Annotated in this window: 49 protein-coding genes and 1 tRNA gene (1 of these 50 running past the window's edge); 19 read left to right on the plus strand and 31 right to left on the minus strand. The window is 43.6% G+C overall.

Going from position 1 to position 57,671, the window contains the following annotated elements:
- Positions 1–81: 81 nt before the first annotated feature.
- From C7460_RS21215 to C7460_RS21230, 4 genes are read right to left on the minus strand one after another with little or no spacing between them, the layout of a single operon-like run.
- The gene (locus C7460_RS21215) at positions 82–1,359 is read right to left on the minus strand and encodes an adenylosuccinate synthase (protein ID WP_115870154.1); all 1,278 of its coding nucleotides are present in this window, start codon (positions 1,357–1,359) and stop codon (positions 82–84) included.
- Positions 1,360–1,364: 5 nt separating this feature from the next.
- Entirely contained in the window at positions 1,365–1,703 is a 339-nt protein-coding gene (locus tag C7460_RS21220) for an STAS domain-containing protein (protein ID WP_115870155.1), read from the minus strand.
- Positions 1,703–2,161 carry a Fur family transcriptional regulator gene (locus C7460_RS21225; protein ID WP_115870156.1) on the minus strand — a complete coding sequence of 153 codons (459 nt, stop codon included), beginning with the start codon at positions 2,159–2,161 and terminating at the stop codon, positions 1,703–1,705. Before C7460_RS21225 ends, C7460_RS21220 begins: the two co-directional genes overlap by 1 nt.
- A 46-nt stretch (positions 2,162–2,207) precedes the next feature.
- On the minus strand, positions 2,208–4,409 hold the full coding sequence (locus tag C7460_RS21230; RefSeq protein ID WP_115870157.1) for a RelA/SpoT family protein: 2,202 nt from the start codon (positions 4,407–4,409) through the stop codon (positions 2,208–2,210).
- 71 nt (positions 4,410–4,480) lie between these two features.
- Between C7460_RS21230 and C7460_RS21235 the strand changes: the two genes are divergently transcribed.
- From C7460_RS21235 to clpX, 4 genes are all read left to right on the plus strand, one after another.
- Positions 4,481–4,562: transfer RNA gene (locus C7460_RS21235), tRNA-Leu, on the plus strand.
- 86 nt (positions 4,563–4,648) lie between these two features.
- Positions 4,649–5,971 (plus strand): trigger factor, encoded by a 1,323-nt coding sequence (gene tig / locus C7460_RS21240; RefSeq protein WP_170148127.1) that lies wholly within the window; start codon positions 4,649–4,651, stop codon positions 5,969–5,971.
- A 91-nt stretch (positions 5,972–6,062) separates the two neighbouring features.
- Positions 6,063–6,740: a ClpP family protease gene (locus C7460_RS21245; protein WP_115870159.1), complete on the plus strand. Its 678-nt coding sequence runs from the start codon at positions 6,063–6,065 to the stop codon at positions 6,738–6,740.
- The gene (gene clpX, locus C7460_RS21250) at positions 6,740–7,969 is read left to right on the plus strand and encodes an ATP-dependent Clp protease ATP-binding subunit ClpX (RefSeq protein ID WP_115870160.1); all 1,230 of its coding nucleotides are present in this window, start codon (positions 6,740–6,742) and stop codon (positions 7,967–7,969) included. Before C7460_RS21245 ends, clpX begins: the two co-directional genes overlap by 1 nt.
- Here clpX and lpxB read toward each other — a convergent pair.
- Positions 7,955–9,055 (minus strand): lipid-A-disaccharide synthase, encoded by a 1,101-nt coding sequence (gene lpxB, locus C7460_RS21255; RefSeq protein WP_115870161.1) that lies wholly within the window; start codon positions 9,053–9,055, stop codon positions 7,955–7,957. The two genes, clpX and lpxB, sit on opposite strands and share 15 nt — an antisense overlap.
- Complete coding sequence (locus C7460_RS21260) at positions 9,056–9,481, minus strand: 6-pyruvoyl trahydropterin synthase family protein (protein WP_115870162.1); 426 nt, start codon at positions 9,479–9,481, stop codon at positions 9,056–9,058. It lies immediately after the preceding gene.
- On the opposite strand from C7460_RS21260, the gene rfaD reads away from it, so the two are divergent.
- Positions 9,480–10,526: an ADP-glyceromanno-heptose 6-epimerase gene (rfaD, locus tag C7460_RS21265; protein WP_317127712.1), complete on the plus strand. Its 1,047-nt coding sequence runs from the start codon at positions 9,480–9,482 to the stop codon at positions 10,524–10,526. The two genes, C7460_RS21260 and rfaD, sit on opposite strands and share 2 nt — an antisense overlap.
- Here the strand turns inward: rfaD and C7460_RS21270 are convergent.
- The 15 genes from C7460_RS21270 to C7460_RS21340 all read right to left on the minus strand — a co-directional run bounded on the left by C7460_RS21270 (position 10,523) and on the right by C7460_RS21340 (position 34,145).
- The gene (locus C7460_RS21270) at positions 10,523–14,536 is read right to left on the minus strand and encodes a T9SS type A sorting domain-containing protein (protein ID WP_115870163.1); all 4,014 of its coding nucleotides are present in this window, start codon (positions 14,534–14,536) and stop codon (positions 10,523–10,525) included. The genes rfaD and C7460_RS21270 overlap by 4 nt on opposite strands.
- Before the next feature lie 178 nt (positions 14,537–14,714).
- Positions 14,715–15,653, minus strand: a complete 939-nt coding sequence (locus tag C7460_RS21275; protein WP_147303042.1) for a hypothetical protein — start codon at positions 15,651–15,653, stop codon at positions 14,715–14,717.
- An 11-nt stretch (positions 15,654–15,664) separates the two neighbouring features.
- Positions 15,665–17,149: a SusD/RagB family nutrient-binding outer membrane lipoprotein gene (locus tag C7460_RS21280; RefSeq protein ID WP_115870165.1), complete on the minus strand. Its 1,485-nt coding sequence runs from the start codon at positions 17,147–17,149 to the stop codon at positions 15,665–15,667.
- Between the two features lie 26 nt (positions 17,150–17,175).
- Positions 17,176–20,280 carry a SusC/RagA family TonB-linked outer membrane protein gene (locus C7460_RS21285; protein WP_115870166.1) on the minus strand — a complete coding sequence of 1,035 codons (3,105 nt, stop codon included), beginning with the start codon at positions 20,278–20,280 and terminating at the stop codon, positions 17,176–17,178.
- Between the two features lie 468 nt (positions 20,281–20,748).
- Entirely contained in the window at positions 20,749–21,789 is a 1,041-nt protein-coding gene (locus tag C7460_RS21290) for a hypothetical protein (protein WP_115870167.1), read from the minus strand.
- A 29-nt stretch (positions 21,790–21,818) separates the two neighbouring features.
- A complete protein-coding gene (locus C7460_RS21295) occupies positions 21,819–23,273 on the minus strand; it encodes a SusD/RagB family nutrient-binding outer membrane lipoprotein (RefSeq protein WP_115870168.1) in 1,455 nt (484 codons plus the stop codon).
- Between the two features lie 17 nt (positions 23,274–23,290).
- Positions 23,291–26,482 carry a SusC/RagA family TonB-linked outer membrane protein gene (locus tag C7460_RS21300; protein ID WP_115870169.1) on the minus strand — a complete coding sequence of 1,064 codons (3,192 nt, stop codon included), beginning with the start codon at positions 26,480–26,482 and terminating at the stop codon, positions 23,291–23,293.
- A gap of 248 nt (positions 26,483–26,730) precedes the next feature.
- Positions 26,731–28,620: an OmpA family protein gene (locus C7460_RS21305; protein ID WP_170148128.1), complete on the minus strand. Its 1,890-nt coding sequence runs from the start codon at positions 28,618–28,620 to the stop codon at positions 26,731–26,733.
- A complete protein-coding gene (locus C7460_RS21310; protein ID WP_115870171.1) occupies positions 28,620–29,246 on the minus strand; it encodes a 7-carboxy-7-deazaguanine synthase QueE in 627 nt (208 codons plus the stop codon). The genes C7460_RS21305 and C7460_RS21310 overlap by 1 nt, the downstream gene beginning before the upstream one ends.
- Positions 29,227–30,099: a bifunctional 5,10-methylenetetrahydrofolate dehydrogenase/5,10-methenyltetrahydrofolate cyclohydrolase gene (locus C7460_RS21315; protein ID WP_115870172.1), complete on the minus strand. Its 873-nt coding sequence runs from the start codon at positions 30,097–30,099 to the stop codon at positions 29,227–29,229. The genes C7460_RS21310 and C7460_RS21315 overlap by 20 nt, the downstream gene beginning before the upstream one ends.
- A gap of 59 nt (positions 30,100–30,158) precedes the next feature.
- Positions 30,159–31,949 (minus strand): translation elongation factor 4, encoded by a 1,791-nt coding sequence (gene lepA, locus C7460_RS21320; RefSeq protein ID WP_115870173.1) that lies wholly within the window; start codon positions 31,947–31,949, stop codon positions 30,159–30,161.
- A 122-nt stretch (positions 31,950–32,071) separates the two neighbouring features.
- Complete coding sequence (gene dtd / locus C7460_RS21325) at positions 32,072–32,521, minus strand: D-aminoacyl-tRNA deacylase (RefSeq protein ID WP_115870174.1); 450 nt, start codon at positions 32,519–32,521, stop codon at positions 32,072–32,074.
- Positions 32,518–33,198 carry an NAD-dependent epimerase/dehydratase family protein gene (locus C7460_RS21330; protein WP_115870175.1) on the minus strand — a complete coding sequence of 227 codons (681 nt, stop codon included), beginning with the start codon at positions 33,196–33,198 and terminating at the stop codon, positions 32,518–32,520. The genes dtd and C7460_RS21330 overlap by 4 nt, the downstream gene beginning before the upstream one ends.
- A 32-nt stretch (positions 33,199–33,230) precedes the next feature.
- Complete coding sequence (locus C7460_RS21335; protein ID WP_115870176.1) at positions 33,231–33,617, minus strand: YkvA family protein; 387 nt, start codon at positions 33,615–33,617, stop codon at positions 33,231–33,233.
- Positions 33,618–33,623: 6 nt separating this feature from the next.
- Positions 33,624–34,145 (minus strand): DUF7935 family protein, encoded by a 522-nt coding sequence (locus C7460_RS21340; RefSeq protein ID WP_115870177.1) that lies wholly within the window; start codon positions 34,143–34,145, stop codon positions 33,624–33,626.
- Between the two features lie 56 nt (positions 34,146–34,201).
- Between C7460_RS21340 and C7460_RS21345 the strand changes: the two genes are divergently transcribed.
- Positions 34,202–34,498 carry a HesB/IscA family protein gene (locus C7460_RS21345; protein ID WP_115870178.1) on the plus strand — a complete coding sequence of 99 codons (297 nt, stop codon included), beginning with the start codon at positions 34,202–34,204 and terminating at the stop codon, positions 34,496–34,498.
- Here the strand turns inward: C7460_RS21345 and folB are convergent.
- The 3 genes from folB to C7460_RS21360 are packed head-to-tail and all read right to left on the minus strand — an operon-like array spanning position 34,495 to position 36,568.
- On the minus strand, positions 34,495–34,845 hold the full coding sequence (gene folB, locus C7460_RS21350; RefSeq protein WP_115870179.1) for a dihydroneopterin aldolase: 351 nt from the start codon (positions 34,843–34,845) through the stop codon (positions 34,495–34,497). The two genes, C7460_RS21345 and folB, sit on opposite strands and share 4 nt — an antisense overlap.
- Positions 34,846–34,852: 7 nt before the next feature.
- On the minus strand, positions 34,853–35,641 hold the full coding sequence (locus tag C7460_RS21355; RefSeq protein ID WP_115870180.1) for a DivIVA domain-containing protein: 789 nt from the start codon (positions 35,639–35,641) through the stop codon (positions 34,853–34,855).
- A 15-nt stretch (positions 35,642–35,656) separates the two neighbouring features.
- On the minus strand, positions 35,657–36,568 hold the full coding sequence (locus tag C7460_RS21360; protein WP_115870181.1) for a WD40 repeat domain-containing protein: 912 nt from the start codon (positions 36,566–36,568) through the stop codon (positions 35,657–35,659).
- A 48-nt stretch (positions 36,569–36,616) separates the two neighbouring features.
- On the opposite strand from C7460_RS21360, the gene C7460_RS21365 reads away from it, so the two are divergent.
- A complete protein-coding gene (locus C7460_RS21365) occupies positions 36,617–37,222 on the plus strand; it encodes a 4'-phosphopantetheinyl transferase family protein (protein WP_115870182.1) in 606 nt (201 codons plus the stop codon).
- Here C7460_RS21365 and C7460_RS21370 read toward each other — a convergent pair.
- From C7460_RS21370 to C7460_RS21385, 4 genes are all read right to left on the minus strand, one after another.
- Positions 37,219–38,070 carry a transglutaminase-like domain-containing protein gene (locus C7460_RS21370; protein ID WP_115870183.1) on the minus strand — a complete coding sequence of 284 codons (852 nt, stop codon included), beginning with the start codon at positions 38,068–38,070 and terminating at the stop codon, positions 37,219–37,221. The two genes, C7460_RS21365 and C7460_RS21370, sit on opposite strands and share 4 nt — an antisense overlap.
- Before the next feature lie 81 nt (positions 38,071–38,151).
- Entirely contained in the window at positions 38,152–39,792 is a 1,641-nt protein-coding gene (locus C7460_RS21375; protein WP_115870184.1) for an acyl-CoA carboxylase subunit beta, read from the minus strand.
- Positions 39,793–39,847: 55 nt separating this feature from the next.
- Positions 39,848–40,789, minus strand: coding sequence for an MlaD family protein (locus tag C7460_RS21380; protein ID WP_115870185.1), 942 nt, complete (start codon positions 40,787–40,789; stop codon positions 39,848–39,850).
- A 15-nt stretch (positions 40,790–40,804) separates the two neighbouring features.
- A complete protein-coding gene (locus C7460_RS21385) occupies positions 40,805–41,587 on the minus strand; it encodes an N-acetylmuramoyl-L-alanine amidase family protein (protein WP_115870186.1) in 783 nt (260 codons plus the stop codon).
- Positions 41,588–41,669: 82 nt separating this feature from the next.
- Between C7460_RS21385 and C7460_RS21390 the strand changes: the two genes are divergently transcribed.
- From C7460_RS21390 to C7460_RS21415, 6 genes are all read left to right on the plus strand, one after another.
- Positions 41,670–44,438, plus strand: a complete 2,769-nt coding sequence (locus C7460_RS21390; protein ID WP_221409601.1) for a putative LPS assembly protein LptD — start codon at positions 41,670–41,672, stop codon at positions 44,436–44,438.
- Positions 44,439–44,569: 131 nt separating this feature from the next.
- Positions 44,570–47,014: a PAS domain-containing sensor histidine kinase gene (locus C7460_RS21395; RefSeq protein WP_115870188.1), complete on the plus strand. Its 2,445-nt coding sequence runs from the start codon at positions 44,570–44,572 to the stop codon at positions 47,012–47,014.
- Positions 47,011–47,445 (plus strand): response regulator, encoded by a 435-nt coding sequence (locus tag C7460_RS21400; RefSeq protein WP_115870189.1) that lies wholly within the window; start codon positions 47,011–47,013, stop codon positions 47,443–47,445. The genes C7460_RS21395 and C7460_RS21400 overlap by 4 nt, the downstream gene beginning before the upstream one ends.
- Positions 47,446–47,461: 16 nt before the next feature.
- A complete protein-coding gene (locus C7460_RS21405; protein WP_115870190.1) occupies positions 47,462–49,234 on the plus strand; it encodes a hybrid sensor histidine kinase/response regulator in 1,773 nt (590 codons plus the stop codon).
- 97 nt (positions 49,235–49,331) lie between these two features.
- Complete coding sequence (locus C7460_RS21410) at positions 49,332–49,520, plus strand: hypothetical protein (protein WP_115870191.1); 189 nt, start codon at positions 49,332–49,334, stop codon at positions 49,518–49,520.
- Positions 49,521–49,647: 127 nt separating this feature from the next.
- Positions 49,648–50,358 carry a YebC/PmpR family DNA-binding transcriptional regulator gene (locus tag C7460_RS21415; protein ID WP_115870192.1) on the plus strand — a complete coding sequence of 237 codons (711 nt, stop codon included), beginning with the start codon at positions 49,648–49,650 and terminating at the stop codon, positions 50,356–50,358.
- Here the strand turns inward: C7460_RS21415 and C7460_RS21420 are convergent.
- Positions 50,355–53,222, minus strand: coding sequence for a PAS domain S-box protein (locus tag C7460_RS21420; protein ID WP_115870193.1), 2,868 nt, complete (start codon positions 53,220–53,222; stop codon positions 50,355–50,357). The genes C7460_RS21415 and C7460_RS21420 overlap by 4 nt on opposite strands.
- Before the next feature lie 172 nt (positions 53,223–53,394).
- Between C7460_RS21420 and C7460_RS21425 the strand changes: the two genes are divergently transcribed.
- The gene (locus C7460_RS21425) at positions 53,395–53,607 is read left to right on the plus strand and encodes a hypothetical protein (protein ID WP_115870194.1); all 213 of its coding nucleotides are present in this window, start codon (positions 53,395–53,397) and stop codon (positions 53,605–53,607) included.
- Between the two features lies 1 nt (position 53,608).
- Here the strand turns inward: C7460_RS21425 and C7460_RS21430 are convergent, their stop codons facing one another.
- Together C7460_RS21430 and C7460_RS21435 are read right to left on the minus strand one after the other, a co-directional pair.
- Positions 53,609–54,061, minus strand: a complete 453-nt coding sequence (locus C7460_RS21430; RefSeq protein ID WP_147303043.1) for a hypothetical protein — start codon at positions 54,059–54,061, stop codon at positions 53,609–53,611.
- 78 nt (positions 54,062–54,139) lie between these two features.
- On the minus strand, positions 54,140–55,081 hold the full coding sequence (locus C7460_RS21435) for a hydrogen peroxide-inducible genes activator (RefSeq protein ID WP_115870196.1): 942 nt from the start codon (positions 55,079–55,081) through the stop codon (positions 54,140–54,142).
- Between the two features lie 156 nt (positions 55,082–55,237).
- Between C7460_RS21435 and C7460_RS21440 the strand changes: the two genes are divergently transcribed.
- From C7460_RS21440 to C7460_RS21460, 5 genes are all read left to right on the plus strand, one after another.
- The gene (locus tag C7460_RS21440) at positions 55,238–55,789 is read left to right on the plus strand and encodes a hypothetical protein (protein ID WP_115870197.1); all 552 of its coding nucleotides are present in this window, start codon (positions 55,238–55,240) and stop codon (positions 55,787–55,789) included.
- 78 nt (positions 55,790–55,867) lie between these two features.
- Positions 55,868–56,407 carry a TlpA family protein disulfide reductase gene (locus C7460_RS21445; RefSeq protein ID WP_115870198.1) on the plus strand — a complete coding sequence of 180 codons (540 nt, stop codon included), beginning with the start codon at positions 55,868–55,870 and terminating at the stop codon, positions 56,405–56,407.
- Positions 56,408–56,430: 23 nt separating this feature from the next.
- The gene (gene murI, locus C7460_RS21450) at positions 56,431–57,252 is read left to right on the plus strand and encodes a glutamate racemase (protein ID WP_115870199.1); all 822 of its coding nucleotides are present in this window, start codon (positions 56,431–56,433) and stop codon (positions 57,250–57,252) included.
- Between the two features lie 12 nt (positions 57,253–57,264).
- Positions 57,265–57,597 carry a TfoX/Sxy family protein gene (locus C7460_RS21455; protein WP_115870200.1) on the plus strand — a complete coding sequence of 111 codons (333 nt, stop codon included), beginning with the start codon at positions 57,265–57,267 and terminating at the stop codon, positions 57,595–57,597.
- Positions 57,598–57,599: 2 nt separating this feature from the next.
- Positions 57,600–57,671 carry the beginning of a GNAT family N-acetyltransferase gene (locus tag C7460_RS21460; RefSeq protein ID WP_170148129.1) on the plus strand. Its footprint extends 387 nt past the window's final position, so 72 of the gene's 459 nt are visible here — the first part of the coding sequence; its start codon is at positions 57,600–57,602; its stop codon lies off the right edge, out of view.

The following is a 57,671-nucleotide window of genomic DNA, read 5'->3' on the forward strand; positions in this document are numbered from 1 at the left end:
CCTTCCTTTTTGCCCCCGTCCCTGCCGAACGGACGGCAAAGATAGTAAAGAACTTCTTTCCGCAAATAGTATCAAGGAAAATTATTGAGAAATTTTCTCTTTCATCAAAGTTTGGGTGCGATCTGGACCTAGAGAAATGAGACTAATCGGCGTTTGCGTGCTGTTTTCGATGTATTTTACATATTCAGCCAAAGTAGCAGGCAAAGACTCAAAACTTTCAATATTGTTTTCTTTCCAACCTTTGAAGCTATCAAACACCAAATTATTCTCCTGACCGTCCAGATATAGCGGCAACTCCTCGGTAGCCTCATCTCCTACTTTGTAACTATGGCAGATTTTGATCTCGTCCATATCTGCAAGTACGTCTGCTTTCATCATGAAGAGCTGGGTAACTCCATTGAGCATGCAGGTGTACTTCAATGCTGGTAAGTCTAACCAGCCACATCTACGTGGGCGACCTGTGGTGGCTCCAAACTCATTCCCAAGTTTTCGGAGCTCTTCTCCATCATCACCATGTAGCTCTGTAGGGAACGGCCCACTACCGACCCTGGTACAGTATGCTTTGAAGATACCGTAGACTTCTCCGATTTTGCCAGGGGCTACTCCCAGACCTGTGCAGGCACCTGCCGCGATGGTATTACTACTGGTCACATATGGATAACTACCAAAGTCTATGTCTAGCAGTGATCCCTGAGCTCCTTCGGCCAGGACACTCTGCCCATCTACCAAAGCCTGATTTATTAGATACTCCGTGCTCAGGATATCGAACTCTCGAACGGTTTCAATAGCCTCGAAGAACTGCTTTTCTTCTTCTTCCAAAACGGCTTCAAAATTGTATCGCTCGAGTATCTGAAGGTGAAAATCTCTTAGCTGACGATAGCGTTCGTCAAAATCTGGTTCATTGATATCTCCTATACGGAGGCCCTTGCGTGCGGCCTTATCCTGATAAGTAGGCCCGATCCCCCGCAGTGTGCTACCGATTTTTTTATCCCCTTTGGCTATTTCATACGCTTTGTCGAGCATACGATGTGTGGGGATAATCATTTGTGTCTTATTGGAGATTACCAAATGGCGTTTAAGATCGAGGTTGAATGGGGCGAGTCCCTCGATTTCTTTTTTGAAGGTGATGGGGTCTAGAACGACTCCATTACCGATAACATTCAAAATGCCTTCGTGGAAAATACCTGATGGTATTTGGTGAAGGACGTGCTTGTGTCCATCGAACTCTAACGTATGTCCTGCATTGGGTCCTCCCTGGAATCTGGCTACCACATTGTATTTGGGTGCCAAAAAGTCCACAACTTTTCCTTTACCTTCATCTCCCCATTGAAGGCCTAATAAAATATCTACTGCTGCCATGAATGTTAATTGATTTTGTCGAGAGCTTCCTGCTCTGTATCGACGATATTAAAAATTGCCTGTAGTTTGGTAATGATTAAAAGCTTTTTGACGTGCTCTGATGGCTTGATCAAAAAAAGCTCTCCTCCTTTATTTCTAAATTTTGTCAAAATGGTAATCAATACACCTATACCACTACTGTTGATATAGCGGACATCTGATATATCGATCAAACAATATTTTTTCCCTGAATTGATAGCATCATTGACAAGCTCAACGAGTTCTGCTCCGTTGTTTTCGCCAATGAGGTCACCACTAAAGGTAAGCTTGAGCTGATCTGCAGTGGTGGTATGACTATAATTCATCATTTTTCTTTCGGTTTATTTTCACAGTTTTCCCGCTTGCAGTTAGCGTGTAGGATCAGTGAATGGTGAATGACATCAAACTTGAGTAATTCACCAACGGTATTTTGTATGTTTTGGATGCGTGGATCACAAAACTCCATTACTTTATTACAGTCGGTACAGATCAGATGATCGTGCTGTCGGTAGCCATATGCTTTTTCAAACTGGGCCAGATTTTTTCCGAACTGATGTTTGGTGACAAGGTCGCACTCTACTAACAGGTCGAGTGTATTATAAACTGTAGCCCTGCTCACGCGGTAGTTTTTATTTTTCATACTAATGTAGAGCGACTCTACATCAAAATGACCATTCCGAGAATATATTTCTTCCAGGATGGCATACCTCTCAGGAGTTTTTCTCAAACCTCTCTCTTCCAAATACCCGGTAAAAATGTTTTTTACCTCTTCGAATACAATCACGCGTTTTGATGTTTGCTACAAATATAGACGAGATATACAAAAGCTACTAGGTATGGCGGGATACTGATACCACTCCCTGGACTTTCTCCAAATTGCGAATGAGTTGATCTACGTGTTCTGTATCGCTGACATAAAGCTCTATCTCACCTTCGAAGATCCCTCCTTCCGTGTTGATAGTAATGGAGCGCATGTTTACTTTCAGCTCTCCAGAGATGACACTGGACACGTCGTTGATGAGTCCTATCCGATCTGTACCAATGATCTTGAGGCCTGCCAGAAACGAATCATCCTGACTGGATGTCCATTTGGCTTTGACTACCCGATAACCATAGTTCGACAGTAATTCAGCAGCGTTGGGGCAAGTAGTTCGATGAATTTTGATACCATCATTTACGGTCACAAACCCAAACACATCATCTCCTGGGATAGGATTGCAGCATTTAGCAAATTTATAATCTACTACATCCATGTCTTCACCAATAAGTAAGAGATCATAGTCATCCTCACGGACTTTTTTGATCTTGGACTGCATGGCTTTTGGATCACTGACCCTTCGGTACTTGTGTTCTTGCTCCTTCTTTTCGTTAAAGCGCTTGATCTCGCTGTGATCTATTTTGCCTTTACCTATGAGGTAAAACAGATCTGTGGGTGTCTTTACATTAAAGAACTCTGTAAGCTGTATGAGTGTCTCCTGGCTAAAAGGTACTTTGAGCTGTTTGAGCTTCCGCTGAACCACTTCTTTACCTTCTGCTGCAAATTGTTTTTTCTCCTCTTTTAGGGAGTCTTTGATTTTTGATTTGGCTTTGGAGGTAACTACATATTTGAGCCAATCTTCATTGGGTCGCTGTTTTTTGGATGTCAGAATTTCTATCTGATCTCCATTCTTTAATTTGTAATTAAGCGGCACCAGTTTCTGGTTCACCTTCGCCCCGAGGCAGTGCGCTCCTACCTCTGTATGGATATCAAAGGCAAAGTCGAGTGCGGTGGCTCCATTTGGCAGGGTCACAAGATCTCCTTTAGGTGTAAATGTGAATACTTCTTCCTGAAATAAATTGGAACGGAAGTCATCTACGAACTCTATAGCAGAAGTGTCGTTTTGTTCCAAAATCTCTCTCACCTTGCCTATCCACATTTCGAGACCTTTGTCCGCATCTCCATTTTTACTTTCCTTATACTTCCAGTGAGCTGCATAACCTTTCTCGGCTATTTCGTCCATACGGCGTGTGCGGATCTGAACTTCTACCCACTGGCCTTTACCGCTCATGACAGTGGTGTGCAGCGACTCATAGCCATTGGCTTTGGGTATGCTTATCCAATCTCTCAGTCGGTCCGGGTTAGGCTGGTAGTAATCTGTCACTATGGAATACACTTGCCAGCAGGCTGCTTTTTCATTTTCCAGCTCGGTATCAATAATGATGCGAATGGCAAACAAATCGTAGACCTCTTCGAATGGCACATTCTGCTTGCGCATCTTATTATGTATGCTGTGGATCGATTTTGGTCTTCCTTTGATTTCACAGGTAAAGTGCTGACCGTTGAGTTCATCACGAATGGGTTTGATGAAGTTTCGGATAAACTTATTTCGGGCATCACGCGTAGCGTTGATCTTGGAAGCGATATGTGTGTATGAATCCTCCTCGGTGTATTTGAGGTATAGATCCTCGAGCTCACTTTTAATCGCATACAATCCGAGGCGGTGTGCCAATGGAGCGTATAGATAGATCGTCTCATTGGCTATTTTCAGCTGCTTGTCACGAGGCATACTTTCAAGCGTACGCATGTTGTGCAACCTGTCTGCCAGCTTTATTAAGATCACCCTTACGTCATCTGAGAGGGTGAAGAGCATTTTACGGAAATTTTCCGCTTGCTGGGAGCTCCCCTGGTCAAATACTCCTGAAATCTTGGTGAGTCCGTCTATAATGGTAGCCACCTTCTTCCCATAGGCACGTTCGATCTCACTGAGCTCTATTTCGGTATCTTCTACTACATCGTGCAATAATGCACATACTATAGAGGTGGTACCCAGTCCGATTTCAGAAACACATATCTGTGCAACTTCCAGTGGGTGAAAAATATAAGGTTCCCCTGATTTGCGACGCATGTCTTTATGCGCCTCCATAGACATATAAAATGCCTTTTTAATTATTTTGGCATCCCCATCCTTAAGAACTGGTTTTGCATGACGCAGTAATCTGCGGTATCTACGAATGATCTCTTTCTTTTCCTCTTCTAAATCAACTTCTATCATCTATTTTCAAAAATCTTTTGTGATCTTTTGCGAATTTAAACTTTTATATATCTTTGCACCTCCAAAATTTAGCGGATGTGGCGAAATTGGTAGACGCACTAGACTTAGGATCTAGCGCCGCGAGGCATGGGGGTTCGAGTCCCTCCATCCGCACTAAAAAACAACCCTCTTCCCCTGCTCTGACCAAGATCAGAGCGTGTAAGAGGGTTTTTATTTTATAACCATTAATACTTACCACATTGGAAATCACACTTGACAAAATCGACAAGACCGAAGGCTTAATTAAAGTTAAATTAAACGAGGATGATTACCAACCAGGTGTAACCCAAAAAGTCAAAGAATACAGCAAGCAGGCCAACATCAAAGGCTTCAGACCTGGAAAGGTACCGGCAGGTATGATTCGCAAAATGTATGGTAAGTCTATTCTGTTGGAAGAAATCAATCGTCTGGTTTCTGAAAAGCTCAATGGTTTTCTTCGCGAGAGCGATTTGCAGTTTCTCGGCGAGCCCATGCCGAAAGAAGAGGATTTCGAATCCATCGATTTAGATAATCAAAAGGATTTTGAATTTACCTACAATGTAGGTTTTGCAGAAGAATTTGATTTAAAGATTGATGACAAACTGAAGGTCGATCGTCATGCTATCAAGATCGATGACAAAGTGATCGATGAAACGGTAGAAAACCTACAGCGTCAGTTTGGTGATATGGCCACTCCGGATGTGTCTGAAGATAAGGACACGGTGTATGGCGAAATCAAATCCAAAGACGGTGAAATCAACAAAGAAATCAGCATTGATCTCAACGATACCGAGAAAGCGGCTACTAAAAAGCTCACTGGAGTGAAAGTGGACGATGAAGTAGAGTTGGACCCTAAAAAACTCTATAAGGATAGCCACAAGCTTCATCACCAGCTAGACATCTCTCATGAAGAATTTGATGCACTGAAAGGCAAACTTAACTTTACAGTAAAAGGAATCAATCGTCAGATTCCTGCTGAAATCAATCAGGACCTATTTGACAAGACTTTTGGTGAAGGTACTGTAAAAGACGAAAAGGAGTTTCGCGAAAAAGTAGCCGAGTCTGTAGGACAAAGCTTCAAAGCAGAAGAAGAGCAATACTTCAACTTCCAAATTCGTGATTTACTTATCGAAAAAGCTAAGATCAATTTACCAGATGAGTTTTTGAAGCGTTGGTTGATCAAAACCAATGATCAGATCACTGAGGAAGTACTCAAAGAAGAGTATGAGCAGTACTCTAAAGAGCTCAAATGGTCACTTATCCGCAATAAAATCGTAAAAGATCAGGACTTCAAAGTAGAAAACGAAGAAGTCATAGAGGAAGCTAAAAACCTGATTCGTCAGCAGTTTGGACAGGCAGGACTAATAGGCCAGATGGATGACAAGCTGGATATGTTTGCTCAAAACTACCTACAAGCCGAAAATGGTGAAAACTACATGAAGGTTCATAACCAGGTTCAGAATAATAAAGTGTTCGATTACCTGAAAGAAACACTGACAGTAAAAGACAAAAAGGTAACAATGGACGAATTCCGTAAGCTTTAACGAAACTTAGTCCAACCAAAACAAGTTTAAAAAGAGTCCTTAGTGCATAGGGACTTTTTTTATTTTTGCTCAGTTAAGCTAAATTGAAATCATGATCAATAAAGACGAATTCAGAAAATTTGCCGTTAAAGGCCAAGGCATTAGCGGAACAACCTTCGATGCATATACCGACACAGTAGAAAACATGACCCGTGCGGTCATCGAAGAGCGACCTACCAACTTTAGAGAAATCGATGTTTTTTCTCGCTTGATAATGGATAGAATCATTTTTCTAGGCATGCAGGTGGAAGAAAACATTGCCAATATTATCACTGCACAGTTACTATTTCTGGAGTCAGTAGATTCCAAAAAGGACATCCTACTCTATGTCAATAGCCCGGGGGGGTCAGTATATGCAGGTCTGGGCATGTATGACACCATGCAATATGTAAGTCCGGATGTAGCAACTATCTGTACGGGTATGGCAGCTTCTATGGGTGCTGTGCTCCTGACAGGCGGCGCGAAAGGTAAGCGATCGGCATTGCCACATGCGCGAATCATGATTCACCAGCCAAGTGGAGGGATGCAAGGCCAGTCTAGAGATATGGAGATCACCCTAAAGCAAATGCAGGAATTGAGAAAAGACCTGTATACGATCATAGCAGACCATTCAGGGCAGTCTTACGAGCAGATAGAAAAAGACTCTGACCGTGACTACTGGATGCGTGCATCGGAAGCCAAGAAATATGGCCTTATCGATGAAGTATTAGAAAAAAACCCTAAGAAATAATGGCACAAGTAACTTGTAGCTTTTGTGGGAGAAACAAAAAGGATGTAGACCTGATGATCTCAGGCATCCACGCACACATATGTGATAAATGTATCTCTCAGGCGCAGCAAATCCTCAATGAGGAGCTGAAAACCAAAAGCACCACCGAAAGTCCGAAATTTAACCTCATCAAACCTGCGGACATGAAGACGCATCTGGATGAGTTTGTAATCGGTCAGGATGAAGCCAAAAAATACATCTCCGTAGCGGTATACAACCACTACAAAAGACTCATGCAAGCTGAGCGCAAGGACGATGTGGTGATTGAAAAATCAAACATCGTGATGGTAGGTCAAACGGGCACGGGTAAAACCTATCTCGCAAGAACCCTAGCAAAAATCCTACAGGTACCTTTTTGCATAGCAGATGCCACAGTACTCACTGAGGCTGGTTATGTGGGGGAAGATGTGGAAAGTATACTTACACGTCTGCTCCAGGCGGCAAACTACGAAGTAGAAGCTGCTGAGCGTGGTATTGTGTACATCGATGAGCTGGACAAAATTGCTCGTAAATCAGACAACCCATCCATCACACGGGATGTGAGTGGTGAAGGTGTACAGCAGGCATTGCTCAAACTTCTGGAAGGTACCTCTGTAAACGTGCCACCTCAAGGAGGTAGAAAGCACCCAGACCAAAAAATGATCACAGTGAACACTGAAAACATCTTGTTTATCTGTGGAGGAGCTTTTGACGGAATCGAGCGACACATTGCCAACAGGCTCAACACACGTCCGATAGGATTTGCAAGCAGCGATGATTTCAGCGCCGAGTCTATAGATAAAGAAAACCTACTGCAGTACATCACTGCTCAGGATTTGAAAAGCTTTGGGCTCATCCCTGAGTTGATTGGACGTCTGCCGGTACTGACGCACCTCGACCCGCTCAATAGGGCTGCATTAAAAGAGATATTAACCAAGCCTAAGAACGCCCTGATCAAGCAGTACGAGAAGCTGTTTGACATGGAAGATGTCAAGCTTGTGCTGACGTCCGAAGCATTGGACTACATCGTAGACAAGGCTGTGGAGTTTAAACTTGGAGCACGAGGACTCAGGTCTATCTGCGAAGCGATCATCACGGATGCGATGTTTGAGATACCTTCAGCGAAGGACATCACAGAGATGGAAATCACCAAAGATTACGCAGAAGAGAAATTCGAGAAATCTAAGTTTAACAAACTAAGAGCGGCATAGCGCCAAGATTCGTTCAGCAGCTTCTTTGGAGGCTTGCTTGCCCGCCAACATTTTACGAATCTCCGAATAACCTTCGGAGATTTTTTTTTGCCTTTTCTCACAATGAAGGAGCTCATCAAGCTCCTGAGCCACTACCTCCACATTACACTGCCCTTGTATGCACTCACTCACGACCTTCTCATTCAGTAAAATATTTACCAATGAGATATAAGTAATTTGGAGCATCCACTTGGCCAGGTAATAATTAACCCAAGAAGTCTGATAAATCACAATCTGTGGTATACCCAGCAGGGCAGCTTCGAGGGTAGCTGTACCTGAGTTGACCACTGCAGCCCTACTATGCCTCAGCACTTCAGTACTATCGTCCCATTTCAATTGTACGTTAGGAATTTCACTCACGGGGCTGTAAGCGGCTGCCCCCAGATGCGACACTGCTGCCAGCTTAAATTGATAATTAGGGTATTTTCTTGCCAGTCCGGCTATTACGGGCACACAAGTTTTAACCTCCTGTATTCGGCTTCCCGGCAGCACAGCTATAGGTAAAGGGGAACTTGGAAGTGATTCTTCTTTAACAGGATAGATATGCTCTAACTGCTCAAATGTTGGGTTTCCAATAAAATGGGCTTTTACCTGATGTTTTCTAAAGTAGCTTTCTTCAAAGGGAAATATACAAAGCACTTCATCTGTGAGCTTTCTAAGGCCAGACAGCCTCCACGCTCCCCAGGCCCATGTTTTTGGGGGGATATAATAGCACACTTTGATCCCCAGCTTTTTGGCTATCCGGGCTACGCGCATGTTAAATCCAGAGAAATCTACCAAGATTACAACCTCCGGTCGCAACTCCAATAGCTGCCGCTTACAGGTGCGTAGCAAGGACTTGAACTGAAATAGTTTGCCTAGAATTGCCGAAAACCCCATAACGCCAAAAGCGTCTTGAGTCTGAAGGATAGTGGTTCCGTCTTTTTTCATAGCCTCTCCTCCCCACCCATATATTTGCACATTCGGCTGAGCAACTTTTATTTGCCTAATGATTTGGGAGGCGTGAAGATCTCCTGATTTTTCTCCGGCTATGAAGAAAAGGGTCATTTATAACCCTTCACCGAAGAACTCTACAAAATTTCTAGGAGTCTCATAAAGCTTGAGGCTATGCAGCTCGCATTGTTTGCCCAGGTCACCTACCTGTGGGGCGAGGATTTTCCAAAACTCAACAATGAGGCTTTCGCAACTTGCGAGTTTGCCCTTCATGAAGTCTACATCCAAGTTGAGGTTTTTATGATCTACTTTTTCTATGATGTCACGGCGGATCAAATTGCTGAGCTGTTTGAGGTCTACCACAAAGCCTGTCTCAGGGTCAGGCATGCCTTTGACTGTAGTGATCAACTCAAAGTTGTGTCCATGCCAGTTTTCGTTGGCACATGGGCCAAACACCTCCACATTGCGCTCGTGGGACCAGTTAGTATTATACAGCTTGTGGGCTGCGTTGAAATGCTCTTTTCGACTTACGTAAATCATGCCTCTGCTAAAATCTGGCTGCAAAGATAAAAAGGAAATCTGGGGAAGGCGATACCCCACACGTATGATTAACTTTGGTGAAAACAAAAGCTTTATGATAGTAGTCACTGGTGCAGCGGGGTTTATCGGTAGTCATTTAATCGACAAGCTCAACCAAGAGGGGTTTAAGGCAATAATCGCCGTGGATCTTTTTCATGATGAAGTGAAGCTTGCCAACCTTGACCACCAAAACATACTAGCGAGCCTGGATCGCCGGGTGTTTATTCCATGGCTGGAAGAAAATGCCGAAGGGGTAGAGTTTATTTTTCACCTGGGAGCACATACAGACACTACAGAGACAGATGAGGCACTGTTTGCTGAGCTCAATACGAATTACACCAAACAAGTTTGGAATATCTGTGCTACCGAGCAAATACCGCTAATCTATGCTAGTAGCGCGGCCACTTATGGCCTGGGTGAGTTAGGGTTTTCAGATGACCATTCACTGATCCCACAGCTCCAACCCCTAAATGCTTATGCTCATTCCAAACATCAATTTGACCTATGGGCACTAGGTCAGGAAAAACGTCCTTTTTATTGGGCTGGGCTAAAGTTTTTTAATGTCTACGGCAAGAACGAAGACCACAAAGGCAAAATGTCTTCCATGGTGTATCAGCTTCACAGGCAAATTGAAGATGGTGGCAAGGTACGCTTGTTTAAATCCTATGATGAAAAATATGACGATGGTGAACAGCTGCGAGACTTTGTATATGTGCAGGACGTGGTAAATGTGATGTATTGGATGATGCATCATCGAAAAGACAGTGGAATATATAATGTGGGAACAGGGCAAGCCCGTAGTTTTAAGGATGTGGTCAATGCCTTGCAGCAGGTACTGGACAAGCAGGTGGATATTGAGTATATCGACATGCCAGAACATTTACGTGACAAGTATCAGTACTTTACGGAAGCGGACTTAAAAAAACTAAAGTCCATCGGTTTCCCAATGGACTTTAGCAGTTTGGAGGATGGGGTTAGAGCTTGTTGCTCCAATCTTCCTAATTAGTTTTTGTAAAATCGCTGGGAGTAGTTAACTCCGCCTTGTTGAAACCTCAAAATATATAGTCCTTCTGTAAGGCTAGATACATCCAGTCTATTCTCTGTCAACAAGACAGGATACACTCTACCATTTAGATCTATAATGTTTAAATTCTGAGCTCCGACCAACGGTTGATTTATCGTAATATAGTCAGTTGCCGGATTGGGGTAGATGCTTATCGTGTTATGCTTCTCAACATTGAGCACTTCGGTTTTTTGTATCTCTAGATCATCTACAACCCACCCAAACCCATTGGAATTAGCATCTGCAAATAATCTAAATCTTACTACTATGGTGTCTCCTGCATTGAAAGTTTTTCTAAGGTCAATCGAACGCTCACTGAAAAGGTTAGACTTACCATCCGCCTCTTCATTGTACGCTTGCAACCATCCGCTATTTGCTCTTGCATCATAACCATCAACTAAAGGTTCCCAGTTTAATCCATCTTCTGATCCTTCCACAATTACATAATCCCAAAATTCAAAGTCACCATATTCTGTTCCATCTTCTCCAGGTTCCACTATGGCTATTTCATTATAAGTAATTGTAGGATTTGTGTTTGATACGATGATTTTCTTCTTAAGTAATGCTGAAGAAGTAGAATTATCCTTATATGGATGCGGCGTATGCAGGGCTCCATTAGAAAAGCCCGAAACGGTTCTTAGCACATCAAAACCATTCAACAGAAAATCATTTACAACAATTTGACTGTTAAATTCGGTTTCGTATTCCAACAACGCATCTCCATATTTGAAATAATCAAACAAAACATCACCAGAACTCGCCACTTGGCCATTTTTATAACCTACTACTTGAACACTTATAGTTCCTTCTTCCTGAGCCTCAATTACAAATGTGGTATCCACACCCTCAATATCTGCAACACTTCTTTTCGTCAGGTTATTATTTAAAAGTATATCCAACGAGTCAAACTTACTTGTCACACTTAGATTGATCAGCAATTCATCATTTTGTGGGAGTACGGCTAAATCCACAATTTGTGGAGCAACAAGGATTTCTGGCAACTCTTCCAGTTTTACCGTCCAAATCCCTCGACCATGTGACGCAATGACAAGAAAGTTGTCCACCTGCTTAATATCCCAAACGGCAACAGCTGGAAAGCCATTGTCGGTAAGATGCCATGTTTCTCCACCATCCAGGGATTCTACTAGACCAATTTCAGATCCTACCCAAATCTTCTGGGGTTCATTTGGAAAAACATACAAGCAGTAAACCGCAACGTTAGGAAACCCATTAAGACTTTCGCTATTACCGCTGCTGAATCCAGTAATATCTTGCCAGCTATTTCCTAAATCTTCAGTTTTTAGCACCTTCGGGGAATTAGCAAATGAGAACAACGCAAAAGCCGTACTGTCTTCGGTAGGGTGAGTGGCAAACCCCGAGGCTACTCCCAATAAAGTACCATCATAGTTAGAAGTATTGGAGAAATTCTCAGCACCATCTACAGAAACATGGAAATTATAAGATGATCCCATTCCTGATCCCGCCCAAACAATCTGTTGATTTGCATCTGAAACTTTAATATGCATGAATGAACTAAAAGACCAATTCTCGTTTATTGGTTTTAACTCCCAATTATCTCCAAAGTCCGTGGATTTGTAAACTCCAAACCTCCCAACAGTATAAATGGTATTAGGCTGCTTCTTTGAAGTTGATAATCTAGAAATAAAAGGAAAGTTATTGGCTGCAGCTTCATCTCGGTTTAGTCCATTTATAGCTAGCTGCCACGACCGTCCACCATCACTTGATTTTCCGAATAGATTATGCTGAGAAGAACCTATCAACTCATTAGCATTTCCATAATTCCACAAAGCTTCAAAACCATCACCACCGATTCTTAAGGTGTAATCTGTTTCAAAATTGGCTGCACTAGAAAGATCTGATGTCCAGGTTCCATTATCCTGAGCTCCACCAATGAACTTTTCACCACCGGGCATTTTGTCTGCACCGTAAAACTGAGTGGTATTATACCCTTGCCCTCCAAAGTTCCAGCTTCCTCCTTTTAATCCGGGGTCTTTATCTGCATCTGAATAATACAACCCACCATCATTTGCTGCAATTAATTCGAATTCTTCATTCTCCTCAGAAGTAACTCTTGCCATAAGGTTATGGTGATCGACATGAATCACCTCATTAGGATTTCGATTATCATATTGGGCACGACCATCGGTAAGGTTTATCGTTTCGCTATTAATCAATCGTTGCTTTCCATATAAAATTGCTAGTTTCGACTCAGGAAGGCTAGCTTCATCAAATGTCCCATCTTCAGGGAGAATAGGCCAGAAAAAATACATCTGCTCCACTTCCTGTCCACCAACTTTTGCCACTTCAGGGCTGGCTATGTCTGTGTACTCAATATTGTGAATAAATAAATATTCACGACTGTCTTGTTTGGTGTCCTCTCCCTGGTTTTGAACTATGAGGTTCCACTTACCGTCTTCTTGCTGATCCCTAAATGAAACCATAAGCTGGGTATTGGTTTCTACATCCCACACCTGAAAAGGAACTTCTACATAATCTCTGTACTGATATTCAGTTGCTGGAACACCTGCTCCCTGTCCCCCTACTGTGAATCTGTGCGCTTTTTGGGTTCGATTGGCTCCAAAGAGCACTTCGACTGGTCTTTTTTGAGTAGATATGCCCGTGTCTAGTACACCTCCAAAAAAAGGTGCGCCAAAATTGATTAACTCTATAAAGCTACCTGTATTTACCTGATCTAAACCTAAGAGTGTTGGCTCACCAGTATCGTATGGCTCCCCTTCTATTGATACCTTGAAAAGATCTACTCCTCCAACATAAAATGTATTTGATTCGAAAGGGTGAGCTAAGATCGTATTGTCATAATTCCCTTGACCATTTAAGTAATCATATGCGGTAGAGCTTTGGTCACTTAGCAGCACCCATGATTTGGCCTTATCACCTGAAAAGTAAAGATCCGAGCCTGTTCCCGATTGACCGCCGACTACCGAGGCAAATAGCGTATCACTATTAATATTAGATACCGCAAGTTCAATACGTCCTTGGGCGAGAATTCCCTGACCTGAATCAAACCAGCTATCTCCCGTATCTTCAGATTTCAAAACACCAATTCCATTAACAGCAGCATATTGAATTGAAAAATCAAATGGATCTGCAATCAATTGTTCTATAGGAGAATTGCTGGCATATACCTTGGTCCAGGAAACTCCCCCATCCACAGATTTGAAAATAAAACTTTGCGTTAGATTGAAGATCCCAGTACCTGTTTCAGTACAGGCCAATAGGACATTGGCGTTATTTGGGTCAACTATTATTCGGCTTACGGCACTAAACTCGTCATCTTGTATTGTGGAAGAAAGAACTTCCCAAGTCTGGCCTTTGTCAGTTGATTTTAATATACCATTCCCGACTATCACTGACAAATGAGAAAATGCCTCTCCAGTACCGGCATACAAAATACTAGGATTAGCAGGAGAAGTAGCCAGGCATGCTATGGCCATATTGGGAATGTTTTTAGTCAATATTTCCCAACTCTCCCCTTTGTCTGTTGTTTTCCATACCCCACCACCAACAGAGCCAGCATACCAGGTGTTGCCTGTTGGGTCTTCAGCATCAATGATTACACCACGAGTTCTTCCCGGAACATTTGCTGGTCCTCGTTCTTGCCATTCTAAAGGAGCCACACGAGCATTCCTTCTATTCTGAGAGAGCTTTTCTTTCTCCCTGAATGTATACCCAGCACTATAACCTATTTTCTCCTGACCTTCTTTAGTTCTAATTAGTTTATATGCCTCGGTATATTTAGATGGATAGCCAAATCTCAGCACATCTCTTCTGTCCTTGGTGTCATGGTCTATCCTTGCCACCAAACCCTTGTCAATAAGTTGGTTCCCAGCTGGATTATACTGGTTAGAATTTTCTGATCGTTTGCATCCACCAAGGAGTAAGACGATCATGGCTAAATAAAATATCCTCATTCTATTTGGGTTAAATGTAATAGTACTCTATTCGTTTGTTCAACGTAGTTGTTAGGAAATAATCAGTTTATTCAGAACGATTTTTCAATTGAATAGCTTAGGGTGATTTTCTTAGAATAGTAATTAACAAGAAAAAGGTCCAGTTGGACCTTTTTCTTGAATTAGAAGTGATGAGTTTTTACTCGGGAGAATAATTATGCGTACAATCACCAACTCTCACTTGATCGTCTGACTGTCTCACATAACTAAATGTAATATCAACTTCAGGTGCATCCGTACAGGTAAGATTCACCTTACCTGAACCTCTTGCTAACCAAGGCTCCTCAGCTGGCACTCCAAAGCCAGATGCAGCGCCATTGATTTCCGTATCATCAAACGTGATACTGTTATCAGCAGGGTTAATCGTCAACACTAGTTGATTCGTACCCGCAGCACCCCAGCCACCGAAATTGTCAATAGTGATCTGATTACCGCTTGCATTGATCATATTCGACGTAAATGTGAAGTCTCCACCACAACTCTCTGTTGTGGTATAAGCACCTTCCATCTCAGATGGATTAGCTGGGCAATCACTATCCGCGATATTGATATAGGTATCATTACGGATAGGCCCTCTACCTCCAGCTAAAGTCAACGAAGAAGTTGTGGTCCCAGTAGCACCAGTCAATGCCACTTCAAGCACCTTATCTCCATCTGTAATTCCATCTGAAAGAAAATCAATGTCAAAATCTACTTGATCAGTAATTAAGTCATTGCCTCCTGCAGGAATGTAAGGAACCAAAATTGAAGCACCATTAGCATCTTTACTTACAATAGGGTAAACCTTAGTTCCAGAATTTCCAGAGGTGATTGAATCTGCAGAAATATCAAAATCAACTCCGAATTCTGCACTACCTGTGAAGGTTATTGTTGCAATCAAATCTTCCTGAAAGGAAATTGGAGATTGTATAGTTACCGTTTGGCTAGTACCTCCTTCACCAGCGGCAACTGTATCAGGAGTATTTGCTCCGAACTGTACGAAAAGGTCAGTTTCAGGAATTCCAGCAATTGGATCTTCAAAGTCCTCACATGCGGACATGACGATCAATGCGAATATGATTATAAATATATTTTTCATTTCCATTTTGATTATCGTTCAAAGTATACTGGCACATCAATCAATGGAGAGATATCGATATTGATATTACTCTCAATCTCAGAATTAGGAATTTCCACACGGCTGATTATGCTATTAATAGGTGCTCCTACAGGCACATCCAACGCCGGCTTCTTCGTTCTTCTCCAGTTTGCCCAAGCTTCTGACCCTTGATTAAAGAGTGCGATGTACTGCTGTATTTGAATAAACTCTGTGGCATCTGTCTCTGCGGCCAAATCAAGCGTATTTAAGAACGCTTGCTTATCAGCTGCTGAAATTTCAAAATCGCTTCCATCAAAATGATTCATGGAAGCCAACACTCCATTTTCCAAAGCTTCTTGCGCAGCTACTGTACCACCAGGAGCTAACCCTCTCTCGTATGCTTCTGCTGCCAATAACCAGTATTCTGAAGCCAACAACCACTCATCAGATTTATCTTGACGGATGTAGAACAAGCTTACATATCCGCGATCTACTTCATCAGGTAGTGGACCTGCTCCGTTGATTGCTCCTTCTATTGGTCCTGAAGGATTGTTGATGTTTCGCTGAAAGAAAGAAAACAATCTTGGGTCATTTGCTGGCTGTAAAAGCTCTACCATTTCATCTGATGCCAATCTCCAACGTTGGTGTACTCGGTTTCCACCTGCATCAGTTTGGAATGAACCGAAACTAACGAAATTGTCAAAAGTAGCGTAATCAAAGTTTTGATTTGATCTAGTCGGGAAATAAGCAAATTCCGCGTTCTCAGAGCCATCTAGCTCATCGATAAATTCATTCCCTCCTGTCAATAAATCAGTAATCTCTTGAGAACGATCTTCTACATACGATACTCTCATTAATGCACGCAATTTCAAAGTATTTGCGAATGCTAACCACTTATTCATATCTCCTGCATAAAGCGGATCATAATCTGTTATTGTGGTTTGAAATGACTGATCAGCTAAATCTATTCGGGCAATTGCATCATCCAGAATATCAATAATACCCTGATAGATAATATCTCCAGTATCAAATTTTGGAAAGAGAATTTCCGAATCATTACTTTCAGTAAATGGGATTTCGCCCCAGGTATCTGCACCTATCATCCAGGCAAATGCTTGAAAAATTCGGATTTGTGCTACCCCATTGGTTAGCCCCTCTTCCTCGGCCAATAACACGGCCAAGTTCAGGTCTTTGATAATGTCACCGTAGAAGGTAAACCTCCAAAAGTTATTATTACCAATCGGACTGTAATTATAGGTATCAGGCCCAGTAAGTACCACTACAGGTTTATGATGCTGGATATACGCTTCTCCATTCGGATTCAATGTATTCAATAAATTCTGAGACATTGCAATCATCGAATTCGTCATTACAGTACCAGGAGGTACCGTTGTTGATGCATTTGGATCCGTATTTACATCCAAAAAATCATCCTCACAAGCTGTGCTCAAAAACAAAGCACTAACGATCGCTAGAGTTTTTATATAATTTTTCATTTGATTCAATTTTAGTCGTCTAATGTTTAGAATGTAAGTCTTACATTAAAACCGTAAGAACGAGTAGTAGGAAGGTTGTACGCTTCAATACCTTGCGCATTACCTGGACCATAGAAGCTAACCTCTGGATCGATGTGCGGCACTTTTGTATATAGTATTGCAAGGTTTCGTGCCTCAAATCCAAATTGAACAGCTCCAAGCGGAGTTTTATCTAGTAAAGAAGATGGCAGTGAATAAGAAACCTTAATCTCTCTAAGTTTCACATAAGTACCATCGAAAACACCTTCAGAATCCACGTCATTTTCCTGCCCCCAAAGTTGCTGGTACGTGATCGGAATATCATTAGGTTTTGTAGAGGTGGGATTTCCTTCTGCATCTTCCTCTAAAAGAATTACACCTTTGTCTATATAGGCACCATCTCTGTCCAAAGTTTCCTTTACATGACCACCTGCTCTCAAATCCTGAATAGTTTGTGAATGGATATCTCCACCTTGTTTCCAGTCAATCAAGACACTTGCAGAAAGTCCTTTCCATGAAACCTCATTTCCCAAACCAGCAATGAAATCAGGAGTAATGTTCCCAATTTCCTGATCATCAATATCCAAGCGAAGACCGGTGTTAGGGTTGATTAAGATATTACCATCATCGTCTCTTCTCCAATCAGACCCGATAAGCGTACCCAATGAACGATTTAAGATCGCTCTCAATCCTGGATCTGTACGAGTACCATTAATATCAATGAAATTAAAGTTGTCCGGAAGGTCTACAAGTTTGTTTACATTTTTGGCAAAGGTACCACGTACTACCCACTTGAAATCTCCAGCTTTCACAGGTGTAACTTCAGCTAGCACCTCTATACCTTTATTAGTAACCGTACCAGCATTCAATGTTTGAGTAAGAAATCCTGTACTACCTGGAAGATCAATACGAACAATTTGATCGGTAGTCTCAGAACTGTAGTATGTCGCATCTAGCAAAAATCTACTATTGAAAAATTGTAGTTCAGTACCTATTTCCCAAGAAGATGTTCGCTCAGGTTTCAGTGCTAAAGGAGGGATATTACCAGATCCACCAAAACCAGGAATACCATTCCATGGGTAAGCATTGTCTACACCGAATAGTTGAAAGATTGAAGTCTGAGGAAAATACAAGAAATCTAACTGAAACGGATCAGTTCCATTACCTACCTCAGCATAACTGGCTCTTACTTTAGCATAATTCAATACTTCGGAGTTCAAGTTGAACATGTCCGTTACGATCGCACTTGTACTTACACTTGGGTAGAAAAATGATTGACTATTTTCCGGTAGCGTTGAATTCCAGTCGTTTCTTCCTGTAACATTCAAAAACAAGTAATCTTTGTATGAAGCTCCTAAGTCAAAGAATGCACCAATCAGTCTGATACGCGAAAGAATTGCGTTTTCAGGTGAGTTAATCAAAGCATTATCTGCTATGAATAAGGTTGGATCTGTAAGTTCCTGAGCTCTATTGAAGTTTGATTCTATGTATTGTTCATATACGTTATGTCCCAGAAGTAAATTCACATTTAGGTCAGGCGTGAATTGATGATTCAGTGTAATAAAGAAGTCTGAATTCAAATTGGACTCAAAAAGATCGTTCGCCCAAAACTCACCTAAAGGATCTGCTACTGATCCAGGCGCTGTATTTTGTTGACGTCTTTCACTATAAACATCAGCACCTACTTTCCAGGAGATATCCATCCAATCGTAAGGTTTAAACCCTACCTGAGCAAATGTGATGAAACGATCAATTTCACCAGTGTAGACGTTTTCATTTAATGACCAATATGGATTTTGGTTTAGTCCTAAGAATAATCTTGGAGAACCATCTGCGTTCAGATAGTTAGCCAAAGAATCCTGGCTGTAGTTTCTTGGTAAGAAACCTACCACTGAAGCAACTGCACCGTCATCATTGAAACCAGTTATTGGTCGTCCTTCATTACGTGTGCGGATGTAGTTTGCCCCGAAACTGCTATAAAACTTGTTATCAAATTGCCGCGTAGCATTAAAACTGGCGTTAAGCCGATCGTAATTCGTGTTTGGAACAAATCCTTCTTGATCGAACTTAGTCACAGACATTCTGAAAGTACCTTTTTCATCTCCTCCAGCCAGAGCTACACTATTTATTATTGTCTTACCTGTACCGTAGAAATTTTCTACATTGTCGGGATGTGGTGAATACCTGTCAATGTTTCCATTTGCATTAACAAATGATTGTCCAAGCATCTCAGGGCCCCAGTTAGCAGTTGCTGAACTATCAATTTTTCCCGCGCTGCCTTGTCCATATTTGTTTTGATAATCAGGAAGTCTCAGTGGATCATCAAATCGAACTGATGAGTTTATAGTTACTGAGGTCTTGGAGTTCTTCTTACCTTTCTTGGTAGTAATGATAATGGCGCCATTCGCCGCGCGCTGACCATACAATGCTGTAGCTGCTGGTCCTTTCAATACACTCATCGACTCAACATCATCAGGGTTGATATCCTGAATTCTGTTTCCATAATCCACACCAGTGAATCTATCTACAGATGCAATGTTTGAGTTTGAAATAGGAATACCATCTACTACATAGAGTGGTTGATTGTTCCCATTAATAGAGCTGTTACCTCGAATAACCACACGTGAAGACGAACCCACAGATCCGGAAGAACCGGTAACCTGTACGCCGGCAACTTTTCCAGCAAGTGAATTGGCAATGTTAGTTTCCCGAGCCTTAACGAACTCTTCTCCATCCACACTAGAAACTGAGTATCCAAGAGATTTTTGTTCTCTTTCAACTCCAAATGCCGTCACCACAACTTCTGTAAGTTGCTGTACGTCTGACTGCATCGAAACATCGATGACTGAACGCGCCCCTATTTCAACTTCCTGTTGGGTAAGCCCAATAAAAGAAAAAACAAGAACACCACCTTCTTCTGGCACACTCAATCTATAATTTCCATCTAGATCAGTAGTTGTGCCCGTCGTTGATCCTTTCAGAACAACATTTACTCCAGGAATTGCGCTATTGTCGTCTGCCGACCGCACAGTTCCAGAGACTGTCCTTTGCGCCATAGCACAGAATGCCACAGCGAAAGTAAACATGAAACTGAGTAGTAGAATCCTCTTCATATTTAACTGTTTTAAAATTGTACATTATGTTTCAGTGTTAAATCTATATTAATTCTCGGATAATCAAACTTTCTTCAACGAACGGCGTATAAGGCTAAAAACACTGTAAATGGAGGGTTTTACAGGATAAAAAGTTCAAAATGGCCTCTCCTGAGAATTCAATCAAAATAATCCTCTGCCAAAAAGGAATTTCACCAAGCATTTCACTTTTTTTAACAAAACGCATTTTTTTGGCATTTTCGATGAAACACACCGTTGGGACGGTGATTTAATGCGCTAATTCCTCGAAACACTTAAAATTTCTTATCTAATGTTAGGTGACAAAATCTTAATCTAACCTTAGATGATCTACTCTCCCTACAAACTCAGCCGCCTAGCAGCGTTTTGCAATTTCCTGCAGAGAACAAGGCATAAAAAAAGGGTGACTCAACAGAATCACCCTTTTATATTTTAAATATTTACGTTCTATCAATCAGCAGCTTTGATCATGATAGTTTTCTCAACGTAATTAGTTTTCAATGAAGCTTCATCATCTCCAGAAACACCATCTAGTGTAATGGTAACCGTTCTATCTGTAGAGAATGCATTATCAGATATAGATAATACAATAGACTTCTCCGTTTCACCTGCCTCAAAGACAAGCTCCCTTGAAGAGTTGTTTGGAGTAGCATCATTTACACCTATTGCTACCGATACACCATAATCAACAGTCACTTCTGAGTTGCTAGCATTGCTTAGCATTACCGGGAACTCATATACTCCAGCAGAAGTAATCGTAACGGTAGCAGTATCTATAGATGCCATTTTTGTGTCATCCATAAAAGTGTACACGATTGTCTGCAGAGTATCTGCTTTCACATATTCCTCAGCTAATTCAGTTTCTGTAATGGCACCAAGCGTGAAGATCAGATCTTCTGAACCTACTTCCTCCTCTGGAGTCACTACCACTTTAATTGAGCTAATTGTATCAGCAAAATCCAATGGACTTTCGTAACGCGGTAAAATAAAGTACCTAGAAGGATCCATAGACCCACCAATCGTATAAGCAATTTTTCCATCACCGTTGATTCCACCAGGAATATCCAACTCAATTGTGATAGTGTCATTCACTAGCATTTCGCTGCGTTTTGCTGAATCAGCTGAAAAGCTGATTTCCTTTGAAATCACCTTTATTGCTTTGGAGCCTGCAGCCTCTCCCTCCGATACACTCAAAGTGTAGTCAGCTGGATCGGTGAACAAAACATCCACATAAGCATCATTTTCAGAGTTTTCAGTGATGGTAGCGCCACTTTCAATAGACCAGCTATAATCTGCATCTGCTTTATTCATCAACAGATAATACTCCTTTTCATCTCCTACATAAGCTGTAGATGAACCTGAGATGCTGAGCGTCTTGCCAGGTTTGATCGCTACTGAACGTGCGTCATCCTCTTGACAACTCGTTGCAGTGAAACCCACCACAGCGAGTAAAACTCCTGCCTTTAGGAAATTATATTTATTAAATTTCATATGTCAGTTTCTTTAATTTAAGGTTAAAATCAGTTTACGTCCCACCAGAGTAAAGTGGTCATATCCCCTGGATCAACTGCTTCTAAGTTTTCACTGTTAGCTTCCGCTTCAGAAGCAGGGTAAAATGCACGCACAGGGATTCTGTCTACACCAGAAACAGCGTTAGCAGAAATCACCAAAGACGGCTCATCTAACCTTCTCCACTCAGACCATGCTTCCAGGCCTTGAGTATAAAGTGCAACCCACTTTTCGTATCCAATTGATTCTTCCCAATTGGCAGCATCGTAAGGATTAGCGGTAGTGTAAGCAGTTGCTTCCGCTTCCGTTCCGCCCCAATCCTTGATAGAAGCCTCTACTGCATTGTTGAATGCATCGGCAGCACTACCGGAGATAAAGCCTCTTTCGATTGCTTCAGCTCTGAAGAACTCTACTTCGGCATAAGTCAACAACTTAGCTGGAGCTGTTGCTTCGAGAATAGAACCATGAGGTCTAGAAGATACAGGCTTCAATTGGAATGCGTCAGCATCTGTAAGTCCGTAAGGCAACCCTACGATCTCACCATTAAAGTTTGGTGCAGCATAATCATCCAAACGTGGATCATTACGATCTTCCATATCGCTAACCATTACGTCAGTAATACAGAAGTCATCACGGTTATTCACCACTTTGTCCACGTAGAAAGGATTCGCGATACGCTGATCAGCATCAAACTGGAACAATGCATTTTCGTCATTAGATGAAATTACTCCTAAGGTAGAGCTAAATGCCTGACTCACAGCAGTGCCAGCAGTACCAGAATCTACATCTGCCATTCTCATGCCTAGACGTACTTTAAGAGAGTTAGCGAGCTTACCCCACATAGCCATATCACCACCATAGATGATGTCACCAGCGCCGAAACCAGCAGCTGTAGGCGTAATGTTCGCGATCGCATCATTCAGCTCAGAAAGCATTCCTGCATATACAGCAGATTGTAAATCGTAAGCTGGGTTTGGAAACTCCTCAGGGTTGAATGCCTCAGTATAAGGAATATCACCCCAAATGTCAGTAACTGTCTGGAAAGCTAGCACTTTGAAAATTGCGATCTGCGCTAGTCTGTTGTTCTTCACAGCTTCAGAAAGTGACTCATTTTCCTCTGTAAGCTGCTTTGCAACTACCAGATCAATGATACCTCCAGGACTAGCATTAGTCCCTGAGTAAAATGACTGCCATGGAGTACTAAAAGACGAAGGTGTCTGATTGTACCTTGAGTCTTCGGCATATTCGTTTTGTGCAAAGTGCTGCACCATCAACATACCGAACTCAAAGTTCATCGCACGCCCCCAAATCTCATCTGCAATTGAAAATTGAGCCTGAGTAAACAGGTTCTCAGCAGGGATTTCAGTAGGCTCGTTAGGATCAGTATTGATCTCATCGAAGTTGTCTGTACATGCGAATACTGTCATCGCAAGCACAAGAGCAATTAGTCTATTTATATTCTTCATTTTGAATCAAGTTTAGATTAAAGTTTGAAGCTTACGTTGAATCCAATTGATCTGGTAGAAGGTACCTGAGCATTTTCCAGTCCCTGGATGTTGCCTGTACCTGTCACCACCTGAGGATCCAGGAATGGAAGCTCGCTATAGAGGATCATTAAGTTTCTACCAAGAAGTGAAACATTGATATCTCTGATAGGGAAGTCTCCAAGAAGTCGATTAGGCAATGTGTAACCCAATCTCATTTCTCTAAGCTTAACAAAACTTGCATCGTATACATTAGGAGCAGCTACTCTCCAGATAGTTTGGTAGTAAACCTGAGGGTTTACCGCTACAGTGTTTTCACCACCTTCTTCAGTCACTCCGTCGATGATCATACCTTCTTCACGGATGTTACCTTCGGCAGTTTTAGGAAGCATACCTGAGTAAGCCGCCCACTGAAGTGAAGTAGAGTGAATTGATCCACCTTTTTGGAAATCAACCAATGCGCTCAAGCTTACACCCTTATAATTGAAGGTGTTTCTCAAACCACCTGTAAAATCTGCAATAGCAGAACCGAGGTATTTTCTGTTAGCTTCAATCAATGGCATTCCATCAGATCCTACGATGATTCTTCCATCTTCATTTCTCTGGAAGTCCTGACCGTAGATTGCCATGTATGGATCTCCTTTTTGCAGACGAACGTCAGCCGCCCAGGTGCTACCCATGATGATGTTGTTTACTCCATCAGCAAGCTCTACTACTTCGTTGTTATACGTAGCGAAGTTCAAGTTTACATCCCAAGAGAAATCTCCTGTTTGTACTGGTGTACCTCTCAGCATTACTTCAAAACCACTGTTTTTCATAGAACCAGCGTTCACAATACGTGAAGTAAAACCAGTAGTAGAAGATGAAGCTACCGCAAAAATTTGCTCAGTAGTCGTTCTGTCGTAGTATGCTACTTCAAACCCTACTCTGTTTTGGAAGAAGTTCATTTCCAATCCTACCTCGAATTCATCAGTAAACTCAGGCTTCAAGTTTGGATTGTTACGAGCATTAGGAACTGTATAGCGAGGGCTGCTACCAAAGTTTGGCTGTAAAGGCTCGAAAGTATTTGTCAATGAATATGGATCTGCATCGTTACCAGCTCTACCATATCCTACACGCAACTTACCAAATGAAAGTACATCATTGTTTTGCAATGCTTCCAACTCAGTGAATACAAAACTTGAAGTGATTGACGGATACCAGTAGTTGTTGTTATCCTCAGGCAACGTAGAAGACCAGTCACCACGTACAGTCAGGTCAACAAACACCGTAGAGTAGAAGCCAAATGAAGCACTACCAAACACACTATTGATAGATTTTCTTGTGGTCTCAGTAGTCAATGTTGGGTTTCCTATACCATTACTTAGGTTGAAGAACCCATCAAGAGCAAGACCTCCGTTTACACTACCCAGGATGTACTCTCTTTCCTGAGACATCAAGTTACCTCCAATAAGGGCATTCAAGGAGAATGCAGGGCTAAACTGCTTGTTGTACATGATTTTACCCTCGAAGTTAGACTCCCTGAAGGTACGAGTACGTTCAGTGTAATCAGACTGATCTACACCACCATTTTCGATTCCTTCGTATGCACGGAAAGTAAACCCGTCAGTCATCGCACGACCAGAGATTGTCAGACCGTCCATTAACTCATAGTTTAATGCAACATTACCGAAGAAACGATCTCTTGTATCTTCTTGCAAGAACTTGTGACGTACCCAGTACGGGTTATCAAAGAAGTAAGGGAAAGGATTCCAGGACTTCAATGAACCATCCTCGTTTTGAGTGATACCAGTAGGGTTCCAGGTGTAGTGTGTACCATCTTCCCACTCGTAGTTTTGCATACGATCCAAATCCAGTTGTGTTTGCCACCACTGCGTGAAACCTTGCATAGGGTTTCTGTTGCTATAACCTGTAGCAGTTCTTCCTAAAGCTGACTGCTTTACAAGACTACCAGCAGCTGTTACAGTTAGTTTATCTGAAAGGTTGTAACGAGCATTGATGCTAAAAGTATTTCTGTCCAAACCTGAGTTTGGAAGAATTCCGCTCTGATCAAGGTTTGTATAACTCAAACGGAAAGAACCCTGATCGTTTCCGCCACTAAGTGCTACTGAGTTTTGTAGTGTAACACCAGTTTCGAAGAATTCTTGATAACCGTTTTCCGGTGCAGACCAAGGTCTTGTTTCGCCATAGTTAGCAGAATTTGGATCCCAAGAATCCCAGTGTCTAACCGGCTGACCTTCGTATTTAGGTCCCCAGGCCCCATCTTTAGAATATACTGGCGCGTAGTAAGTGGTTCCGTTTTCAGTAAACTCGGTAAAACCAGAAGGGGTAGAAAGTGTAGCACCTCCACCGTATTTCTGCTGATGCTCGATCATGTTTACTGCCTTCTCAAACGTAACACTTGAGCTTACATCTACACCGATCCCTTTTTTCTTGGCACCAGATTTTGTAGTAATCAAAATCACACCGTTTGCACCACGTGTACCATAAAGAGCTGTAGCTGCCGCACCTTTTAGTACTGACATAGACTCTATGTCCTGTGGGTTGATGTCGGATGCAGCGTTACCATAATCATAAGCGCCACTACCAAACCCACTCTGTTGTGCGTTAGTTGCATAGTTGTCATTGTTTATAGGCATACCATCTACCACAAAAAGTGGCTGGTTTTCGCCAAGGAATGAGTTTGAGCCACGAACAGTGATACGAGACGAACCGCCAAGCGCTCCGCTAGTACCTTGAATCTGAACACCAGCAATCTCACCTTGAAGGGCGTTGATTACGTTTGGCTCAGCTGCTTTGGCCACATTTTCAGCATCTACAGACTGCACAGAGTAACCTAGTGCTTTTTTGTCACGAGATACACCAAGCGCTGTAACTACAACTTCTGTAAGTTGCTTCACATCGCTTTCCATTTCCACATCGATCACTGACCTGGAGCCAATTTCGACTTCCTGTGCTGCCATACCTATAAAGGAGAACACAAGTATACCGCCATCTTCAGGAACACTTATACGATAGGTTCCGTCAATGTCAGACGTAGTACCGGTACTTGTGCCTTTCAGCACAACGTTCACACCGGGAATCGGCTCACCGCCTGCTTCGGTGATTTGTCCAGTCACTGTTCTTTGCGCCATTGCATTGAATGCAAAGGCGAAAGTAAACATGAAACTGAGTAGTAGAATCCTCTTCATATTTTACTTTTTTAAATGAAACATTAATTTATTGCAATTAAAATTATACGTTTTTTCCACTAATTGAAAACAGTAGCAGCAGAATATAATTTCGACCAAACAGTAGGATTTCACGGCCAAAATGAAGTTTTGCACTATAAATTGAGGGGAATTATAGACCAGCAGGCCCTCTCACAAAATAAAAATTTACAATTGTACTATTTACAGAATATTAATTCTGAGTAGAAAAAAATAAAAAAAGTGAATTTCTAGTGATTTGGAACAAAAATCACCTTAAAAGTGATCCGTCTATTCTTACTTCTACCTTCGGGTGTTGTATTGGCTGCTATTGGCTGAGTACTTCCGTACCCTTTATAACTCATTCGTTTGGCATCTATCCCATTTTCACTTAAAAACTGATAGACTGAATGAGCGCGTTTTGTCGACAGTGTCTGGTTGTATGCCTCACCTCCCTGATTATCCGTATGCCCTTGGATCTCAAATTCAATTGCGGGGTTTTCATTTAAATATGCCACAATCTCCAAAAGCTCTGCTCTAGATCGTGGGTCTAATCTATAGTCATCCACACCGAAATATATGTTTTCGAGCGTGAGCTGATCACCAGTAGCTATCGGCGACAATAGGATGTTTAGTGTATCAGGTGTTAGCGCTTGACCCTCTGATGTTTCAAATCGAAAATCCTCAAACAAGTATCCCTTTTTTTTCACGAATACACCGTAGGTCTGCCCTTGCGTCAGTACCAGAAAGTATTTGCCATTTACGGAATCCGAACGAACGTGGTATATATCGGAAGAATCCATCAAATTAATCATCCTGAGGTCTGCTCCTATTGGCGCTTTCGTTTTGGCATCCATCACCTTACCGGTGACGTATTTGGATTTATCTGCCACCAACGTATCCACCAATGGGTAGCGCACCAGTAGGCTGCGCTTGACTCCTTGTTTGCTTATGGTCTCTTTGGCAAAATACGCCATAGAGCCTGAGGCATTCAAAAACATGGAGATTTCATCATGATGGGTATTTACCGGAAAGCCCAGATTTACAGGTGTACTCCAAATGCCTGACTGCTTTTGCGACAGCAATAGATCAAAACCACCCATGCCTACATGTCCTTCAGATGAAAAGATTAGTGAACGTCCATTTGCATGAATAAACGGGGTGGTTTCATCATATACCGTGTTTACTGGTTTTCCCAAATTTTGGGCTTCCTGCCACTCATCTCCCACCTTTCGGGATGTCCAAATATCTCGTTTACCAATCCCTCCTGGCCTATTTGAAGCAAAATACAAAGTCCGCCCATCAGCGCTCAATGCCGGCTGAGACTCCCAATACCTGGAATTCACTCCGGGGCCCAGGTTTTGTGGCACTGACCAATAATTACCTGTTTTATAAGAAACATACAGGTCGCAGCTTCCATAGGACTTCCTGCCTTCGCAAGCTGTAAATATCAGTGTTCGCCCATCTGCAGATATGGAGCAAGCACCTTCATTAAACTCCGTGTTGATATTGGGTGAAATAGACTGTGGGGGAATCCACTGCCCACCTATCCGGGAGCTAACCACAATATCCTCATCCGAATAGGGCCTGTCGGAATCTCGTTTGGTAAACAGCAGCGTATTTTCGTCTACGGTTAGGACAGGAAAATACTGCAACTGAAAAGCGTTGAGTGCATCGGGCAATTGTTCAAGGACAATATCCTCCTGAAACTTTATAGCATTTACGGCAAATGAAATACTATTCACCAATAGTGAATCCGGGCTTTTTACATGCTTAATGGCTGACAGTGCCTGCTGGTATCTCCCAGCCTTGAAGTTCATCCCGGCGATTCGCACCCACAGCTTTTCACTCACTTTCTCAGGAGCTACCTCCACCAATCTGTTATAATAGCTCAATGCTGAATCTTGTTCCTGATATACACTAAATATAGTGGCCATCCTTAGGTGGGCCTTCCAGTAAGTGGGATCGGTTTCTATGGCTTTGCGCAAAAGGCTCTTAGCTTCTTCAAACTGCCTCAGCCTGATGGCCTCTTCTGCTTTGGTGGTACTCTTCACAGCTCGTTTGCTATACTCCTGAGAGAAGGCATTATATGGCAAAAAAGCCAAAAGCAACATTATGAGTCCTGTGAATGCCTGGTTCATTAAGGGATATCGAGGTATTTGTGAGTCTGTAAAGATATACGCCATTGTGGGTTTTTCTTCACATAGTCAACGATCAATGGGGTCATTTGGTCTTTCTTAGACCACTCTGGCTGTAAAAACAGCCTCGTCTTTTCAGGACACTCCGCTGCGTGAGCTTCTGCCCATTTAAAGTCAGACTTGTTGAATACTATAATTTTCAACTCATCAGCGGCCGGGTAAAAGTCTGGCTTTGGTGCCATGAACTTTTTAGGCGAAAAACATACCCAGTCCCAATCCCCGCTAATGGCATGTGCTCCTGATGTCTCTACATGAGTCCGCAAGCCCGCTTTCTTTAGTGCTTTTGTCAGAGTAGTAAGATCATACATCAAGGGCTCGCCTCCTGTAATTACTACGATCTCCACTCCATGACTTTTTGCTTGAGCGACGATCTCCTCAATGGTGAAGTGTGGATGTGCCGCTGCATCCCACGACTCCTTCACATCACACCAAACACACCCAACATCACAGCCTCCTAACCGAATGAAATAAGCCGCAGCCCCACTAAACGCCCCCTCACCCTGAACGGTGAGAAAGGATTCCATTACGGGCAGCGAATCGGTGAAAGGCTTAGGAGTGCTGATCTTCATAGGCCTTTAGGGTATTTAAAAGCAGAGAAGCGATCGTCATAGGCCCTACTCCTCCTGGTACAGGTGTTATAAAAGAGGCCTTTTCTGAAACGGTAGCAAAATCCACATCACCAGAAAGTCTAAAACCCGATTTTCGTGAATTGTCTACCACACGGGTAGTGCCCACGTCCACCACTACTGCTCCTTCTTTGACCATTTCTTCGGAGATCAAACCGGGCTTACCCACTGCCACAATCAGGATGTCGGCATTTTTAGTATGGCTCGCCAAGTCCTGAGTGTATTTATGACACAGGGTCACGGTAGCTCTACCCTCTTCTGTCATCATCATGCCTAGAGGAGCACCCACCAGGCGGCTTGCGCCCACTATCACACAATGCTTGCCCTCAGTCTCCACATCATATCTTCGTAGCAATTCCATCACACCAAAAGGTGTAGCAGGCATGATGAGCTGGTTTTTAGACACAATACTTCCAAAGTTCTGGTTGGTAAAGCCATCAACATCCTTTTCAGGTTTGATGCTTTCCGTCACACGCTCTACAGAAATATGCTCAGGCAACGGCAGCTGTACGATGAAGCCATCTATGTCATCGTCACTATTTAGGTTTTCTACGTGCTTCATCAGCTTCTCCTCAGAGATAGTACTGGCAAAGTGCATGAGCGTAAAATCAAACCCTACAGACTTGCACGCCGCTATTTTCCCATTTACATACGTATGGCTAGCCCCATCGTCTCCTACAATGATGATGGCAAGGTTTGGAGCGCGTCTCCCCTGAGATTTGAGTTCATCTACACGAGTAGAGATTTCTTGCTTGATGTCTGAAGCTACCTTTTTTCCGTCGAGTAACGTGGGCATTTTGAACGTAGTTTATGAGTTGAAGAAACAGGGCTGTGTTGTCTAAGAATATGGGCTTTTTATTGGTCTAGTTTCAATACGGCCATGAATGCTTCTTGTGGTATTTCCACGTTACCTACTTGACGCATTCGTTTCTTACCTTTCTTTTGTTTTTCGAGTAGTTTGCGCTTACGCGAAATATCTCCACCGTAACATTTGGCCAATACGTTTTTACGCATGGCTTTCACCGTCTCACGGGCAATGATTTTTTGACCTATAGCCGCCTGTATGGCAATCTCGAACATCTGACGTGGCAGTAGCTCTCGAAGCTTTTCGCAAAGTCGCTTGCCCCATTCGTAAGCTTTATCTCTATGCACTACCGCAGATAGCGCATCTACTCCTTCGCCATTTAGCATGATGTCTAGCTTCACCATGGTAGACTTCTTGTAGCCTATCAGCTCATAATCCAGTGATGCATAGCCTCTTGAAATGGTCTTGAGTCTATCGAAAAAGTCAAAAACAATCTCAGCCAGTGGCAACTCGAAAGTTAGTTCTACACGATCTGAAGTCAGGTACACCTGGTTTTTGATCTCACCTCGCTTGTCCATACATAAAGCGATCACAGGCCCGATAAACTCTGACTTGGTGATGATCTGTGCTCGGATATATGGCTCCTCTACATGAGAAAGTGTATTAGACTCTGGGAGTTCAGAAGGTGCACTTACTTTTACTACATCTCCATTTTCTTTGATGGCATGAAAACGTACCGAAGGCACGGTGGTGATCACCGTCATATCAAACTCACGCTCCAGACGCTCCTGCACGATTTCCATATGCAGCATACCCAGGAAACCACAGCGGAAGCCAAAACCAAGTGCAGCGGAAGTTTCCGGCTCCCAAACAAGGGATGCATCATTGAGCTGCAGCTTTTCCATAGAAGCACGTAGCTCCTCAAACTCGCTGGTCTCTACCGGATAAATACCAGCAAAAACCATAGGTTTTACATCTTCAAAACCTTTAACCTGTCGCTGTGTAGGATTGTCTACGTGGGTGATGGTATCCCCCACTTTCACTTCTTTGGCTACTTTGATACCAGAAATGAGGTACCCCACATTTCCTGCTGAAATTTCTTTTTTAGGCTCATGTTGCAAACGCAACACTCCTATTTCGTCAGCACCGTAAGTTTTGCCAGTATTGACGAACTTCACATGATCTCCCTTTTTCAGCGTGCCATTGAAAACACGGAAGAACACTTCAATTCCACGGTAAGAGTTGAATACAGAATCGAAGATCATGGCCTGAAGTGGCTCATCTGGGTTACCCTTTGGTGAAGGTATCCGATGTACGATGGCCTCTAGTATTTCTGTGATGCCTATACCTTCTTTGGCACTGGCATGTATGATGTCTTCTTTTTCACAGCCTATAAGGTCTATGATCTGGTCCGAAACCTCCTCGATCATGGCTCCAGGCAGGTCTATTTTGTTGAGCACGGGTATCACCTCCAGGTCGTGCTCCATGGCCAGGTACAGGTTGGAGATGGTCTGTGCCTCTATACCTTGTGCAGCATCTACTACTAGTAGGGCTCCCTCACATGCGGCTATGGACCGGGACACCTCGTAAGAAAAATCCACGTGACCTGGCGTATCGATCAGGTTAAACGTATATTCTTTTCCCTCAAAAGGGAAATACATTTGGATAGCGTGGCTTTTGATAGTAATCCCCCGCTCTCGCTCCAAATCCATATCGTCCAACAATTGCGCCTGCATCTCTCTGTCAGAAACCGTTTGAGTCGTCTGAATGAGTCGATCGGCCAGGGTACTTTTCCCGTGATCAATGTGCGCTATTATGCAGAAATTACGAATGTGCTCCATACCTAACTAAAAGTTTGCAAAGGTAGTACAAAGATGGGTCAATAAAGGGGTAATGCGTAAAAGGATGTGAGAATCAAAATGATTGGCATCCATCGCCTAAACCTGAGACACCTTAAAACCCGCTATTGCTTGTTTTTGGTATCCACAATGATGGTTACTGGCCCATCATTCACCAGAGCAACCTTCATATCTGCACCAAACTCGCCTGTATATACTGGGCGCCCGTGACTTTTCATATCCGCCACAAAGGCTTCATAAAGCGGAATGGCCACTTCTGGTTTGGCTGCTTTGATATAGGAAGGCCTGTTGCCTTTCCTGGTTTGTGCATGAAGTGTAAACTGACTCACTACCAACACCTCTCCTGACACATCCAGGAGGCTTAAGTTCATTTTACCTTCCTCGTCAGAGAATATTCTCATGTTGGCTATTTTGCGGGTGAGCCACTGAATATCTTCCTGACTGTCGGCCTCCTCTATACCCAGAAGTAACAGAAGCCCTTTATTTATTGATGATTTTGTTTGATTGTCGATGGTGACAGACGCTTCTGACACCCGCTGTATCACTGCTATCAAAGTCCTTGTTTATTTACGATTTTGTACATTTCTGACGAACCAAAGATATGGGTACCGGAGCGCTCCTGCGAAGCAACTACTGCCATGGCTTTGGCCACATCTTTTGCGTCTATCGACCACAAATTACGCCGCATCCCCACCATAAAGAACGAAAGCACTCGAGACCCAAACTTTGCTACTTCTTCGCCCAGCCGAAACTCCTTCCTCTCACCAAGCAACAATGATGGACGGAAAATCTGTAAGGAAGGCAGCTCCATAGCTCTCAGCTGTTGCTCTACCTGACCTTTTACATTGTTATAAAAAAGCGGTGAATTAGCATTGGCTCCAGCTGAGGTAACTACAAGAAACTGACGAAAATCCGGTGACTGCTGCGCCACTTGTGCCAGAAGTAAAGGGTACTCTAAGTCCACTTTTTTAAAGGCATCTTTAGAGCCCGCCTGCTTGATAGTGGTACCTAGTGTGCAGTAATAATCCTGAACAAAGAGCTGTTCTTTCACTGTTTGCATGTTAGCAAAATCCTCCACTACTACGGATTGCACACGTGGGTCATCCACCTCAGCTTCACGTCTCTGGAGTAGTATGATTTTGTCATATTGATTTTTTTGGAGCAGTGCTTGTAGCAACTCTCTGCCTACAAGTCCGGTTGCTCCGGCGATTAATGCTGTGCGATTAGCCATCTCATTTGGGGTTTGATGTACAACGAATCACTTTAGTTTGTCGCTTCCCAGTCTTTGAATTTTTCGATATCCTCTGCGAGGCTTCGAAAGATGAAATAAACCAATGATATATCATCGGTAAGTCCCAAAGCGGGAATAAAATCAGGAATTAGGTCAGTGGGTGTAATGAAATAAATCAGGGCAAAAACAAGCGTTACTACTGTGCTGGTAGAAAACGCCGAGTATTTACCACTAATGTAAGCCCTGACCATCCTGACGATGACCTGCAGCTGATAGATAAAGGTAGATCGCTCTGTAGAGTCACTATTGATTTTTTCCAACCTACCCTTCACATCAGTAAGCAGAGATTGCACCTTTTCGTTTTGTGAAACGGTATCTTTTGCTCGCTGCAGTATTCCTTCTATTTTCTTGTTTGCCATATTGGGTTAAAACAACGTCTGAATCTCATTTTTCACGTATGTGAGCGCCCCTCGCAGTGTATCCTGTTCGTTTTTCATGTTTTTCTCAAAAACCAGTTTGGCCAGATCCAGGCTGGTAGCATCGTTACCGAGCTCATTGGCGGCCTCATTGATCAGCGAGATCAGCTGCTCCACTGCGCCAGACACATACATCCATGCATCATTTGACATGTAAACCTGCTGAGAGAGGTTATGGTTGTATTCATTTCGAATTTCTGCAACCAGCGCCCCTTGCAGCTGGTGAGCTGTCATTTCTTTTTCATTTAAACGTGGAATAATGTTATTAGGTGCGATGCGCTCCAAAAGAAGGCATACACGCTCATATGCCTGCAGCCGCACCGGCAAGACTACTTCCTGGTTTTTATGTTTCAAACTGAGCTGAAGTTCGTCCAGCTGTTTGTTCATAAATGATCTGACCAGCAGGTAGGCCATATACAACACTAATACGCCTGGAATGGTGATTTTGAGCAGGTCGTAAACTATATCCATATTATCACTGTTTGTAGCTTCTAAAAAGATCAAAAATAAGTATTTATTTTGGCGATATGAATGAGCCGGTACAGATTACAGACAAAGCCCAAAAGGAAATCAAAAACATCATGGACAATAAAAAAGTACCTGATGGCTATGGGCTCCGCGTGGGCGTAAAAGGTGGTGGCTGTGGCGTGTCATTTGTTCTGGGTTTTGACAAACCAAAGGAGGATGATCTGCGCTACGATGTGCGAGGCATCCCTGTCTATGTACAGAAAAAAGAGGTCATGTTTTTGATCGGCAAAGAGGTGGATTTCTATGAGGGCGCTGATGCCCGTGGATTTGTCTTTACCGATCCCGAAAAACCCTAGCCCGCCAACGTAACTACAGCCCGGTGACAAAGTCCTTTGATCGGCGGATTGTACTTGCTGACTTTTACCTCTACTCGTGTGACCTGCGGAAAAGCCCCTTTCAGCTGTTTGATCATTTTGCCAGCCAGGTGTTCCAGGAGCATGGCATCTATGCTCATTACTTCAGCTACCAGTTCATATACCCGCTCGTAGTTTACCGTACCTTCGAGCTTATCATCAAGAGCAGCCTCTCCAAAGTCCAGCTCCAGATGCACATCCACACTGTACTTATTGCCAATCTTTCGTTCCTCTTCGTAGTAGCCATGGCGAGCGTAAAACTCCATGCCTTCCAGTGATACCAATCCCATCTATTTGTTATTCTTCGAGTTCGTCAAAAAATGAGCCTCCGGCTTTTTTCTCGCTTGCTGCCTTTTTTGGTTTAGGGGCAGTCTTTCTAGGGGTCTTTTGTTCTTCCGCTGAGGGTGCCGGAGTGGATTTAGACGCTGAGGGTGTGGGCACCTGTGGCTGTTCCAGCTGCTTCATTTTCACTGGCTTTACCTCTAGCTTTTCCTTGTTGATGCGATCTTCCGATTCGCGCACCAGCGCTTTCACTTTCTTAGTATGATCCTCTAAACTAAACGGCTGGGCCTGCTTGCCAGCAGCACGCTGGATCCTATCTAGAATATCCTTGGAGAGGTTTTTTAGCTCAGAAACTACATTATCGCGATGGTTTTCCAATGCACGGTAGTTCTGCTCCAGATCTTTGATAGCATCTTGCATTTCTTCTATGATCTGCCGTGCCTCCATTTCAGACTTTTCTATGATATCCTTGGCCTTGGACTTAGCCTCAGACATCATGGCGTCAGCATTCATCTGGGTTTCTTTGAGGTGCAGCTCAGCGGCTTTATTGGCCTGGTCAATCAGATTCGCTCCTGTATCCTCTGCTGTTTTTAGTGTTTTGAAGAGAGAGCTTTCTACTTCACGTAGTTTTTGCACCTCTTTCTCAGCCTGATCCAGTTTTATTCGCAGCTCCTTGTTTTCGTCAAGTACCCGCTCCCACTCATTGGAGAGTGATAGCAGAAAAGCATTTACCTCATCCTTATCATATCCCCTGAGCTTCTTCTCAAAATTCTTCTGCCGTATTTCTAGCGGAGTAATCTTCATATTCTGTACCTAAAATTAATGCGTGTTGGTTACTTCCCAAATGGAAATGGTGCGATCGTCGCTACAAGATACTAACCAATTGTGATATTGCATCCAAAGCAGCTTGTTCACCGAGGTGCCATGCCCTGCGTGCCTGGCCTTATCGATCACCTTCAACAACCTAAATTCATTTGCATCCCACACTTTTATAGACTTATCCATACTGCATGTCACAAAATGGTCACCCGAAGGCTCAAAGGCAATGTGATTGATCGTATACATATGGCCTACTACCTCTTCCACAAAGTTATAGCCATTATCTATGTCCCAAAGCTTAAAACGGGCATCTCTACTACCAGACATCAAAATGGGCATTTGCGGGTGATACTGAAGCGTAAACACGGACTTGTCGTGAGCGGAAATCTCCTGTTTTACTTGCAGGTCATCCAGCGCCAAAATGCGGATCATGCTATCGCTATAGCCTACGGCCAGCTCATTTCGCTCCTCGTGAATAGCTAGCGACCGTGCATGCTCACCACTAAGACGTGCTTTTTGGTGTACTTTTAGCTCCCAGTCAAGCTTAAAAACCTCACCATCCCCTGTAGCCACATAAATGTACTGGTCTGTGGACTGAACGTCGAAAATGGCTGCTTTAGTGAGTGCTACAGAACCTATTTCTTTTTTTGACTCCACATCTACTACATGAATACCACTAAAGTTTTGGCCTACTACCAGTTTGTCTTGCCGGTTACTGTAGCTGAGAGCATAAATAGAAGCCGGAACTTTTACAATCATTTTGCCCACCTCAGGTGCCTGGAGATCCCACAGCACAACCATGCCATCTCCACCTGCTGAGAAAAACCGCGATTCATCATAGGCACACAAAACATAGAGGCTATCTTTATGGCCGGTAAGTGTATGATGTTTTTTTACCTGAATTGGACTCATAATCAATAAATTGAGGGTAAAATTAAGAAGAGGTTATCAGAATAAACCATGCCGCTGTTATTATCTAAACCAATAAATGCTCATTCAGCATATGCTGTGTGGAACATACAGGAAACCAATGAGGTTCTGCTGGGGCTCACAAAAGAGACCGTACCAGAGGGGCTACACCCTACACGTCTGGCGGAATGGATCGTGGGGCGGGTACTTGTAGACCGACTATGCGAGCAAATGGGTATCTGCTATGAGGGGGTTACATCTCTACCCACCGGCAAGCCCTGTCTTAAAAATTCTCAAGTAGAAATCTCTATTTCACATTCCTTTCCGATGGCCGCAGCTCAAATCAACCTCAAAACCCCATGCGGAATAGACCTGGAGCGAGCGAGAGGAAAGCTTTTGAAGATTCAGGACAAATTTCTCAATGACAGTGAATCAGCCTACAAAAACGACCTAAACAAGCTTTGTGCTATTTGGTGCGGCAAAGAAGTATTGTATAAAATACATGGACGCACACAGCTCAGCATGAAAGATGAAACTTCCATACGATTTGAGTCTGATGAGGTGATGCTGGGCACCATCCATAAAGACCAACCTCACATTACCCACAAAATACATTACGAGGCAGTGAAAGACTACTTTCTAGCTTATAGTCTCTAAGCCAACCCCGAAAACTGATCATCCATTTTTGAGAGTACGGTTTTGAGCTCATCACTTTTATGATAGTCTCCTAGCTTTTCAAAGGACACCACCAAATTGCGGAGGCATCGTAGGATAATATCCTCGTTGCTACATGGCTCATAAAAATAATCCTGAGGAGGAATATTGAGGTGTTCCAGATAGTTGTCTATATCCTGTTTGGTAAAAATCAGGCCTTTGTTAAAAGCATTGATATAAAACGTGCTCTCCGTCCCCTCGTACATCAAGATGAAAAGGTTTGGTAAGTTCACTCCATATATGGGCAATTCCAGCTTTTGGGCGATCAGCATATACACTGCACACAACGAGATGGGGTTGCCTTTTTTTGACTCCAGCACGGCATTGATCATGCTGTTGGCCGGAGAGTGAAAGTTCTTGGTGTTTGCTCTAAACTTCAGCCCATTGAACAACACACTATTGATAATGCGTACCTGATCATAGGGCAGGAGGTCTTCGCGCAGCTCTCTCCATACTTCTACATATAGCTGATGAATCTGCTGGCGTAGGTCGTCCAGGTCCAGATCCGGGTATTGATAAGTGGCTATCAGCCACATCCCCTCTAGTAGATCCTCGCTGCGGTTAGTCTTCCAGTCCTCGAGGCGCTCTTGAAATAGCTCAAACTGAAGCATGTGAATCAGGTCCTCTATCCTTCTTTGTTTCAAAGGGTTAAAGGCTGACTCCCACTCCTCCTCTAGCAGTGGAATGACTCCAGTGCCGAGCTCCATCAGCTTCTGCTCCACATGTGTCACTATCTCCTCGTCTTCATCTTCTAGCAGAGTGACCAGCGCCTTGAGTTCAGTGTCTTTCATCAATTATTTCCAGCTAAAATTTCCTGTAATCCGAATTAATCTTCGAATTTAACGATTCCTGCCGGATGTAAAAGCCTTCAGCTATGTTTGGATTACGCCCACATTCATGGGTTTTTCTATAGGGGCGTTGTTCGCCGCGGCAATACCGGTAGAAATCACCTTCCTGGTTTCCAAAGGATCTATGACCCCATCTACCCAGAGCTGGGACGCTGCATAATAAGGGCTCAGTTTTGCGTCATAGCTTGCCTGGATCTCATCTAGCATCTCTTTTTTATCCTCATCAGAAATTTCCTTGCCTTTTGCCTTGAGTGCTGAGACTTTTATCTGCAGCAGGGTATTAGCAGCGGACTTTCCGCTCATTACTGCTATTTGAGCTGTGGGCCATGCATAAATAAGCCTGGGGTCGTATGCTTTCCCACACATCGCATAATTACCCGCCCCGTAAGAAGCTCCCAACACAATGCTGAATTTTGGAACCACAGAATTAGATACGGCATTCACCATTTTGGCACCATCTTTTATGATACCACCGTGCTCTGATCTGCTTCCAACCATAAACCCGTTGACATCATGCAAAAAGACCAAAGGAATTTTTCGCTGGTTGCAGTTCATGATAAAACGAGCCGCTTTGTCGGCAGAGTCACTGTAGATCACTCCACCCATCTGCATTTCTGACGATCCACCACTTTTCTTTGCTTTGATAATCTTGCGCTGGTTGGCCACTATGCCTACACTCCAGCCATCTATACGAGCATAGCCGCAAAGTAGTGATTTGCCATAGTCCGGCTTGTACTGCTCAAACTCCGATTCGTCCACCAATCTCTGGATCACCTCCAGCATGTCATACGGCAAGTTGCGATCAGCAGGAAAAACCCCGTACAGCTCCTTTTCATCTTTTTTAGGAGGCTTTGCAGCCTTCCTATTGAAGCCAGCCGTCTCCTGCTCTCCTATCCGATCAAAAATGCGCTTGATAGCGTCCAAACATTCTTTGTCTCCCGGGTACTTGTTGTCAGTCACTCCCGAAATTTCACAATGAGTGCTAGCGCCTCCTAACGTTTCATTATCTACATCCTCACCGATGGCCGATTTTACCAGATAGCTTCCGGCCAGGAAAATAGAGCCGGTTTTATCCACAATCATCGCTTCATCCGACATGATGGGCAGATAGGCACCACCTGCCACACAGCTACCCATCACTGCGGCTACCTGTATGATCCCTTCAGAGGACATGCGGGCATTGTTTCGAAATTGGCGTCCGAAGTGTTCTTTGTCTGGAAATATCTCGTCTTGTAAGGGTAAGAAAACTCCTGCACTATCCACCAGGTAGATGATAGGCAGGCGATTTTCGATAGCTATCTCTTGGGCTCTGAGGTTTTTCTTGGCGGTCATCGGAAACCACGCTCCTGCTTTCACAGTAGCGTCATTGGCCACCACCACGCATTGCCTGCCGGACACGTATCCTACTCCAGCCACCACGCCGGCCGAAGGGCAGCCGCCCCACTCCTGATACATTCCGTCAGCAGCCAGTGCACCTACCTCTAGAAATGAATCCATTGAGTCCAGCAAATACTCGATGCGCTCTCGTGCAGTCAGTTTGCCTTTTTGATGCTGTGAGGCTATTTTTTTCTCCCCTCCTCCGAGGTAGACTTTTTTGAGTTTTTGTTTTAGCTCAGAAACGAGCAGCTTATTCGAATCTTCGTTTTTATTGAATTGGATGTCCATAGGTTAAATTGGGGTGTAGACATTATACTAAACAAAAAAGGAGGATCGAATGTCATCAATCCTCCTTTTTCAAATCTTTCATTACTCTTTTGTGGCTTTTGCCTAGCGGCGCAAAGAAGTGCTTTGGGTAGTAGTTGAGATGATTTGCAAGACTGTCAAAATCCACAATGGTTTTTTCTATTAACTGGTACAGCGAATCATCAGCTACCAGCTTTCCTAAGGTTCCGTCAGGGTTTTTTAGCATGGTAATGGTAGCATTGAGGCTATCGAGTGTACCTCGCACAGAGGCCAGTGTTTTGTTTACTTCCAGCGCATTGAGAGAGTCTAACACCCCCTCCGTTTTGGCCATGATGGGGTCTACCTGGTCCAGCTTCGCATTCAAATTGTCTATCAGCACAGCAGTACTAGACATAATTTCTGCCAACTCCGCCTGATTTTCACTGATTATTTCGTTTACGCTTATGGTTGTTTTTCGTACTTCGTCTATGGTTTCGTTGATTTTCTCGCCGCTGCCTTTTAGCCCTATGAGTATTTCATTTACCCGCGTGATGGTGGTATTGAGGTTACTGGCCACTGGCTCTGCGCTGGCCAAAATTTCGTTGAGCCCTTTATCTACGTAAGAGATGAGTGTATCTCCCGGCTCTATGGGGTTATGTAAAGGCCCTATGGTAAGGACTATGCCTTTGCTTCCAAGAAAATCTGTATTGGTGAGGGAGGCCACAGTAGAATCCCCAAGTGTGATGGTTTCATCTATATCCAACTCCACCATAATCAGGTTTTCATCATTTTGCATGAGCTTGATCCGGCTCACTCTACCCACAGCCAGACCATTGATGATCACGGGGTTGGATTTATTCAATCCATCCACATTATCGTAGATCACATAGTATTTATTGGTGGGTGAAAAAAAATCAACCCCTTTGAGGTAGTTGAATCCGTAGTATAAAAGTACTCCTGATACGAGGGCTATTAAGCCTACTTTGAATTCTTTTGACATGCTGAGCGCAATTAATTAGTTCATTGATTCTAATTCCTGCTTGTAGTCACGGAAAGCCCTGTATATGCCAGAAGCGATATACACCTGATTGAGCTTATCATTGAGATCTCTTTCCTCTTTAGCATTGCTAAGATATCCCACTTCAAACAAAACAGAAGGCATGGATGTTCGCCACAATACTAAAAAAGGTGCAGATCGTACCCCACGGCTATTGCGCCCCACGCGTGTTTTCATCTGACTTTCAATGTTTTGCGCCAGCCTCAGGCTGTTTTGCTGATAGGCACTTTGATAGAGCGAAAAAAGTATATATGACTCAGGAGAATTCGGATCAAAACCGTCATACTCGTCTTGAGAATTTTCTTCTAATAGTATTACGGAGTTTTCGCGCTTAGCTATCTGAAAGTTTTTTTCCAGCTTGTCTATACCCATCACATAGGTTTCCATGCCATGTATACGCGGATTGGCCACCCAGTTGGCATGTATAGACACAAACAGATCGGCATCTTGCTGATTGGCCAGGTCTGCGCGTTCGTGTAGTTGTGGAAAGCTATCATCATTTCGTGTATACACTACCTCTACTTCAGGCAGGTTTTCCTTGATGATTCTACCCAGCTCCAGGGCTATTTTTAGAGCTACATTTTTCTCTTCACTGATAGCTCCATGGGTGCCAGGGTCCCTTCCTCCGTGTCCCGGATCGATGACAATTTTGTCGATCTTATAATTTTTCACCCCTATGGAATGAAACGACCCCAGAATCATCAGTATACAAATGGCAAAAGCTACTGCAATATTTCTCACGGTGACTCGGTTATATACTTATTAAAATGCCATAATTTTACGCAAAATTGTAAATTTTTCACCAGTTAATGAAATAGCGGGCTTGAGGAGAACTGCGTTAGTATTTATTTTATTGTTGGTCATCTTCAGATTGTCAGCACAGACAGACTCCACGCGAGAAGCCCCTGCGGACAGTGCTACTGTTGGCACAAATCCCGAACTAGAGTATAGTGGTGATACTTTCATTGAGGGTAATTCGGAAGGCGAAAACCGTGCCGTAGTGCGAGATTCCACACGCAACCCGTCAGATACGGCCATAGCACCCAAAAAGCGAAAGGATGCGATTGAAACCACGATCAATTACAATGCCCGTGACTCCATGGTTTTTGATGTGGAGGGGAGAAAGCTTTACCTCTACGGCAAAACCCACATCGACTATGGCAGCATATCACTAGATGCTGACCAAACCAGTATCAACTGGAACGAACGTACTATCAAATCGCAATATTCTACCGATACGCTGGGGCGAAAAAAGGGAAAGCCTGTTTTTTCGCAAGGCAGTGATGTCTACGAAACCGAAGACATTCTCTACAACTTCAAAACCAAACGAGCCATCATCAAAGGAGTAGTCACCGAGCAAGACGGGGCCTTTATGCATGGTGAAGATGTGAAAAAGAACGAAGAAGATGAGCTGTTTATCAAAGGCGCCAAGTACTCTACGTGTAACCTCGCCGACCCTCACTTTTTCATAGAATCTGAAAAAATCAAGGTAATCCCGGGCAACAAGGTGGTTTCCGGCCCTTTCAACTTAAAATTCCGCGAGGTACCTACTCCACTTTGGTTTCCTTTTGGCATGTTTCCACAGCCAAGACAGAAAGCATCGGGAATAGTTTTTCCTTCCTACGGAGAGGAAAGCAGACGTGGATTTTTCTTAAGAAATGGAGGCTATTACTTTGCTCTCAGTGACTACATGGACCTGAGAGTGACCGGTGACATCTACTCCAAAGGCGGCTATGCGTTTGACATTACATCAAACTACAAAGTACGCTATCAGTTTAGTGGGGCGCTAAATTTTGCTTATAACAAAAACATCATACAAGGGCCAGAAGGAGATAGCGAAAACAGTGACTTTTGGATACGATGGAACCTACGCCCCGAAACACGCGGCAACTCCAGCTTTAGTGCTTCAGTAAACGCCGGGTCGAGCTCTTACAACCAAAACAACAACGTGGCGATCGTGGATCCACAGCGAAGTATCAACTCCACTTTTACCTCTAGTGTGAGCTACAGTCAGCGGTTTAACAGGCTGCCGATGAACCTCTCCACAAACCTGCGCCAAACACAGAACATCCAGTCGGGTATCTATACTATGACGCTACCTGACCTGGCCCTTAACGTAAACCGGATCTACCCATTTAAAAAGCTGGTAAAATCATCAAAATCCCCACTGGCAAAAATCAGTTTCAGCCACAACTTTGTAGCGAAAAATGAAATCACCAACTCCACACCATCTGTGAGTGGACTTGGTTTCACACCAATCAACTACGAGCAAGTAGACGATACGCTTGCCTTTAACCTGGAAAACCTCGGGACACTATACGACAGAGCCAAAATAGGCGGAAGGCACACCATCCCCGTTTCTACTTCTTTTAATCTACTGAAGTACTTTACAGTAAGCCCAAGCTTCAACTATCAGGAAGTTTGGTATACCAAAGAGCTTGACTTCACCTATGTGCCTGAGGAAGGCGGTGTGCGTGTAGACACTACCCAGACATTTTCACGTGCCGGCAGCTGGAGCTCAGGAGCATCGGTAAATACCCGGATGTACGGTATGTATTACGTAAAAGGCCTATCTGGCATAGAAGCCATCCGCCACGTCATGACCCCAAGCGTAAGCTTCAGCTATAACCCCGACTTTTCGGATGAAAAATATGGCGTGTACGAAACCATCCAGGTGGATAGTGCTGGCAATACGCGCACTGTATCCAAATATCAGGGTTTTGCATATGGCAGCCCCCGAGGTAGCGAAAGCCGTACAGTGGGCTTCTCCCTGACCAACAACATTGAGATGAAAGTGAGAGCTAAAAAGGATACGGCCAACGAGTTTAAGAAGATTAAACTGTTCGACAACCTGTCATTTAATACAGGCTATAATTTCGCTGCAGACTCTTTTAAGCTAAGCAACATCAACTGGAATGCGCGAACGAGCTTCTTCAACAACAAAGTGAATGTCACCCTCGGAGGTGCCTTTGACCCATATGTGTATGTAGAAGATGGCACCAACAACGGCCGAAAACTGGACCGATATGCCTGGAACAATGGTGGTGGGTTGGGTAATTTGTCTTCACTGAGAACAAACATTAGCTTTTCGCTCAAGCCCAAAAACAGCAAAAACAAAAACGACGAACAGCAAAACAACAATCCAAACCAAAGTCCATTTGATGAGAGCAGCAATGCCATCCAGGATAGCCCATTTGGCACAGAAGGCGAAAAAGAATATGTCCAGCAAAATCCAGAAGAATATGTGGATTTTAATGTACCCTGGAGCCTACGTGTGGCCTACAACATCAGCAGGTCTCAAAATGGCCTGGCCGATGCGCAGGTAACCAGCCATGGCATACAGTTTAGCGGCACTCTAGGCCTCACTGACAAAACCCAGATCACCTTCAACTCTGGCTATGATGTGAAGAACAAAGACTTTACTCAAACCCGAATAGGTGTGGTAAGAGACCTTCACTGCTGGTCGCTAAACTTCAACTGGGTTCCCTTTGGTAGATACCAGTCTTTTTCGCTCACGATCAGACCTAAATCAGCCCTATTGCAAGATCTGAAACTAGAAAAAAGGCGAAATTTCACCGACTTTTTCAACTAATCACTCACCGAGCGATTAGGCACCTCCAACGAATTCTGATTCCTACTCGGCTAATATCGAGATAGACTCTTCATTACTGTAAGTCTATTTGTTTCTTGACTTATGTCAAGTTCATGCGTAAGAATCAGTGAATGAAACGTTTTATCCTTTTTACCGCCATAATCCTCAGTGCTAGTCATTTGCTATTGGCTGAGGATGACGCCTACCAGGTAAACCTACCGGTAGATCAGCACATGGCACTTTGCAAAACTCCCACTGGAGCCATCACCACGTCTGGTTTCAGCGAGTATTTCCAAAACCTCTTTAATACCACCAGCTATCCTGCCCGATGGAGCTGCGGCACCTGGTCGGAGTTCGAAGGATGGTTCATGATCGTTTCGGACATATCCATCTTTACGGCATATCTCAGCATCCCTATTTTACTGGTTTTCATCCTATATAGAAGAAAGCAGGACGTACCCTTTAAAAAATTCCTGGCCCTTTTTGCGGCATTCATTCTTCTGTGTGGCTTTACACACCTGATAGAAGCCATTATCTTTTGGGAGCCGATTTATCGTTTTAGCGGCTTTCTAAAATTCGTTACTGGAGTCATTTCCTGGGTTACAGTCATAGCACTCACCCAGGCCATCCCTGTAGCGCTCAATTTCAAAAGCCCCTTTGAGCTGCAGCAAGAAATTGACAAAAGAACGCTTGTAGAGCAGCAACTAAACCTATTTATAAAATACACACCAAATGCTGTAGCCATGTTTGACAAAGACATGAACTACCTGGCAGCTAGCGACCGCTGGTACTCAGCATATGGAACATCACAAAGCATCATTGGCACCAACTACTTCATTGATTCTAACCCATTTCTGAATAACCCATCGTGGGTTGACTCCATTAAGCTAGCCCAGCAAGGCAAAAAAGTGAGTAAGGAGCAAGATGCCATTGAGCTTCAGGGCACAATGGAGTACTTCCGATGGGACCTACAGCCGTGGTACGACCTAAACGGTGATGTGGGTGGGATCATCATGTTTACAGAAAACATCACTGACAAAGTAGTTGCCCAGCAAAAGCTAGAAGAGCGCGAGCAATTCCTTGCAAATATTTTTAACACGGCACCTATTGGAATAGCATTAATTGATTCTACAGCTAAACCCTTCATGGTCAATGGCCGATTTTGCCAGATTCTAGGCTATTCGGAAGAGGAAGTCCTAAACAACACAGTGATGGAAATGACGCATCCAGATGATCTAGAAAAGTCCACTGAATGCTTTGAGCAGCTTAAAAATCAGGAGACTAGTGTGCTTTCTGTAGATAAAAGGTATTTGCGAAAAGATAAAAGCATCGCTCATGCCAATGTTTCGCTCTCCAAAATTGAAGACCCCATTGATAAGTCTACCTACTTTTTGGCTATGGTAAATGACACCACTGAGTTGGTGCTAAAAAACCGGGAAAATAAGCAGCAGAAAGAAGAGCTACAAGAAACCACTGCCATGATGGACACTGCGTTTAAAATCGCAAGAATCGGCAGCTGGGAGCTCGATCTGGAAAAGCAATCCGTATTTTGGAGCGACATGGTTTATGACATTCATGAACTCCCGCTAAACACCAAAATCACGTTAGAATCTGCTATCAACTACTATCATCCTGATCACGCGCCTTTGATCTCAGCGGCAGTAAACCTGGCAATAGAAAAGCACGAGCCGTGGGACCTGGAACTGCGTCTGGTCACAAGCACCAAAAAAGATGTTTGGGTGAGAGCTGTAGGACATCCGGTCATTACTGATGGCAAAGTCACCAGCCTTAAAGGACTGTTTCAGGACATAGACGTAAAAAAACGCTATGACCTGGAAATACAAAATAAGAAAGCAGAACTCGAACACCTGGTAAACCAGCGTACCAGTCAGCTGCAAAACGCCAACAAGGAACTAGAGGCGTTTACCTACTCCGTTTCACATGACCTCAGGGCACCACTTCGTGCTATCAATGGTTTTTCCAGAGCCATTCATGAGGATTACAGCGAGCAACTCCCCGACGAGATCACCATGTACCTGGACCGGATCATAGGAAATGCCAAAAAAATGGGCGAGCTAATTGATAACCTGCTGGAGCTAAGCCGCCTTTCAAGGAAAAATACCAACATGAGCCAGTTTGCTGCCGAGAAGCTTATTGGGGAAATCGTTCAAGCAGATCCGCTGTATAAAAAAGTGAAATTTGATATTAGTGAGCTTCCGACTATCCATGGGGACTACAGCCTATTGGGACAGGTATTTCAAAACCTGATATCAAATGCTGTGAAATACAGCAGCAACAATCCTGACCAACTGGTGACGATCTATGGCGAAAGTACCGACTCCCACGTTTCCATAACCATTCAGGACAATGGCGTAGGGTTTAGCATGGAATATGCCGATAAATTATTTGAAGTATTTCAGCGCTTGCATACTGATCGCGATTTTGAAGGAACAGGCATCGGTCTGTCCATTTGCAAAAGAATCATAGACATGCACAACGGCGAAATTAGCTTCTTGTCAGAAGAAGGTAAAGGAGCTTCATTCACTATTTCATTACCCAAATCCGAAAAATCATGAATAACAACCTCGACATCCTACTCGTAGAGGACAATCCAGATGACGCTTCATTGGCATTGAGAGTGCTAAAAAAAGTCGTACCCAGAGAAAATATCGTATGGGTAAATGATGGAGCAGAAGCCCTCGATTTTATGTTTGCAAAACGTGCTTATGCAGACCGGGACCCGTCCATACAGCCACGCCTCATTTTGCTAGACCTTAAACTTCCTAAGCGTATGGGAGTTGAAGTACTAGAGGAAATTAAAGCCAATGCTTCTACCTGCGAAATACCCGTGGTGGTACTTACTTCATCCAAACAAGAAAAAGATTTAGCAAAATGCTATAAACTTGGAGCAAACAGTTATGTTGTAAAACCGATAGATTTTGACCAATTTACCGAAGCGGCCAAAAATATCAGTACTTACTGGCTGATGGTCAACCAGGTACCCTGAAAAAAGCCCCAATGATTTGAACAACCAGCAAATACATATTTTATACCTAGAAGACAATGAGAATGATGTACTTCTCCTGGAGCGTGTCCTGAAAAAATCCAACTTATCATTTAAGCTCACACATATTTCCTCCCGTGAGGAACTCGTCGAAAAGCTGCAAAACAAGCAGCAACCTGACCTGATTATATCTGATTTCAATCTCAACGGAATTACAGGAGCAGATGCGTTGCAGATCGTAAGAGCCACAGACCCGGTGGTTCCATTTTTGTTTTTGTCGGGTACGCTCGGTGAAGAGCGAGCCGTTGACCTCATGCGCAAAGGGGCTAATGACTACATCCTCAAAGGTCATGATGCACGTATACCACGCACCATTCTGCGTCTGCTGCAGGAGGCCGAAAACAGGCGCATACAGCTAAGCAACGCAGATGAACTCGTACAGAAAAACGCCATCCTTCAGACCATTATGGAAAGCGTTGTTGATTTGCTATTCCTCAAGGACGAAAACAGACGATACATTACGTTCAACAAATCTTTTGCTCAACATTTCAACCTCGAACTGAAAGACGCTCAGGGTAAAACAGATGAAGAGCTGTTTCGCTATGATTTTGTATACACCTCACGAGAGTCGGACAATTACGTATTGAAGTACAACTCCAGAATTCTTTTCGAAACCGAATATGCAAACAGCCACGGGGAGCGGGTAATCATGGAAACGCTCAAAACTCCGCTACATTCCGTAAAGGGCATGAAACGCGGAATAGTAGGTGTGAGTAGGGAAATCACCAGCAAGAAAAAACAAGAAGAACAACTCCGAAGAAAAGAACTCCTCCTTCATCAGTCCGAAATTCAGACGAAATCAGGGAGTTTTGAACTGCAAGTCAAACAAAAAGTAATTCACTGCTCAGATCAGTTTTTGGAAATCCTGGGCTTTGAAACAAAAAAAAACAAGCTCCCATTTTCGGCATTTATCAACAGGGTGTTTGAAGCTGAGCGCGACATAGTACGTGAAGCCATACAAGAAGCCGTTAGAAACCAGGAAGTCTTCGAAATGGAGCATAGATGTCTGGCCAAGTGGAGCAATGATATCATCTACTGCCGCACCTCTATGAAGCCCGATGTAAACTCCTATGAAAACACCATCTACTATGGCACGATAGTAGACATTACCGAAGAGCGGACAAACAAAAATGCCATCCTGGATGCTCAGGAAAACGAAAGGCGTCTCATAGCCGCAGATCTACATGATAGCCTCACACAAAAACTAGTAGCCGCCAGCATGTACCTTTCGTCGATGAGTAAAGACAACCTACGCATTGACCGGGTAGAGACAGCAGACGATCTGATTAGATCTGCATTGGAGGAAACCCGGCGACTGAGCAGAAACCTCTCCTTACATTCCATGGAAAACATGGGGCTAAAAAATTCATTACTGGACATCATCGAGTCATTCCCTGCTGAAATCCATATAGATTACAAATTCGATTTTGAGGAAGAGGATATCACCACCGAAATCACCATGAACATCTACCGGATCATACAGGAAGCCCTGGCCAATGTAATGAAATATGCAAAAGCCAATAATGTTCACCTCAGCATAGAAAGATCAGGCTCTGCTCTGCTATGTGTGCTATCTGACGATGGTATCGGCTTTGACCTCAGCCTGGAAGCTACACAGGGCAATGGGCTCAAAAACATCCGCCAAAGAGTAGCTAAATGCAATGGCATATTGAACCTTCAGTCTGAGCCAGGAACAGGAACTCGCTTTGAAATTTTAGTGCCCCGCAAATAATTTTTTATATCATTTGATATAGTTGTTAAGTTTAAATTACTTTTCTTTGAGAAAATACTATCAATTGATAGTATTCAAATAACAATTGATTGCCGAAATGGAAGGATACATTTGGTATAATAAAGAATTTTTTGGTGGCAAAAAGGAAGATTATGAAGCTTTCTGCATGGCTCATGAAGACACTAAGTTCATCATGAAATATTTTGCCACGTCCACCAAGCAGCTATCTGAAATCGCCAACAACCTCAACAACTCCAACGTTGCAAGAGAGCTTAAGCATGCTTAAAAGCCTCTAGAATCTCCTTCAGACCTTTCCTATCAGAGTTATCTTCTAAAACAGGTAAAATTCAACCATAGGCTATTGCAAAATGTAGCTTATTTCTATTTTTGTCGCACCAAAAACGTTTTCGACTATGGGAAGAGCATTTGAATACCGAAGAGCAGCCAAAGAAGCAAGATGGGATAAAATGTCCAAACTGTTTCCAAAACTTGCCAAAGCCATCACAGTAGCTGTAAAAGAAGGCGGCTCAGATCCGGAAATGAATGCTAAGCTGCGTACGGCCATTCAAAATGCCAAGGCACAAAACATGCCTAAAGACAACATCGAAAACGCTATCAAACGCGCTAGCGGAAGTGATGCAGCAGAGTATACAGAAGTAACATACGAAGGCAAAGGACCACATGGTGTTTTGGTATTTGTAGAATGTGCTACAGACAATACCACACGTACGGTAGCCAATGTAAAATCATACTTCAACAAAGCCGGTGGAGGCGTAGTACCCAATGGCTCACTAGAGTTTATGTTCAACAGAAAGGCGGTTTTTGAAATGGAAAAACCTGAAGGCGTTGACCTGGAAGAACTGGAACTGGAACTTATAGACGCTGGCCTTGAGGAAATAGAAGTGAATCAGGACATGATCTACCTGTATGCTGATTACACCAATTTTGGATCACTCTCCAAAGCCCTGGAAGACAAAAATCTGGATGTTAAGAAAGCCAACCTTCAGCGCATCCCCACCTCGCCGGTGGAGTTTTCTGACGAGCAAATGGAAGAAATAGAAAAAATGCTGGACAAGATCGAAGACGATGATGATGTCCAGGCAGTCTTCACCAATATCGCCTAGTCAATAGCTTTAACTTTGAGCTCTACCATGACCATGGTGCCCTGAGCACCACTATTCACTTCAAAGTGAGCACCTATAGAGGTGGCACGGTTTTTCATACTGGTGAGCCCAAACGTCTTGTCTGTGGTGGTCTTAAACACGTCAAACCCCACCCCATTGTCTTCCACAGTGAGGGTCAACAGCCCGTCCTTCAACGTCAAGTTGACATGTACCTCGGAGGCTTTGGAGTATTTGATCACGTTGTTGCAGCTCTCCTGCAAAATCCTGTAAAGACTCAGCTCCACTGTGCCGGGCAGCCGCTCATTGGTCAGGTTGGTCATGTAAAAAAAATCGATATTGGAGGCCCTGCGCATGGTATTTACGAGTGTTTCGGTAGCTGCCGCTATACCAAAATCCTCTACAGCAGCAGGCATCAAATCATAGGACACCGACCGTGACTCCATCAATCCTTCGTCCAAAAACTTCAAGCCCACATCAAAATTTCTCCGAATATTTTCACCTAGCTCGTCCACCCGGTGAGCAATGGATTCCAGGTTCATTTTGGCGGTGATCAACAGCTGCTGCACACTGTCATGTAGCTCCTGGGCTATTCGCTTCCGTTGCTTATCTTCAGCGTTGATCGTAGCAGCTATAATTTGCTCCTGCGTCTGAATTTCCCGTGTCACATCCCGAAAAGTTGCCTCCACAATGTGCTTCCCGTTTTCACTTTGTAGGGCCGCATAAAAATTGGCGATAATCTGCTCTCCGTCTTTGCGCCGCAACTCCAATCTCACATTTTCCAACTCCTTTTGTTGCATTAATTCTGAGCGGAAATACTTCAGGTTCACGGATGGCTCATTGGCTATTTTACTAAAATTTCTCCCGATCAGTTGTGATGGAATCCGATATCCTAACATTGTAGCGGCAGCAGGGTTGGCATTGAGAATTATACCCTCAGGGTCTACCATGAGATAGCCATCTTTTATGCTTTCAAATATGCGTCTGTACTTGCGTTCGCTTTGCTCCAGGCGCTGACGTGCCCGCACCTGGCTGGTTTCATCTATGTGTATCCCCACTATTTTGATAGGCTTACCCTGCTCATTGCGCTCTACAGACCCCTGCGCATGAATATGGCGAATCTCCCCATTTCTGTTGATCCGGTAGTTGTTTTCAAACCGATCAGCATTGTCATACTCTCGGTTATATTCACCCCGCAGCTTTCGCCTATCCTGGGGAATCACACATTGCAAAAACTCCGACAAATTACCTACGTGTGGCTCTGGAGGTAAACCAAAAATCTCTGCTGATTTGCGATCCCAATAGTTGATATCACGTGGTATATCATAGATAAAAAAACCAGCATTGGCACCAGATATCGCCAGTGCGAATTGCTTATTTGCCAGACTAAGTCGTGCATTGGTGGTGAGCTCAGAGGTAATATCATAAAAGATCCCAATGAGGCCCATCACTCGATCATTCGAATTAAAGAAAGTGCTCTTATGAAGCTTAATGGTTCGCTTCTTCTCCCCCACCAGCACCTCGGTTTCCGTCACAGAGTCTTTGAGGGTGCCAAACAGCATGAGCTTATCCGTCTTGGTCAGCTTTTCCGTCTCCTCAAAGTTTACCACAGCATATAGCGACTGCCCAATGATACGATGCCTGCTCAATCCTACAAACTCACAAAACGCCTGGTTCACCTGTCTCACCTGACCATTGGTATCCGTAAAAAAGAACGGATTTGGAATGGTATCAATAATCGCCTTTTGCTTGGCTTCATTGTTTAGCGCTTTTTGTTTGGCCTTTACCTCCTCTGTGATATCCTGAATGGTTCCAAAAACCACTTGCGAATCTTCATACTTTGGGTCCACATTTACTTCTACCCATTTCTGATTCCATCCAGCAATTATTCGGTGCACATATTGTCCGGGCTTTGGCAGTTCTCCCTTGGCCCAGTTTATATGATCCGGATTGATAAACACCTCAAACGTAGGCATATCCAGCCGGGTATCTGGAGGCAGTTCACAGATTTGGTACACTTCGTCTGACACTTCAAAAACTCCCGCCTGTTTGGAAAGCGTCCAGTGCCCCAGCTTAGTGATGCGCTCTGCCCTGGTGAGTAGCCGATGGCTCACTTCCAGCTCATGCTTTTGCCTGCGGAGCATCATTGCCTGTTCCTCTGTGGCAGTAATGTCCTGAAACACACCCTGTATGAGCTTTTCTTTGCCAGAAACTATCCTCTCAGAAATAAAGCGGACCCGAACCCAAATTTGGTTACCCTCATAGGTACGCATTCTGGTAGTGACTGGCTGTCCTGCGGCAGTAGCCTGGCTAAAGCTCGCCACCAAATAAGCGAAATCCCCTTCATCAAACAAACCATCCACATTGTCAGCACGAAGTACATATCCTTCAGGTAGTTGTAGGAGGGACCGAGCAGATTCACTCAGCCAAAAGTCTTGTGTTTGTTCGTTGTAACTCCAGGAATTGAGACTGGAAAAGTCCATGACATTTTCAAGGTCTTCGCCAGACCAACCATGAAATTCTCCTGACTTATAGACTACCAGTACCTGATCAGATGAAGGTGTGAGTAGTAGTTCTCCAATACGATGAGGGTCTGAACTGAGCATACATGGGATAGACTGCTGTGTTAGCTTGCCTGATGTAAGGCTGTCGATAGCTTCACGTACCAATCCCATCCTTAGGCTAGTGCCGTCTAAGCTATACAGCAAAAGCATCAGTTCCTCCAGGGTATTCCCTTCTGTGAGGCCCAATGTACTTCTGCCGGCTTCATTGATATATGTCAATTGCTCGTCAGTCCCAAACTTCATTATAAAGTCCGAGCTGAGACCTGCCAGATACTCAAAGTCCTGGCACTGCTGGCTGTTCAAAATCCCTGGTTTTAATTGCTGGTTAAGTATTACAAATCTAAGTCAATCGAAAGGTAAAAAAGTTGCCTGCAGGCGAATTTCGAAAGACTCTTAAAAAAGTTATGGATTTCGGAGAAACAATCCAACTACCTAAGCACTTAACTATAAAAGGAACAACAAACTTATTATGCTTATGGGTATCTGGAAAACAATTTTCTGCACTTGCGCACTGATAATAGGATTCTCTGCATGCAATTCCAACAGAACCAACACAGAAGCAGACCGTGAAGCCACCTACACACAAGATGGCAAAGAGATCAATCCCACCGAGGGTGAAGGTGAAGGTACTGCCGGCAAAAAATACATGGAAACTACAGATGGAGATAGCGCACGAGTGGAGCAATAGATCACACCGCTATAGCCTGTCGGCCGGCCTCTTCCAACACATACTTCCGGCAACTATCCAGCTCATCTGCAGGCATTTGCGATAGTGATTTTGTGAGCGCTTGAGGCACCTGTTTTCCTTCAGAGTCCCACCATTCTTGCCCCCACTGCTGAGCGAGTACGGTATCCACATCAAAGAAGTGGATGTAACTATCTCCTATCACCCAGGGTTTGTCTTCACCTACATACTTTTGAAGTAGCATCTCGCGAATCCGCTGTGCAGTAGCATCCTTACTTTTGAAGTATGCTTCGGTGTAGCTAAGCGTTTCAGGCTCAGCCATTACATTGTTCCAAAACTTTTGAGACCTCAACAGGTCGGCAGCACCGATCAAAAAGACCGTGGAGCGATCTAAAGGCATACCCGATAGTGCACAGTTTGCAGCAAATTTCTTTTTCTTTTTAAACAGATTAAGCATGGTGTATTTGAGTAGTTGACCTATCTAGTGTACTCTCCATTCACCAAAAGGTTACTCCACTCATGTAAAAGGCGTCACCTAAATCCCTTTTATCTGAGGGTCTACAATCTCATAATTGCTGGCTGAAAGCATGTGTTTGGGGATGTTTCTACACACATACTCTCCCAGTTTGGCTACAAATCGCTGCTTGTCATAGTTTTTGGTCATAATCATGCTAATCTCCCTCGCCTTGGGGGTATCGCTTATCGGCAGCACACGCTCTTCCTGGTCCTCATCCAGACTCAGCATACTCAATTCTGGCAAAATGGTCATCCCTCCTTTGGTATCCACTATTCTTATCAGAGCGTCAATAGAATTGCTGCGATACACAAAACGCTTATCCGCTCTGATCTTATTCAGATCACAAAAATCATTGATCTGATCTCTGAAGCAGTTGCCTTCATTGAGCAGCCATAGCTCATCATAGGATATATCCTGAAGGTCTACATGAGCCTTACCATTGGTGTGTTCTGCAGAGTATAGAAAGAAGCGCTCATAAAAAAGTGGCTCAAACACAATACCCGGCACTGAAATAGGCGTAGATATAAGCCCCACATCCAAGCTACCATCTCGCACTCCTGCCACCACATTTTCAGTGGTGAGCTCGTGAATATCGAGGTAAAAGTCCGGAAAATCCTTTTGCAAATCACTACTAAACAACGGCACTAAAAACGGCGCCAGTGTAGGAATGATCCCTACTTTTAAGCGGTCTTTATAGTGCTGCCCCAGACCTTTTGAAAAATCTACAAGTCGCTTAGCATCCGTAAGCACTTGCTGAGAGCGCTCCAAAAAATGCTGCCCATCTCGCGTGACCTCTATCGGATTGGTATTGCGGTTAAAAAGCTGTACACCGATCTCTGTCTCAAGCTTTTTGATCTGAGTACTAAGCGCTGGTTGAGTGATGCCTAGTCGCTCTGCTGCTTTATTAAAACTACCATTTCGCTGCAACGCCAGCGCGTATTCCAATTGCTGCAATGTCATAATTCAGATTGATGAATGTTGCCAATCAATAATTCGTAATTATATCAATCCTGGATTAAAATACGAAACCGTAGCAATGGAATATGGAAGAGGTTTTATCAAAAAAGCTTATATTTAGTGTATACCCATAGCTATAACCCAAAATTTTCGGCTGACATGAAACCCCTCAGATACCTCAGCATTCAGGGAAGTGCTGCCCCTACCTACTGGTTTAAACACCACGATGCCCACAGCTTTAGAGCTCTGGTTGAATCTATAACAGTGAGCAACTGCTTACTGATTTCGTCCATTTATCGAACTGACATTTTTTACAGAGCCCATACTGATAAAACAGACCTACTACTCAAAGTCTGGAGTGCTTATAAAAACATACCGTTTCACAATGAGGTGATCCACAAATTTGTAAGAGGAAGCAATGATCAAGAATCCTTTGAATTTTATTTTGATACACTTTTTCACCTAATGCGTCATCCTGCACATTACCAGCGGTACAAGGAACGACTATCCGAAATACAGCTGGTAGAACCCGGAAACACCATTCTGACAGATCTCATGAAGTGCGACTTGCATCTTTCCAGAAGATATAAAAACCAGGAGGTAGCTTACAAAAGTTTGTCTGCAGGAAATGTACACACACTAGTAGCACCAGTATCGGCTAACTTACATCAGTTTGCTCTGGAGGCTATCAAACAATTACCCATAAACTAACCTTACTTTTTTGTGAAACCCTGGTCAGATTTGCAGAATATACTAACTTGACACAGGTTATAAAGAACAAAAAAGTCAATGAAAACCCATTTAACCCTTAGCATCCTACTGCTGGCCGCGTTCACCGTGGCGAAGGCCCAACAATTTCCAGCTCTGGAAGGTGAAAACCTCAAACACCAGAGTGTAAACCTACCTGCCGATGTAAGCGGCAAGCATACGCTGGTAGGTATTGCCCTCTCCAAAAAATCTGAAAAATTTCTGAAAGGATGGTTTGACCCGGTGTACAACCAACTCATCAAAGAACCCGAATCAGGGACAATTTTCGAATTTGGTTTTGATGTGAACGTGTATTTTGTACCTATGCTCACAGGTGCTAAGCGCCCCGCATACAAAAAGGTGATGGACAAGGTGGAAAAAGACGTAGACCCCAAACTTCACCCTCATGTGCTGTTTTATAAGGGATCGCTGAGCACTTACAAAGACGCCTTGAAAATTGATAACAAAAACGTGCCCTATTTCTACCTGCTGGACGATACCGGCAAAATCATCTATGCCACCAAAGGCGCTTACAGCCGAGCCAAACTCCAGCGCATCATCGACGAACTTCCTTTTGACTAAACCCCTAAAAGTAACCAGCTATTATGAGCCAACATCCAATCGGCATATTTGACTCTGGATATGGCGGCCTTACGGTATTGCGCGAAATTGTAAAGACCCTGCCGGATCATGACTTTTTATATCTGGGAGACAATGCGCGCACGCCATACGGTACCCGCTCCTATGAAACCATCTACGCATATACCCTGCAAGCCGTAAAGTACCTGTTTGATCAGGGCTGCGAACTAGTAATCCTGGCCTGTAACACGGCATCTGCCAAGGCCCTGCGGACCATTCAGCAGCGAGACCTTCCCCAAATTGCCCCGCACAAACGGGTACTGGGCGTAATCCGACCTACTGCCGAGGTAATAGCCAGCTACACCCACACAGGCCATATAGGCGTGCTAGGCACCACAGGTACGGTCAAAAGTGAATCTTACCTAATAGAAATCAAAAAACAAGCACCCACGCTCAACGTACACCAGCAAGCTTGCCCCATGTGGGTACCACTCATTGAAAATGGTGAGCAGGATCACAATGGTGCAGATTACTTTGTGAAAAAATACCTAGACGAGCTCTTTAGCCAGTCACAAGACATAGACACGCTGCTGCTTGCCTGCACGCACTATCCACTGATGCTCAAAAAGATGCGCGAATACCTACCAGAGACCGTCACCATCCTCAATCAGGGAGATATCGTAGCGCCCAGTCTGGCAGACTACCTGCAACGACATCCGGAAATCGCCGAAAAATGTTCACAAAATGGTAAGTTGCGCTTTGTGACGACTGACTCCCCTGAAAATTTTGATAGGCAGGCAGCCACTTTTTTTGGCCAAAGCATAAAAAGTAACTTCGTAGATATTTAGATTTAAAAGTTCATGGCTTATGATCCTGAACTTGCACTGCGAATCCGCGATACTTTTCGCTCCCTCGCCACGCAAGACATCACTGAAAAGAAGATGTTTGGCGGACTGGCTTTTTTATATCGGGGCAAAATGACTGTGGGCATCATCAAGGACGAGCTGGTGGTACGTGTGATGGCGGACAAAATGCCCACTGTACTCGATCAACCGCACACAAGGGAGATGGATTTCACCAAAAAGCCCATGAAAGAGTTTGTGTTTGTCGCTCCCCAGGGGTTTGAGCAGGAGCAGCAACTCCTGAAATGGATAGACCTGGGCATGGAGCATGCACGCAGCAAAGCTGGCTAACTATGAATTTGGAAATTACGAAACTCGGACATACTGAAAAGGCACCTATGGATCTGCTCTTCAAAGCAGACCCC

This window comes from Marinoscillum furvescens DSM 4134, from assembly GCF_003386095.1.
GTDB lineage: Bacteria > Bacteroidota > Bacteroidia > Cytophagales > Cyclobacteriaceae > Marinoscillum > Marinoscillum furvescens.

Excerpts from the sequence above, each read along its gene's own strand:
- C7460_RS21215 (WP_115870154.1), bottom strand. The coding sequence starts at position 1,359 with ATGGCAGCAGTAGATATTTTATTAGGCCTTCAATGGGGAGATGAAGGT.
- C7460_RS21220 (WP_115870155.1), bottom strand. The coding sequence starts at position 1,703 with ATGAATTATAGTCATACCACCACTGCAGATCAGCTCAAGCTTACCTTT.
- C7460_RS21230 (WP_115870157.1), bottom strand. The coding sequence starts at position 4,409 with ATGATAGAAGTTGATTTAGAAGAGGAAAAGAAAGAGATCATTCGTAGA.
- C7460_RS21245 (WP_115870159.1), top strand. The coding sequence starts at position 6,063 with ATGATCAATAAAGACGAATTCAGAAAATTTGCCGTTAAAGGCCAAGGC.
- clpX (WP_115870160.1), top strand. The coding sequence starts at position 6,740 with ATGGCACAAGTAACTTGTAGCTTTTGTGGGAGAAACAAAAAGGATGTA.
- lpxB (WP_115870161.1), bottom strand. The coding sequence starts at position 9,055 with ATGACCCTTTTCTTCATAGCCGGAGAAAAATCAGGAGATCTTCACGCC.
- rfaD (WP_317127712.1), top strand. The coding sequence starts at position 9,480 with ATGCCTCTGCTAAAATCTGGCTGCAAAGATAAAAAGGAAATCTGGGGA.
- C7460_RS21260 (WP_115870162.1), bottom strand. The coding sequence starts at position 9,481 with ATGATTTACGTAAGTCGAAAAGAGCATTTCAACGCAGCCCACAAGCTG.
- C7460_RS21270 (WP_115870163.1), bottom strand. The coding sequence starts at position 14,536 with ATGAGGATATTTTATTTAGCCATGATCGTCTTACTCCTTGGTGGATGC.
- C7460_RS21275 (WP_147303042.1), bottom strand. The coding sequence starts at position 15,653 with ATGAAAAATATATTTATAATCATATTCGCATTGATCGTCATGTCCGCA.
- C7460_RS21280 (WP_115870165.1), bottom strand. The coding sequence starts at position 17,149 with ATGAAAAATTATATAAAAACTCTAGCGATCGTTAGTGCTTTGTTTTTG.
- C7460_RS21285 (WP_115870166.1), bottom strand. The coding sequence starts at position 20,280 with ATGAAGAGGATTCTACTACTCAGTTTCATGTTTACTTTCGCTGTGGCA.
- C7460_RS21290 (WP_115870167.1), bottom strand. The coding sequence starts at position 21,789 with ATGAAATTTAATAAATATAATTTCCTAAAGGCAGGAGTTTTACTCGCT.
- C7460_RS21295 (WP_115870168.1), bottom strand. The coding sequence starts at position 23,273 with ATGAAGAATATAAATAGACTAATTGCTCTTGTGCTTGCGATGACAGTA.
- C7460_RS21300 (WP_115870169.1), bottom strand. The coding sequence starts at position 26,482 with ATGAAGAGGATTCTACTACTCAGTTTCATGTTTACTTTCGCCTTTGCA.
- C7460_RS21305 (WP_170148128.1), bottom strand. The coding sequence starts at position 28,620 with ATGAACCAGGCATTCACAGGACTCATAATGTTGCTTTTGGCTTTTTTG.
- C7460_RS21310 (WP_115870171.1), bottom strand. The coding sequence starts at position 29,246 with ATGAAGATCAGCACTCCTAAGCCTTTCACCGATTCGCTGCCCGTAATG.
- C7460_RS21315 (WP_115870172.1), bottom strand. The coding sequence starts at position 30,099 with ATGCCCACGTTACTCGACGGAAAAAAGGTAGCTTCAGACATCAAGCAA.
- lepA (WP_115870173.1), bottom strand. The coding sequence starts at position 31,949 with ATGGAGCACATTCGTAATTTCTGCATAATAGCGCACATTGATCACGGG.
- C7460_RS21330 (WP_115870175.1), bottom strand. The coding sequence starts at position 33,198 with ATGGCTAATCGCACAGCATTAATCGCCGGAGCAACCGGACTTGTAGGC.
- C7460_RS21335 (WP_115870176.1), bottom strand. The coding sequence starts at position 33,617 with ATGGCAAACAAGAAAATAGAAGGAATACTGCAGCGAGCAAAAGATACC.
- C7460_RS21340 (WP_115870177.1), bottom strand. The coding sequence starts at position 34,145 with ATGGATATAGTTTACGACCTGCTCAAAATCACCATTCCAGGCGTATTA.
- C7460_RS21345 (WP_115870178.1), top strand. The coding sequence starts at position 34,202 with ATGAATGAGCCGGTACAGATTACAGACAAAGCCCAAAAGGAAATCAAA.
- folB (WP_115870179.1), bottom strand. The coding sequence starts at position 34,845 with ATGGGATTGGTATCACTGGAAGGCATGGAGTTTTACGCTCGCCATGGC.
- C7460_RS21355 (WP_115870180.1), bottom strand. The coding sequence starts at position 35,641 with ATGAAGATTACTCCGCTAGAAATACGGCAGAAGAATTTTGAGAAGAAG.
- C7460_RS21360 (WP_115870181.1), bottom strand. The coding sequence starts at position 36,568 with ATGAGTCCAATTCAGGTAAAAAAACATCATACACTTACCGGCCATAAA.
- C7460_RS21365 (WP_115870182.1), top strand. The coding sequence starts at position 36,617 with ATGCCGCTGTTATTATCTAAACCAATAAATGCTCATTCAGCATATGCT.
- C7460_RS21370 (WP_115870183.1), bottom strand. The coding sequence starts at position 38,070 with ATGAAAGACACTGAACTCAAGGCGCTGGTCACTCTGCTAGAAGATGAA.
- C7460_RS21375 (WP_115870184.1), bottom strand. The coding sequence starts at position 39,792 with ATGGACATCCAATTCAATAAAAACGAAGATTCGAATAAGCTGCTCGTT.
- C7460_RS21380 (WP_115870185.1), bottom strand. The coding sequence starts at position 40,789 with ATGTCAAAAGAATTCAAAGTAGGCTTAATAGCCCTCGTATCAGGAGTA.
- C7460_RS21395 (WP_115870188.1), top strand. The coding sequence starts at position 44,570 with ATGAAACGTTTTATCCTTTTTACCGCCATAATCCTCAGTGCTAGTCAT.
- C7460_RS21400 (WP_115870189.1), top strand. The coding sequence starts at position 47,011 with ATGAATAACAACCTCGACATCCTACTCGTAGAGGACAATCCAGATGAC.
- C7460_RS21410 (WP_115870191.1), top strand. The coding sequence starts at position 49,332 with ATGGAAGGATACATTTGGTATAATAAAGAATTTTTTGGTGGCAAAAAG.
- C7460_RS21415 (WP_115870192.1), top strand. The coding sequence starts at position 49,648 with ATGGGAAGAGCATTTGAATACCGAAGAGCAGCCAAAGAAGCAAGATGG.
- C7460_RS21425 (WP_115870194.1), top strand. The coding sequence starts at position 53,395 with ATGGGTATCTGGAAAACAATTTTCTGCACTTGCGCACTGATAATAGGA.
- C7460_RS21430 (WP_147303043.1), bottom strand. The coding sequence starts at position 54,061 with ATGCTTAATCTGTTTAAAAAGAAAAAGAAATTTGCTGCAAACTGTGCA.
- C7460_RS21435 (WP_115870196.1), bottom strand. The coding sequence starts at position 55,081 with ATGACATTGCAGCAATTGGAATACGCGCTGGCGTTGCAGCGAAATGGT.
- C7460_RS21440 (WP_115870197.1), top strand. The coding sequence starts at position 55,238 with ATGAAACCCCTCAGATACCTCAGCATTCAGGGAAGTGCTGCCCCTACC.
- C7460_RS21445 (WP_115870198.1), top strand. The coding sequence starts at position 55,868 with ATGAAAACCCATTTAACCCTTAGCATCCTACTGCTGGCCGCGTTCACC.
- murI (WP_115870199.1), top strand. The coding sequence starts at position 56,431 with ATGAGCCAACATCCAATCGGCATATTTGACTCTGGATATGGCGGCCTT.
- C7460_RS21455 (WP_115870200.1), top strand. The coding sequence starts at position 57,265 with ATGGCTTATGATCCTGAACTTGCACTGCGAATCCGCGATACTTTTCGC.